46 protein-coding genes and 1 tRNA gene (2 of these 47 only partly in view) are annotated in these 57,671 nt (G+C 64.7%); 29 read left to right on the top strand and 18 right to left on the bottom strand.

The window, feature by feature from the left end; translation table 11 throughout:
• From DDE20_RS09410 to DDE20_RS09365, 10 genes are all read left to right on the top strand, one after another.
• Positions 1-2,002, top strand: the 3' portion of a protein-coding gene (locus DDE20_RS09410) for a M3 family metallopeptidase (protein WP_116558217.1). Its footprint begins 5 nt before the window's first position; only the last 2,002 of its 2,007 coding nucleotides appear in the window; its start codon lies beyond the left edge, outside the window; its stop codon occupies positions 2,000-2,002.
• Positions 2,003-2,180: 178 nt separating this feature from the next.
• A complete protein-coding gene (locus tag DDE20_RS09405; protein ID WP_116558216.1) occupies positions 2,181-2,975 on the top strand; it encodes a pyrroline-5-carboxylate reductase family protein in 795 nt (264 codons plus the stop codon).
• Positions 2,976-3,212: 237 nt separating this feature from the next.
• Positions 3,213-5,174 carry an AMP-binding protein gene (locus tag DDE20_RS09400; protein WP_116558215.1) on the top strand — a complete coding sequence of 654 codons (1,962 nt, stop codon included), beginning with the start codon at positions 3,213-3,215 and terminating at the stop codon, positions 5,172-5,174.
• A gap of 26 nt (positions 5,175-5,200) precedes the next feature.
• Positions 5,201-6,022, top strand: coding sequence for an ABC transporter ATP-binding protein (locus DDE20_RS09395; protein ID WP_116558214.1), 822 nt, complete (start codon positions 5,201-5,203; stop codon positions 6,020-6,022).
• 29 nt (positions 6,023-6,051) lie between these two features.
• Complete coding sequence (locus DDE20_RS09390; RefSeq protein ID WP_116558213.1) at positions 6,052-7,053, top strand: branched-chain amino acid ABC transporter permease; 1,002 nt, start codon at positions 6,052-6,054, stop codon at positions 7,051-7,053.
• A 4-nt stretch (positions 7,054-7,057) separates the two neighbouring features.
• On the top strand, positions 7,058-8,134 hold the full coding sequence (locus DDE20_RS09385) for a branched-chain amino acid ABC transporter permease (protein ID WP_116558212.1): 1,077 nt from the start codon (positions 7,058-7,060) through the stop codon (positions 8,132-8,134).
• Between the two features lie 86 nt (positions 8,135-8,220).
• On the top strand, positions 8,221-9,513 hold the full coding sequence (locus tag DDE20_RS09380) for an ABC transporter substrate-binding protein (protein WP_420812363.1): 1,293 nt from the start codon (positions 8,221-8,223) through the stop codon (positions 9,511-9,513).
• Positions 9,514-9,604: 91 nt separating this feature from the next.
• A complete protein-coding gene (locus tag DDE20_RS09375; protein WP_116558211.1) occupies positions 9,605-10,447 on the top strand; it encodes an ABC transporter ATP-binding protein in 843 nt (280 codons plus the stop codon).
• Positions 10,448-10,537: 90 nt separating this feature from the next.
• Positions 10,538-11,737, top strand: a complete 1,200-nt coding sequence (locus DDE20_RS09370) for a phenylacetate--CoA ligase family protein (RefSeq protein ID WP_116558210.1) — start codon at positions 10,538-10,540, stop codon at positions 11,735-11,737.
• A gap of 29 nt (positions 11,738-11,766) precedes the next feature.
• Entirely contained in the window at positions 11,767-13,401 is a 1,635-nt protein-coding gene (locus DDE20_RS09365) for a peptidoglycan-binding domain-containing protein (protein WP_116558209.1), read from the top strand.
• A 640-nt stretch (positions 13,402-14,041) separates the two neighbouring features.
• Here DDE20_RS09365 and ykgO read toward each other — a convergent pair.
• Both ykgO and DDE20_RS09355 read right to left on the bottom strand, forming a co-directional pair.
• Entirely contained in the window at positions 14,042-14,167 is a 126-nt protein-coding gene (gene ykgO / locus DDE20_RS09360; RefSeq protein ID WP_114966321.1) for a type B 50S ribosomal protein L36, read from the bottom strand.
• A gap of 110 nt (positions 14,168-14,277) precedes the next feature.
• A tRNA-Val gene (locus tag DDE20_RS09355) sits at positions 14,278-14,352 on the bottom strand.
• Positions 14,353-14,478: 126 nt separating this feature from the next.
• Between DDE20_RS09355 and DDE20_RS09350 the strand changes: the two genes are divergently transcribed.
• On the top strand, positions 14,479-15,342 hold the full coding sequence (locus DDE20_RS09350; RefSeq protein WP_116558208.1) for an N-formylglutamate amidohydrolase: 864 nt from the start codon (positions 14,479-14,481) through the stop codon (positions 15,340-15,342).
• 23 nt (positions 15,343-15,365) lie between these two features.
• Here the strand turns inward: DDE20_RS09350 and DDE20_RS09345 are convergent, their stop codons facing one another.
• The gene (locus tag DDE20_RS09345) at positions 15,366-16,424 is read right to left on the bottom strand and encodes a CobW family GTP-binding protein (protein WP_116558207.1); all 1,059 of its coding nucleotides are present in this window, start codon (positions 16,422-16,424) and stop codon (positions 15,366-15,368) included.
• A gap of 197 nt (positions 16,425-16,621) precedes the next feature.
• On the opposite strand from DDE20_RS09345, the gene DDE20_RS09340 reads away from it, so the two are divergent.
• Entirely contained in the window at positions 16,622-17,191 is a 570-nt protein-coding gene (locus tag DDE20_RS09340) for a L,D-transpeptidase (protein ID WP_116558206.1), read from the top strand.
• Here DDE20_RS09340 and DDE20_RS09335 read toward each other — a convergent pair.
• Complete coding sequence (locus tag DDE20_RS09335) at positions 17,188-18,306, bottom strand: hypothetical protein (RefSeq protein WP_116558205.1); 1,119 nt, start codon at positions 18,304-18,306, stop codon at positions 17,188-17,190. The two genes, DDE20_RS09340 and DDE20_RS09335, sit on opposite strands and share 4 nt — an antisense overlap.
• 192 nt (positions 18,307-18,498) lie before the next feature.
• Positions 18,499-19,548: a tryptophan--tRNA ligase gene (trpS, locus tag DDE20_RS09330; protein WP_116558204.1), complete on the bottom strand. Its 1,050-nt coding sequence runs from the start codon at positions 19,546-19,548 to the stop codon at positions 18,499-18,501.
• A gap of 111 nt (positions 19,549-19,659) precedes the next feature.
• On the opposite strand from trpS, the gene DDE20_RS09325 reads away from it, so the two are divergent.
• Both DDE20_RS09325 and DDE20_RS09320 read left to right on the top strand, forming a co-directional pair.
• Positions 19,660-20,388 (top strand): rhomboid family intramembrane serine protease, encoded by a 729-nt coding sequence (locus tag DDE20_RS09325; protein ID WP_116558203.1) that lies wholly within the window; start codon positions 19,660-19,662, stop codon positions 20,386-20,388.
• 80 nt (positions 20,389-20,468) lie between these two features.
• Positions 20,469-20,705, top strand: coding sequence for a GlsB/YeaQ/YmgE family stress response membrane protein (locus DDE20_RS09320; protein ID WP_116558202.1), 237 nt, complete (start codon positions 20,469-20,471; stop codon positions 20,703-20,705).
• Positions 20,706-20,739: 34 nt separating this feature from the next.
• On the opposite strand, the gene murJ is transcribed toward DDE20_RS09320, so the two are convergent.
• Genes murJ through DDE20_RS09305 form a run of 3 tightly spaced genes read right to left on the bottom strand, consistent with a single transcriptional unit; the run spans position 20,740 to position 26,497 of the window.
• Positions 20,740-22,296, bottom strand: coding sequence for a murein biosynthesis integral membrane protein MurJ (murJ, locus tag DDE20_RS09315; RefSeq protein ID WP_116558201.1), 1,557 nt, complete (start codon positions 22,294-22,296; stop codon positions 20,740-20,742).
• A gap of 19 nt (positions 22,297-22,315) precedes the next feature.
• Positions 22,316-25,288 carry a [protein-PII] uridylyltransferase gene (locus tag DDE20_RS09310; RefSeq protein WP_240607953.1) on the bottom strand — a complete coding sequence of 991 codons (2,973 nt, stop codon included), beginning with the start codon at positions 25,286-25,288 and terminating at the stop codon, positions 22,316-22,318.
• 9 nt (positions 25,289-25,297) lie between these two features.
• Positions 25,298-26,497, bottom strand: coding sequence for a penicillin-binding protein activator (locus tag DDE20_RS09305; RefSeq protein ID WP_116558200.1), 1,200 nt, complete (start codon positions 26,495-26,497; stop codon positions 25,298-25,300).
• 97 nt (positions 26,498-26,594) lie between these two features.
• Between DDE20_RS09305 and rsmI the strand changes: the two genes are divergently transcribed.
• From rsmI to DDE20_RS09285, 4 genes are all read left to right on the top strand, one after another.
• The gene (gene rsmI, locus DDE20_RS09300) at positions 26,595-27,524 is read left to right on the top strand and encodes a 16S rRNA (cytidine(1402)-2'-O)-methyltransferase (protein WP_116558199.1); all 930 of its coding nucleotides are present in this window, start codon (positions 26,595-26,597) and stop codon (positions 27,522-27,524) included.
• Positions 27,521-27,874, top strand: a complete 354-nt coding sequence (locus tag DDE20_RS09295; RefSeq protein ID WP_116558198.1) for a YraN family protein — start codon at positions 27,521-27,523, stop codon at positions 27,872-27,874. Before rsmI ends, DDE20_RS09295 begins: the two co-directional genes overlap by 4 nt.
• Positions 27,875-27,953: 79 nt before the next feature.
• On the top strand, positions 27,954-28,901 hold the full coding sequence (gene gshB / locus DDE20_RS09290) for a glutathione synthase (protein ID WP_116558197.1): 948 nt from the start codon (positions 27,954-27,956) through the stop codon (positions 28,899-28,901).
• Complete coding sequence (locus DDE20_RS09285; RefSeq protein WP_116558196.1) at positions 28,898-29,806, top strand: alpha/beta hydrolase; 909 nt, start codon at positions 28,898-28,900, stop codon at positions 29,804-29,806. The genes gshB and DDE20_RS09285 overlap by 4 nt, the downstream gene beginning before the upstream one ends.
• Here DDE20_RS09285 and DDE20_RS09280 read toward each other — a convergent pair.
• The 7 genes from DDE20_RS09280 to DDE20_RS09250 form a co-directional block, all read right to left on the bottom strand.
• Positions 29,766-31,286, bottom strand: a complete 1,521-nt coding sequence (locus DDE20_RS09280; protein ID WP_116558195.1) for a YifB family Mg chelatase-like AAA ATPase — start codon at positions 31,284-31,286, stop codon at positions 29,766-29,768. The two genes, DDE20_RS09285 and DDE20_RS09280, sit on opposite strands and share 41 nt — an antisense overlap.
• A gap of 179 nt (positions 31,287-31,465) precedes the next feature.
• On the bottom strand, positions 31,466-32,641 hold the full coding sequence (tuf, locus tag DDE20_RS09275; RefSeq protein ID WP_116557331.1) for an elongation factor Tu: 1,176 nt from the start codon (positions 32,639-32,641) through the stop codon (positions 31,466-31,468).
• Positions 32,642-32,833: 192 nt separating this feature from the next.
• Positions 32,834-33,538, bottom strand: coding sequence for a hypothetical protein (locus tag DDE20_RS09270; protein ID WP_133240333.1), 705 nt, complete (start codon positions 33,536-33,538; stop codon positions 32,834-32,836).
• Positions 33,539-33,630: 92 nt separating this feature from the next.
• A complete protein-coding gene (locus DDE20_RS09265; protein WP_116558193.1) occupies positions 33,631-35,946 on the bottom strand; it encodes a DNA topoisomerase IV subunit A in 2,316 nt (771 codons plus the stop codon).
• A gap of 263 nt (positions 35,947-36,209) precedes the next feature.
• The gene (polA, locus tag DDE20_RS09260; protein WP_116558192.1) at positions 36,210-39,020 is read right to left on the bottom strand and encodes a DNA polymerase I; all 2,811 of its coding nucleotides are present in this window, start codon (positions 39,018-39,020) and stop codon (positions 36,210-36,212) included.
• Between the two features lie 169 nt (positions 39,021-39,189).
• Positions 39,190-40,110 carry a pirin family protein gene (locus tag DDE20_RS09255; protein WP_116558191.1) on the bottom strand — a complete coding sequence of 307 codons (921 nt, stop codon included), beginning with the start codon at positions 40,108-40,110 and terminating at the stop codon, positions 39,190-39,192.
• Positions 40,111-40,267: 157 nt separating this feature from the next.
• On the bottom strand, positions 40,268-40,483 hold the full coding sequence (locus DDE20_RS09250; RefSeq protein WP_116558190.1) for a zinc-finger domain-containing protein: 216 nt from the start codon (positions 40,481-40,483) through the stop codon (positions 40,268-40,270).
• A gap of 78 nt (positions 40,484-40,561) precedes the next feature.
• Here DDE20_RS09250 and DDE20_RS09245 point away from each other — a divergent pair, with 78 nt between their 5' ends.
• Entirely contained in the window at positions 40,562-41,497 is a 936-nt protein-coding gene (locus DDE20_RS09245) for an ABC transporter ATP-binding protein (protein WP_116558189.1), read from the top strand.
• Between the two features lie 12 nt (positions 41,498-41,509).
• On the opposite strand, the gene DDE20_RS09240 is transcribed toward DDE20_RS09245, so the two are convergent.
• A complete protein-coding gene (locus DDE20_RS09240) occupies positions 41,510-42,643 on the bottom strand; it encodes an MFS transporter (RefSeq protein ID WP_165814468.1) in 1,134 nt (377 codons plus the stop codon).
• Between the two features lie 134 nt (positions 42,644-42,777).
• Complete coding sequence (locus DDE20_RS09235) at positions 42,778-43,380, bottom strand: DUF1285 domain-containing protein (protein ID WP_116558188.1); 603 nt, start codon at positions 43,378-43,380, stop codon at positions 42,778-42,780.
• A gap of 242 nt (positions 43,381-43,622) precedes the next feature.
• On the opposite strand from DDE20_RS09235, the gene DDE20_RS09230 reads away from it, so the two are divergent.
• The 10 genes from DDE20_RS09230 to DDE20_RS09185 all read left to right on the top strand — a co-directional run bounded on the left by DDE20_RS09230 (position 43,623) and on the right by DDE20_RS09185 (position 56,583).
• Positions 43,623-44,627, top strand: coding sequence for an AAA family ATPase (locus DDE20_RS09230; protein ID WP_116558187.1), 1,005 nt, complete (start codon positions 43,623-43,625; stop codon positions 44,625-44,627).
• On the top strand, positions 44,624-45,511 hold the full coding sequence (locus DDE20_RS09225) for a DUF58 domain-containing protein (protein ID WP_240607951.1): 888 nt from the start codon (positions 44,624-44,626) through the stop codon (positions 45,509-45,511). Before DDE20_RS09230 ends, DDE20_RS09225 begins: the two co-directional genes overlap by 4 nt.
• Entirely contained in the window at positions 45,511-48,300 is a 2,790-nt protein-coding gene (locus DDE20_RS09220; protein WP_116558185.1) for a DUF4159 domain-containing protein, read from the top strand. Before DDE20_RS09225 ends, DDE20_RS09220 begins: the two co-directional genes overlap by 1 nt.
• Positions 48,297-50,366 carry a hypothetical protein gene (locus DDE20_RS09215; protein WP_116558184.1) on the top strand — a complete coding sequence of 690 codons (2,070 nt, stop codon included), beginning with the start codon at positions 48,297-48,299 and terminating at the stop codon, positions 50,364-50,366. The genes DDE20_RS09220 and DDE20_RS09215 overlap by 4 nt, the downstream gene beginning before the upstream one ends.
• Entirely contained in the window at positions 50,367-50,792 is a 426-nt protein-coding gene (locus DDE20_RS09210; protein ID WP_116558183.1) for a DUF1801 domain-containing protein, read from the top strand. It begins immediately after the preceding gene.
• Between the two features lie 117 nt (positions 50,793-50,909).
• Positions 50,910-52,343 carry an FAD-linked oxidase C-terminal domain-containing protein gene (locus DDE20_RS09205; RefSeq protein WP_116558182.1) on the top strand — a complete coding sequence of 478 codons (1,434 nt, stop codon included), beginning with the start codon at positions 50,910-50,912 and terminating at the stop codon, positions 52,341-52,343.
• A gap of 144 nt (positions 52,344-52,487) precedes the next feature.
• Positions 52,488-53,621: an FAD-binding protein gene (locus tag DDE20_RS09200; RefSeq protein ID WP_116558366.1), complete on the top strand. Its 1,134-nt coding sequence runs from the start codon at positions 52,488-52,490 to the stop codon at positions 53,619-53,621.
• 3 nt (positions 53,622-53,624) lie between these two features.
• Positions 53,625-54,950, top strand: a complete 1,326-nt coding sequence (glcF, locus tag DDE20_RS09195) for a glycolate oxidase subunit GlcF (RefSeq protein WP_116558181.1) — start codon at positions 53,625-53,627, stop codon at positions 54,948-54,950.
• A 233-nt stretch (positions 54,951-55,183) separates the two neighbouring features.
• Positions 55,184-55,975, top strand: a complete 792-nt coding sequence (locus tag DDE20_RS09190) for a trypsin-like serine peptidase (RefSeq protein WP_116558180.1) — start codon at positions 55,184-55,186, stop codon at positions 55,973-55,975.
• Positions 55,976-56,121: 146 nt separating this feature from the next.
• Positions 56,122-56,583, top strand: coding sequence for an Hsp20 family protein (locus tag DDE20_RS09185; RefSeq protein ID WP_116558179.1), 462 nt, complete (start codon positions 56,122-56,124; stop codon positions 56,581-56,583).
• Between the two features lie 240 nt (positions 56,584-56,823).
• Here the strand turns inward: DDE20_RS09185 and DDE20_RS09180 are convergent, their stop codons facing one another.
• On the bottom strand, positions 56,824-57,671 hold the 3' end of the coding sequence (locus DDE20_RS09180; RefSeq protein ID WP_116558178.1) for a protein meaA. Its footprint extends 1,162 nt past the window's final position; the window shows 848 of its 2,010 coding nt (coding positions 1,163-2,010); the start codon falls outside the window, past its right edge; the stop codon is at positions 56,824-56,826.

Raw genomic sequence — 57,671 nt, 5'->3', positions numbered from 1 at the left:
CAATGCTTTGTTGACGGACTGGGACGGGGCGTTTGGCCTGCCGCCCTTTGCGCAGATTACCGACGCAGATTTCGCGCCTGCCTTCGAGGCGGCATTGGCCGAGGGGCGTGCGGCGGTGGCGGCGATTGCGGGCAATCCCGAAGCGCCCGATTTCGCCAATACCATCGAAGCGCTGGAGCGCGCCGACCGGTTGCTCGACCGGGTGGCGGGGGTGTTTTACAATCTGGTGGGTGCGGATTCGAACCCCGCGCGCGAGGCGTTGAGCCGCGATCTGGCGCCGAAACTCTCGGCCTATTCCTCGGAGATCACCTCGAATAAGGCGCTCTTCGCGCGCATTGAGGCGCTCTGGGCGCAGCGCGACGCGCTCGACCTGAGCGCCGAGCAGCTCCGCGTGTTGATGCTCTACCGGCGGATGTTCCAGCGCGCGGGCGCCGGATTGGAGGGGGCAGACTTGGAGCGAATGGCGGCGGTGAAGTCGCGGCTGGCGACGCTGGGCACCGCCTTCACCCAGAACCTTCTGGCTGATGAGCGCGACTGGTTCATGCCATTGGACGACCTAGCCGGTCTGCCCGATTTCGTCATCGACACCGCCGCTGCCGCCGCGAAAGAACGCGGGTTGGAGGGGCATGTGGTGACGCTGAACCGCTCCTTGATCGTGCCCTTCCTGCAGTATTCCACCCGCCGTGATCTGCGCGAGAAAGCCTATGAGGCTTGGGGCGCACGCGGTGCCAATGGCGGCGAGAGTGACAACCGTGCCATTGCCGCCGAGACTTTGGCGCTGCGGGGTGAGCGCGCCAGTCTCTTGGGCTATGAGAATTTCGCCAGCTACAAGCTGGAAACCGAGATGGCCAAGTCGCCGCAGGCGGTGCGCGAGTTGCTGATGCGGGTCTGGGAACCGGCGCGCAAGACCGCATTGGCGGATGCCGAGGCGATGGCGGCGATGTTGCAGGCCGATGGCTATGCCGGTCCTTTGCAGCCTTGGGACTGGCGCTATTACGCCGAGAAACGCCGCCATGCACTGCATGATTTCGACGAGGCGGCGCTGAAACCCTATCTGTCGCTCGACGCGATGATCGCGGCGGCCTTTGACGTGGCCGGGCGGCTGTTTCGCCTTGAGTTCACGCCCTTGGATGTGCCGCTCTATCACGCTGACGCCCGCGCCTGGGAGGTGACCCGCGATGGCCAGCATATCGCGGTGTTCATCGGCGATTATTTCGCCCGCCCTTCCAAGCGTTCGGGCGCTTGGATGTCGAATTTCCGCAGCCAGCACAAGCTGGGCGGCACCCAGCGGCCGATTGTGGTCAATGTCTGCAACTTCGCCAAGGGCGATCCGGCGCTCCTGTCATGGGATGACGCGCGGACCTTGTTCCATGAGTTCGGCCATGCGCTGCACGGGATGCTCAGCGATGTGACCTACGGGTTCATCTCGGGCACTTCGGTGGCGCGCGATTTTGTCGAATTGCCGAGCCAGCTCTTTGAGCATTGGCTTGAGGTGCCGGAAGTGATTGAGACCCACGCGCGCCACTGGCAGACCGGCGAGGTGATGCCCGAGGCGCTGCGTGACAAGCTGAAATCCGCCGCGACATGGGATCAGGGCTTTGCGACGGTGGAATTCGTCGCTTCGGCGCTGGTCGATCTGGAGTTCCACGACGGCGCGCCGCCCGCCGATCCGATGCAGAAACAGGCCGAGGTTCTGGAGAGTATCGGCATGCCCCCCGCGATCCGCATGCGCCACGCGACGCCGCATTTCGCCCATGTCTTTGCCGGTGACGGATATTCGAGCGGCTACTACAGCTACATGTGGTCCGAGGTGATGGACGCTGACGCTTTCGCCGCTTTCGAGGAGGCGGGGGATGCCTTTGATCCTGCCTTGGCAGCGAAGCTGGAGGTGTTGCTGTCATCCGGCGGGTCGCAGGAGGCCGAGGCGCTCTATACCGCGTTTCGCGGACAGATGCCGGGGGTTGAGGCGCTGCTCAAAGGGCGCGGGCTGGTCGAAGCCTAAAGCGAACTATGGTGCCAAGGGCGGTGCCGAGCCGCCGGGGTGGTGCAAAGCGCCGCCCTGGGGGGGGCGGGTTGGCGCTGCCCGGCGGGGGGCGCCGGGCGAAGGCTTGAGGTTGCGGGGCTGGAGATCAGGACGCTTTCCTGCGACGCTACAGGGATAGCGGCAGAGCGGGGGAGAAATGGCGCAGGCACTTAACAACATCGGCATCATCGGCGGCAGCGGCATGCTGGGGCGGGCGATCTCATTGGCGCTGCTTGGCGCGGGGGCGCGCGATCTCTGGCTCTCGAACCGCAGTGGCAGGGCGGCGGAATTCGACGCGCGACCCGAAGTGACAATCACCGCCGACAACCAAGCCTTGGTCGCGGCCAGCGAGGTGGTGATCCTCTCGCTACCACCGGCGCAGATGCAGGGCTTCACGGTGGACGCGCGCGGCAAACTGGTGATCTCGGTGATGGCAGGGATCAGCGCCGCGCAGATTGCCGCGGCCACCGGCAGCAACCGGGTGATCTGCGCGATGTCCAGTCCTGCGGCGGAGTTCGGCTTGGCCTATTCGCCGTGGTGGCCTTCTGCGGGCGTCACCGAGGCCGACCGCACCCGCGTCACCGCGATCTTTGAAGCATGCGGCAAGACCGATGCGCTGCCCGACCAGTCCCAACTGGCGATCTTTACCGCGCTGACCGGTCCGGTGCCGGGGTTCGTGGCGTTCTTTGCCGAGTGTATGGCCGCCTATGCCAAAGGGCAGGGCGTGCCCGAGGCCACCGCCGAGCGCGCGGTCCGGCAGTTGTTCCTCTCGGCGGGGCAGATGCTGGAGGCCGGGCCGCAGAGCGCCGCCGAGCATGTGCAGGGCATGGTCGATTACGCCGGAACCACCGCCGCCGGATTGCTGGCGATGCACGAGTCGCGGATTGCCGAGGATATCGCGGCGGGGCTGGACGCAGCGGTCGCACGCACGCGGCAGATGGGCGAAGGGTAATCGCCTAACCTGCTACAGAGCTATCAATGCGGGGCGGGTCGCGATCACCGCCTTTCAAAGCCGCGCATGATGCAGGGCCAGGCCTCTGCCCCGGCTGAAACCCCGCGCCCTGTCCCCCGCTGTTACAATTCGTTGCAATTGCGAAAAACTACCGCAAAACTCGCAGGTCAGTGATGTGGGGACGCGCACTGGTCCTTGGCCCTGCTGCGCAATGGGAGGAGACAAGGGGTGACGACGATGGCAACGCAGGCGGACCTTCAGTCCGTGCCAGCTCTGTTGGCGCGCAACGCGACCCGATACGCCAGCCTGACGGCATACCGCGAGAAAGAATTCGGCATCTGGCAGGCCTGGACCTGGGCGCAGGCGGCCGAAGAGGTCAACGCGATGGCGCTGGGCTTTCTGGCGCTGGGAATGGAGCGCGGCGACCATGTGGCGATCATCGGTCGCAACCGTCCGGCGCTCTATTGGGCGATGGTCGCGGCGCAATCCGTGGGCGCGATTCCGGTGCCGCAATACGCCGATGCGGTTGCCGAAGAAATGGCCTATGTGCTCGAGCATTGCGGCGCGCGTTTTGCGATCTGCGGCGACCAGGAGCAGGTCGATAAGGTCATCGAAGTGCAGGACACCGTCGATTGCGTCGAGACAATCCTCTATTTGGACAAGCGCGGCATGCGCAAATACGACCACACCAGCATGAACTGGTTGATGGATGTGCAAGACGAGGGCCGTGCCGCCCGCCAACGCTTCGAGCCGGAGCTGAAAAAGCGCATTGCCGAACTCAACTACGACAGCACCTGCGTGATGCTCTACACCTCGGGCACCACCGGCAAGCCCAAGGGCGTGGTGATGTCGAACCGCAACATCATCGAGGCGTCAAAATCCTCGAGCGAATTCGACAATCTCACCCACCGCGAGGAAATTCTGGCTTACCTGCCAATGGCTTGGGTCGGCGATTTCATCTTTGCCGTGGGGCAGGCCTATTGGGCTGGTTTCACCGTCAACTGCCCGGAAAGCGCGGCGACCATGCTCACCGACTTGCGCGAGATCGGGCCGACCTATTATTTCGCCCCGCCGCGGGTGTTCGAGACCATGCTGACCACGGTGATGATCCGCATGGAGGACGCCGGCGCCACCAAGAAAAAGATGTTCGACACCTATATGGCGCATGCGCGCAAGGTTGGCGGGCTGATCCTTGACGGCAAGCCGGTCAACGCCTCGGACCGGATGAAATACCGCATCGGCGAGATGCTGGTCTACGGGCCGCTGAAAAACACGCTGGGCCTGACCAATATCCGCGTCGCCTATACCGCCGGTGAGGCAATCGGGCCCGAGATCTTTGATTTCTACCGTTCGCTGGGGATCAACCTGAAACAGCTTTACGGCCAGACCGAGGCTTCGGTGTTCATCACCCAGCAGCCCGACGGCGAGGTGCGCTCGGATACCGTCGGCGTGCCCAGCCCCGGTGTCGAGGTGCGCATCGGCGACAATGGCGAGGTCTTCTACCGCTCGCCGGGCACCTTTGTGGAGTATTACAAGAACCCCGAATCCACCGCTTCGACCAAAGACCCCGAGGGTTGGGTCGCCACCGGCGATGCCGGGTTCTTTGAGGAAGGCACCGGCCATCTGCGGATCATCGACCGCGCCAAGGATGTCGGCAAAATGGCCAATGGCGCGCTGTTCGCGCCGAAATACGTGGAGAACAAACTCAAGTTCTTCCCCTCGATCCTTGAAGCGGTGGTCTTTGGCAACACCCGCGACCGCTGCACCGCCTTTATCAATATCGACCTGACCGCGGTGGGCAATTGGGCTGAGCGCAACAACATCGCCTATTCCAGCTATCAGGAGCTCGCCGGTCACCCGCAGGTGCTGGAGATGATGCAGGGCCATGTCGAAGAGGTGAACGAAAGCGTCGCCCAAGACCCGATGCTGTCAAGCTGCCAGATCCACAGATTTCTGATCCTGCACAAAGAGTTGGACGCCGATGACGGCGAGATGACCCGCACCCGCAAAGTGCGCCGCCGGATCGTCGAAGAGAAATTCGCCGACCTGATCGCCGGTCTCTATGAGGGCGCGGATCAGGTCTATACCGAGACCGAAGTGACCTATGAAGACGGGCGCAAGGGCGCAATCAAAGCTACGGTCGAACTGCGCGATGCACGGGTGTTTGACACCGTGGCCGCCTCTGTTGCGGCGCAATGACGGTGGAACAAAGGGAACAGGTGCCGATGCTGGACACGCAGACCGAGGGTTATGTCACCGCCGATGGGCGCCAGATTGGCGGCGTGGTGATGGAGCTCAAGAATATCACCCTGCGCTTTGGCGGCGTGGTCGCGATCAAGGATATCAGCTTTGACATTCGTCACGGCGAGATCCGCGCGATCATCGGGCCGAACGGGGCGGGGAAATCCTCGATGCTCAACGTCATTTCGGGGTTCTATAACCCGCAAGAAGGCGAGCTGATCTACAAGGGCTATAAACGCCCGCAGATGCGCCCCTATAAGGTCTCGCGCATGGGCATTGCGCGGACCTTCCAGAACATCGCGCTGTTCGAGGGCATGTCGGTGCTCGACAACATCATGACCGGCCGCATGCACCATATGAAGGCAGGGTTTCTGAGCCAGGCATTCTGGTGGGGCGCGGCGGCGCGCGAAGAGGCCGAGAACCGCGAAGCGGTCGAGAAGATCATCGACTTTCTGGAAATTCAGGCGATCCGCAAAACCCCGGTCTCGCGCCTGCCCTACGGGTTGAAAAAGCGCGTCGAACTGGCCCGCGCCTTGGCCGCCGAGCCGCAGATCCTGCTGCTCGATGAGCCGATGGCGGGCATGAACGTCGAGGAAAAAGAGGACATGAGCCGCTTTATTCTCGATGTGAACGACGAATTCGGCACCACCACGGTGTTGATCGAGCACGATATGGGCGTGGTCATGGACCTGTCCGACCGTGTCGTGGTGATGGATTACGGCAAGAAAATCGGCGACGGCACCCCCGAAGAGGTGATGAACAACCAGGATGTCATCGACGCATATCTGGGGGTCTCACATGACTGATTTTATCCGCATTCGACTGGGGGGCCGCCGTGTCTGATACCGTTCTTTTCGCCTTCGAGGCCGCGATCAACGGTTTGACCGTCGGCATCATGTATTCGCTGGTGGCGCTGGGCTTTGTGCTGATTTTCAAAGCCTCGGGGATCTTCAACTTCGCGCAGGGCGTGATGGCGCTATTCGCGGCGCTGACCCTCGTTGGCTTGCAAGAGGGCGCGATTCCCTTCGCGCATCTGATCAACGCCACTTTCGGCACTTCGATCCATCACTTCGGGTTCAATATCCCGACGCTGATCGCGATTCCGCTGACCATCGCGGTGATGGTCGGCTTTGCCTGGCTGGTTGAGCGCATCGTGCTCAAGCATCTGGTCAACCAAGAGCCGATCATCCTGTTCATGGCGACCATCGGTCTGGCCTATTTCCTTGAGGGTCTCGGCGACATCATGTGGGGCGCCGAGGTCAAGCGTCTCGATGTCGGTCTGCCGCAGGGGGGCAATATCTGGTTCGAGGAAAACACCCAGTGGCTGGGCTTCGGCAACGAGAATTTCTACGGCTTCTACATCGACACGCTGAACCTCTATGCGCTGGTGATCGCCGCGATTCTGGTGACCGCGCTGGTGATCTTTTCGCAATACACCAAACAGGGCCGCGCCCTGCGGGCGGTGGCCGATGATCACCAGGCGGCGCTCTCGGTTGGCATTTCGCTGCGCTTTATCTGGGTGCTGACCTGGTCGATCGCGGGCATCGTGGCGCTGGTCGCGGGGATCATGTGGGGCTCGAAATCCGGCGTGCAATTCTCGCTCTCGCTGATCGCGCTCAAGGCTTTGCCGGTGCTGATCTTGGGCGGCTTCACCTCGATCCCCGGCGCGATTGTCGGCGGGTTGTTGATCGGGGTCGGCGAGAAACTCTTCGATTTCTTCATGCAGCCGATCATCGGTGGCGCGACCGAAAACTGGTTCGCCTATATGCTGGCCTTGGCCTTCCTGCTGTTCCGCCCTCAGGGCTTGTTCGGCGAAAAAATCATCGAGAGGGTCTGAGACTATGCTCTACCGTGAAGCCGGCGATTTCAAATCGACCTATCCCAGCGACAACCAGACCTTTCCGATCCGCTTTGACCGCTATGCCTATTGGGCGCTGATCGGCTTTGCCTTTCTGGTGGTGCCGTTCCTGCTGACCGATTACTGGGCGAATTCCATCGTCATCCCGCTGCTGATCTATGTGATCGCGGCCTTGGGGCTGAACATCCTGATCGGCTACTGCGGGCAGCTCTCGCTGGGCACCGGCGCCTTCATGGCGGTGGGCGCTTACGCGACCTTCAAGCTGACCACCGCCTTTCCGTGGATGCCGATCTACATCGTGTTCATCCTCGCCGGTCTGGTCACCGCCGCGGTTGGGGTGTTGTTCGGCCTGCCGTCCCTCAAGATCAAGGGTTTCTATCTGGCGGTGGCAACGCTGGCGGCGCAGTTCTTCCTGATCTGGCTGTTCACGCGGGTGGGCTGGTTCTTCAACGACTCCGCCACCGGCATGATCTCGATGCCCGAGCGCACCGTGTTTGGCGTTCTGGTCACCGGCCCCGCAGCCAGCGCGATGGCGGTCTATATGACCTGTCTGGTCTTTGTTGTCGGCATGGCATGGCTGGCGCGCAATCTGACCCGTGGCACCGTCGGGCGGACATGGATGTCGATCCGCGACATGGATATCGCCGCCGAGATTATCGGGGTGAACCCGCTGATCGCCAAGCTGACCGCCTTTGCGGTGTCGTCCTTCTTTGTCGGCGTCGCCGGAGCCTTGTTGTTCGGTGTCTATCTGGGTGCCGCCGAAGCCGGTGAGGCCTTTGGCATCAACAAGTCGTTCCTTGTGCTGTTCATGGTGATCATCGGCGGCCTCGGCTCGATCCTCGGCTCGTTTCTGGGCGCGGCCTTCCTGATCGTGCTGCCGGTGCTGCTCAAGGTGTTCTTGGTCGATGCGCTGGGCTGGCCTGCCGATCTGGCGCGGCATCTTGAGGTGATGATCATCGGCGCGCTGATCGTGCTGGTGCTGATCGTCGAGCCCCACGGCATGGCGGCGCTCTGGCGCACCGCCAAAGAGAAACTACGCCTCTGGCCCTTCCCGCATTAAGCGGGGCGCGGCCCTCAAGACCAAACGTCCGAACGACCATAAGACCGAACGTAAGACCGAAAATTCATCGACTGGGAGGAGAACCAATGAAGATGATGAAACTGGCCGTGGGTATCGCGGCAACCCTGTCCGTGGCCGCTCCGGCGCTCGCACAGGACCTGCATTTTCCAATGCTCAACTACCGCACCGGGCCCTACGCCCCCGGCGGCATTCCCTTCGCGGACGGGTATCAGGACTATCTGACCCTGCTCAACGAGCGCGATGGCGGTATCGGCGGCGTGCCGATCCGGCTGAGCGAATGCGAAACCGCCTATAACACCGAGCGCGGCGTGGAATGCTATGAGGGTATCCGCGACGACAGCCCGCTGGTCATCCAGCCGCTGTCCACCGGCATCACCTATCAGCTGATCCCGCGCGTCACCGAAGATGGCATCCCGATGCACACCATGGGCTACGGGCGCACCTCGGCGGTGATCGGTGACAGCTTCCCTTGGGTGTTCAACTATCCCGCCAACTATTGGGATGGCGCCTCGGTGGCGATCAACCATCTGCTCGAGCAGAACGACGGCTCGCTCGAGGGCAAGAAGATCGTTCTGGTCTATCACAACTCGGCCTACGGTCGTGAGCCGATCCGTACGCTGGAAACTCTGGCCGAGCGTTACGGCTTCGAGTTCAACCCGCTGGCCGTTGACCACCCCGGTCAGGAGCAGGGCTCGCAATGGCTGCAAATCCGCCGTGAGCGTCCCGATTATGTGATCATGTATGGCTGGGGCGTGATGAACGCGGTCGCCATTCAAGAAGCCGCGAACATCCGCTTTCCGATGGAGAACTTCATCGGTATCTGGTGGTCGGGTTCGGAGAATGACGTGCTGCCGGTTGGCGATGGTGCTGACGGTTACACCGCGTTGACCTTCCACGGTGTTGGCACCGATTATCCGGTCTATGACGAAATCCAGCAGTATGTTGTCGACGCCGGTATGGCGGCAGGCAATGGCGACCAGATCGGCTCGGCGGTCTATTCGCGCGGTCTCTACGCGGCGATGCTGGCCTCGGAAGCGGCACGCACCGCGCAGGAGATCCACGGTGTTGCCGAGATCACCCCGGCGATGATGCGTGACGGGATGGAAGCGTTGAGCCTTACCGAAGAGCGTCTGACCGAACTCGGTCTGCCGGGCTTTTCGGCACCGTTCAACGTCTCCTGTGAGAACCACGGTGGTTCGGGTGCGGCGATGCTGCAGCAATGGGATGCCGACACCGGCACCTGGAGCCTGATCACCGACTGGATCGACGCCGACCGCGAATTGGTCACCGAACTGGCGGCGGAAGATGCCGCTGCCTATGCCGCCGAAAACGGCATCGAATCGCATTGCGACATGTGATCTGAGACCGGCTTGACCCCGGCGGGCGCGCCCCTGTGCGCCCGCCACCCCCTGCCGCACTAAGTGGCCGCTTTATGTGACGGAACGCACCATGATTGACCCCGCCGCCGAGACCGAGATCACCGCAACGCCCGAGACGCTGCTCGAGATCAACAATATCGAGGTGATCTACAACCACGTGATCCTTGTGCTGAAGGGCGTCAGCCTGTCGGTGCCCAAGGGCGGGATCACGGCGCTTCTGGGCGGCAATGGCGCGGGCAAATCGACCACGCTGAAATCCATCTCGGGACTGTTGCGGTCCGAGCGCGGCGATATCACCAAAGGTTCGATTTCCTACCGTGGCCAGCGTCTGACCGGCGAGAATCCGGCGGATCAAGTGTCGAAAGGTCTGATTCAGGTGATGGAGGGCCGGCATTGTTTCGAGCATCTCACCGTTGAGGAAAACCTGCTGACCGGCTCTTATACCCGCACCCAAGGCCGCGCCGCGATCGCTGCCGACCTTGAGATGGTCTATGATTATTTCCCGCGCCTCAAAGAGCGCCGCAAATCGCAGGCGGGCTACACCTCGGGCGGTGAGCAACAGATGGTGGCGATCGGCCGCGCGATGATGGCCCGCCCCGAGATGATCCTGCTTGATGAGCCCTCGATGGGTCTGGCGCCGCAGCTCGTTGAGCAAATCTTCACCATCGTCAAACGTCTCAACGAAGAGCAGGGCGTGACCTTCCTTCTGGCCGAGCAGAACACCAATGTCGCGCTGCGCTTCGCCCATACCGGCTACATTCTCGAGAATGGCCGTGTGGTGATGGAAGGCACGGCCAAAGACCTGCGCGAGAATCCCGATGTGAAAGAGTTTTATCTGGGCATGTCCGACAAGGGCCGCCGGAGTTTCCGCGAAGTGCGCAGCTACCGCCGCCGCAAGCGTTGGCTGGCCTGATCCCGAAAGGGGTCGGCAAGGATTGGTGAAAGCGCCGCGCAAAGCGATGCGCGCAGGCGAAGGATTGGGGACAAGGAGCCCTGAGCACAGATGAGCAAGTTTTTCGACAAGCTGGAAACCCGCAGCGCCGACCAGCGCGCCGCCGAGCAATCCGCCTTGCTGCGGCAGCGGCTCTCGGCGATCACCATCGCCCCCGAGGGCTGGCAAGAGGCCGCCGCACAGGTGCATTCCGCCGAGGATCTGCCGAAACTGCCGGTGCTGCGCAAATCCGACCTCTCATCCTGGCAAAAACAGCGCCCGCCCTTTGGTGGCATCGCGGTCTCGAATGTCGCGCATTATTTCCAATCCCCCGGCCCAATCTATGAGCCGGGCGGGGTGACGCCCGATTGGTGGCGTATGGGCCGGTTCCTGCATGCTTCGGGCATCGGTGCGGCGGATATCGTGCAGAACTGCTTTTCCTATCATCTCGTGCCCGCCGGTATGATGTTTGAAAACGGCGCCCGCGCGGTCGGCGCAGCGGTGCTGCCCGCGGGCACCGGCCAGACCGAACTGCAGGTGCAAGCGGCGCGCGATATTGGCTGCACCGCCTATGCGGGCACGCCCGATTACCTGAAGATCATCCTCGATAAAGCCGACGAGATGGGCGTCAAACTGGCGATCACCAAGGCGGTGGTCGGCGGCGGCGCGCTCTTCCCCAGCCTGCGCCAGCATTACGCCGATCTCGGCATCACCACGCGGCAATGCTATGCCACCGCCGATCTGGGCAATATCGCCTATGAGACCGATGCACTGGAGGGCATGGTGATCGACGAGGGTGTGATCGTCGAGATCGTGCGCCCCGGCACCGGCGATCCCGTCGCCCATGGCGAGGTCGGCGAAGTCGTGGTCACCAGCCTCAACCCCGATTACCCGCTGATCCGCTTTGCCACCGGCGATATGTCGGCGATCATGGACGGGACCAGCCCCTGTGGCCGCAGCAACCTGCGCATCAAGGGCTGGATGGGCCGCGCCGACCAGACCACCAAGATCAAGGGCATGTTCGTGCGCCCCGAGCAGGTCGCCGCCTTTGTCAGCCGCCATGATGAGGTCAGCCGCGCCCGCGTGGTCGCCTCGCGCGATGGCGAAATGGATGTGATGACCGTGCAGATCGAAACCCGCGCATCGAATCCGGCGCTCTATGAGGGCACGCTTCTGGATACGCTGAAACTGCGCGGCAAGGTCGAACTGGTGCCGCCCGGATCTTTGCCGAATGACGGGAAGGTGATCGAAGATCTGCGCAGTTATGAGTAACCTGTAACCTCCGCAAACACGGAGGTGACATGTTTAGGCGAATTCTCACAGCCACGGCATTCTGGATCGTGACCCTCTTGCCGGCGCAGGCATCAACCGGCATCGCATTGGTGATTGCCAATCAGAATTACGACCGGGTGCGCAATGCACAGGGCGCGGGCAGCGTGCTGCAATCGGTGCGGCGTCTCGAGGAAATGGGCTTTCGCGTCGAACTGGCGACCGACCTCTCGGCACCGGCGATGGAGGCGGCGCTGACGCAGCTGTCCGGCGCGCTTGGTGATCCCGCTAATGAACGCGTGGTGATCGTCTATTCGGGCCATGTGGTGAGCGCCAAATATGGCACTTGGCTGATGGGCACCGAGGCCACGGCGGCGGACCCCGATAGCGTCGCGCGTCAGGGCGTGCGGCTGCAGCGCCTGCTGGATCTGGCCGCGCAGCGTCAGGGCGGGGCGATTGTGGCGATTGCCGATTACGGCTTTCCGCAGGTCAATGCGCAGGGGTTCAGCAGTGGCCTGCCGGGCAGTGTCGCGGTGCCGCAGGGGGTCTCGCTGGTGCGCGGCTCCGGCGCCGGTGTCACCGAGTTTTTGCGCGCGATTGCCGCCCCCGGGGTGAATATCGGCACATTGGTGCGGCGCCGTGGCTCGGTGCAGCTCGAGGGGTTTGATCCGCATCTGCTGACCTTCCTGCCCGCCGATCATCAACCGGTGGTCGACTTCGAACTGCAGGCATGGGAATCGGCGGTCTCGACGCATTCGATCGAGGGCTATCAGGCGTTTCTCGGCGAGTATCCCAATGGCACCTATGCCGAACAGGCGCGCGCCGAGTTACAAAGCCTGCAAAACACGCCCGAGCGTATCGAGGCAGCGCTGAACCTGTCGCGCAACGAGCGCCGCGCGATCCAGCGCGATCTGACCATCCTTGGCTATGAGCCGCGCGGCATCGACGGGATTTTCGGCAGCGGCACCCGCGCCGCCATCGCCTCATGGCAGGGCAATAACGGTCATGCGCGGACCAGCTTCCTCAACCGTGACCAGATCTTTGCGCTGGCCCAGCAGGGCGCCCAGCGGGCGGCAGAGCTTGAAGCCGAGGCGCGTGCCCGCCAGCAGGCCGAAGAGCGCCGCGACCGTGCTTTCTGGCGCGATACCGGCTCGGGGCAGGATGAGGTCGGGCTGCGCTCGTATCTCGAGAATTTCCCCGACGGGATTTTCTCGAATGTCGCGCAGCAGCGGCTTGACCGGATCGAAGCCGACCGCCGCGCCGCCGCACAGGCCCGCGACCGAGCGGCTTGGGATCAGGCGCGGCAGGCGGACCGGATACCGGCCTACCGTCAGTATATCCGCGACTTCCCCGACGGCGCCTTTGTCGAACAGGCGCGCACCCGCATCCGGCAGCTTAACGCCCCCGAGGTGCCCGATCCCAATATTGAGGCCGCTCAGGCCGCCGAGGCCGCGCTCAGATTGCCGCGGTTCACCCGCGAGATCATCGAGCAGCGTCTGGCCGCAATGGGGCTCGAGCCGGGGCCGGTGGACGGGAATTTCAACAACCACACCCGCCGCGCGATCCGGCGCTATCAACGGGCGTCGAATATGCCGGTGACCGGCTATCTGACCCAAGCGATCGTCGCGCGGCTGCTGGCCGAGGGGGTCATAGATTTGCTGCGCTAAGCAATGGGTGCCCCCGTTCCGGCGGGGGCGCCCCTAAGCCTAAGCTTAAGCCCGTGGGAACCACGGGCCGCACCCGACCCTCCCCCGGGGAGGGCGCGCTGGCGATGCCCTTCACAGCCCAGCCGACATCGATGCTTCGAGGCGCATCACATCGTTCAAATGATAGAGGCGCCCACCCAGTGTCGGGCTCGTCCCTTTGCGCTTTGACTTCGGTCCTGATCCCAATCGGAACGTCCCAAGTCAACATCGGGAAGCACTTCACAGCCATTCAACCCGTCAGGCCCGTGGCCCCACGGGCCGCGCCCGACCGTCCCCATGGGAGGGCGCATTGGCGATGTCATTCACTGACCACACGCCATGGATGCTTTAGGGCGCTGCACTTCGTTCAAATGGTGCAAGCGCCCACCCAGGGTCGGGCGCGTCCCTTTGCGCTTTGCTCGGAGCGGGGGAATCGATAGCGCTCTTTGGGAAAGCCGCTCACACGCAGCTCAACTCGCCACCCCAGCGTACCCCAGAAATGACTGTGGCGGCGGGGCGCTGATTCGCCACCCGCCGCCACCGCATCACTCTCGCCACTGGCAAGACATGCAAAAAGCCGCCACGGTTTCCCGGGCGGCCCTGCGTATCGCGATCGTTCGGATCAGCCCTGACGAGCCTTGAACTTACGCTGGGTCTTGTTGATCACGTAAACGCGGCCTTTGCGGCGCACGATTTGGCAATCCCGGTGGCGCTGCTTGAGCGAGCGCAGCGAATTTCTGACCTTCATGGCCTTCTCCTCTTCGCGGCGCGCGAGCGCCTTGAAACATTAACGCCCCCGACGAGGGGCGTGGTGGTCCCGATTCTGCGTAAACAGGACGGGGCCTGTCTAGACAATAATGGTGGGCACGACAAGGTTCGAACTTGTGACCCCTTCGATGTCAACGAAGTGCTCTACCACTGAGCTACGCGCCCTGACTTGGCCATTGCCCGAAGGCTGACTTCATCAATGAAGGGGTCTATAGAAGGGATCGGGATGATGTTCAAGGGCTTTGTGTGCATGGATTTTCATAGATATACTCTGGCGCAAAGGAGCACCGCATGCCGATAGCCGCCCAGATCGCAGAACCCCTGCGCGCCACCTCGCCTGTGGTCTTTGCCTCGCCGCATTCGGGGCGGGTCTATCCGGCGGCATTTCTGGCCGAGGCGCAGCTGCCGGAACTGATTTTGCGCTCGTCCGAGGATGCATTTGTTGATCAATTGCTGGCCTCGGCCCCCGAATTCGGGGCGCCCTTGTTAACCACGCAGGTGCCGCGCGCCTATGTCGATTTCAACCGCGACGCTGATGAGCTGGACCCCGCGCTGATCCTTGGCGCACCGCGCGCCGGTTTGAACCCGCGGGTGGCCTCGGGGCTGGGGGTGGTGGCGCGGGTGGTGTCGAATGGGCGCGCGATCTACCGCGGCAAAATTCCCCTCAGCGAGGCGCAGGCGCGAATCACCGCCTATTGGCATCCCTATCACACTGCGCTGACCGGCCTGTTGGAGCGCCAGCACCGGCGATTCGGGCAGGTCCTGCTCTGTGATTTCCACTCGATGCCGCATGAGGCGCTGACCGGCCATGTCGCCCGTGGTGCGCGGCGCCCGCAGATCATCATCGGCGACCGCTGGGGCGCCGCCTGTGCCCCCGCAATCGTCGATCAGGTTGAGGCGATCTGGCGCAAGACCGGCCTCACCGTGGCGCGCAATGCGCCCTTCGCCGGCGCCTATATCACCCAGCGCTACGGCCAGCCCTCGACCGGCATGAATGTGGTGCAGATCGAGATCGACCGCGCGCTTTATATGGATGAAGCCAAGATCGCGCCCTCGGCAGATTTCGCCGCCTTCCAGGGCCTGATGCGCGGCGTCATCGCCGAGCTTGCCGCGCTCGATACCGGCGCCGGGGTGTTCGATTTGGCGGCGGAATAACCCCGCAGCCTGCCACAGGGCGCCTATAGGCGGTGCTCGGTGACTTCCGGCTGTGACTGCAAAAGCGCAAGGCTCTCGGCCAGATAGCCCTCGGGCAGATCGCGCCCGATCACCACGATCCGGCTGATCCTGTCATCCGCGGGCCAATGCGGCAGCGGCACCGGCGGGTGGAAAATATGCTGCACCCCGTGGAGCGCGAAGGGATGCGCCATCCCGTCGACATGCACCACGCCCTTGAGCCGCAAAATCCCCGTCGCCGCGCTCATCAGCGCATCCAGCCAAAGATCAAAGACAATCGGCGAGACCGGCGCGGCAATCTCGATCGCCTGCGAGGTGATCCGCCCGTCATGCGCGCCGGTATCGGCAAGGGGCAGGGGGGAAGCTTTGCGCTCGGACAATCCGCTCAGCCGGGGCAATGCGGCGGGCGCCGCCACCCATGAGAGCGCCTGCGCCTGCGTGCTGCTCTGCCGCGGTGCCACGCCAAACAAACGCCGCGGCTCAATCGCCCCCTGCACCGCAACGCCCTGCGGCGCCCCTGGATTGAGCGCCGCAAGCCGCGCCTCGAATGCCGCGCGCTCTTCTGGCGACACCAGATCGGTCTTGGTTAGGATGATCCGGTCGGCCATCGCGATCTGCTGCACCGCCTCGAAATGCCGGTCCAGCGTCGCCATGCCGGTCGCCGCATCCGCCGTCGCCAGCACCCCGTCGAGCATGAAATCATTGGACAACTCGCCGTCCATCACCAAGGTCTGCACAATCGGGCCGGGGTCGGCGATACCGGTGGTCTCGATCACCACACGGTCAAAATCGACCTCGCCAATCTCGCGCCGGTCGCGCAATCCGGCCAGCGTCTGCGCCAGATCGCCGCGCAGCTCGCAACACAGACAGCCCGAGCGCATCAGCACCATCGCCTCGGTGGCGCTCTCGATCAGGTCATGGTCCAGCCCGATCTCGCCGAACTCATTGATCACCACGGCCACCCGGTCCATCTGCGGATCGCGCAGCAGCGCATTCAGCAGTGTGGTTTTGCCCGAGCCCAGAAAGCCGGTGAGCAGGGTGACAGGAATCGGTTGCGCAGACATCGGCACCTCACAGCGTTTCGCCCATTGCACCCGCGCGGGGCAGGGTCTCCGCTGCCTAGCACCCGCGCCACGCCGCGCCAAGCGTCCGGTCTGCTCGAGGATTTGCGGGTCTGGCGGCAATGTGACCGCGCCGCGCTGGCGCTTTCTGTGGCACCTGCGTAGCTCTGGCCCATCGAGCTGAAAAAAGGACAGGAACAATGACCCAGTCACTCATTAGCCGCCGCGCCGTATTGACCGCCGGAGCCGCCGCCCTGGCGATGCCCGCGCTCTCGCTGCGCGCCAAGGCTGAAGACCTCCCGCAGGTCACCCGCCACAATGTGATGGGCTTTCGCGCGCAGGACTGGCGCCCCTATTTCGACACGCTCGCACGCGGTGCAATCCTCTGCGACATGGACTCGCGGGTGCTACATTTCTGGGGCGCTGATGGCAGCTACCGCCTCTATCCCAGCACCGTGCCGATCAGCGAAGACTACACCCGCCGCGGCTATACCGAGATCACCCTCAAGCGCCGCAATCCGGTCTGGATCCCGACCCCCTCGATGCGCGCCGAGAACCCCGATCTCCCCGCCCGTATCGAGGCCGGTCCACTCAATCCGATGGGCACGCGGGCGCTGAACCTGACCTGGCAATACTACCGCGTTCATGGCACCGATAATATCGAGAAAATCGGCCGCCGCGCCTCCAGCGGCTGCATCGGGTTGCACAACCATCACGTCGAAGAACTCTTTGAACAGGTGATGGTCGGCACGCCGGTGCTGCTGATCTAACGCAGCACCAGACGCAGCGCCCCGCGGAGGCCCAAACGCAGCGCGGGGCGCAACAGCCGCGCCAGCAGCGGCCCAAGCAGCGCAGCCAATGAGGTCAGCGCGGCAAAGAGCCCGGCAATCACCGCGATCACCTCATCTGCCATCCGCAGCCCCAGCCGGAAGAACCGCGATTTGCCCAGCATCTCGAAGGCGCCCAAGGTGCGCGGCCCCAGCCCGTCGGCGGCGCGGCTCAACCGGGCAATCTCGGTCGGCGTATCAGCGGCGCGCATCAGATGCAGGGTCTGCCGCGCGCCCAATACCCCCTCCATCCGGCCCAGATCCTGCGCCACACGGACCGCAGGCCGCAGCACCTCGGGCCGCGCCAAGCGCAGCAGATCATCACTGCCGCGCACCGCAGGCATTCGCGCCCAATCAATGCCGAAGGTGAAGGCGCGGCGAAACACCGCCATCACCTCGGGCGCCACCCGTCCGGTCCGATGCGCCACCCGCAAGAGTGCCGCGCCGCCCTTCACCACCAAAGACGTGCCGCCGGTGACCACCACCAGGCCGGTTGCTGCAATGCCGACAAAGGCAATGCCCAGATCGACCTGATCGACCTCCAGACCGGCCAGATAATTGCCGCCCTCGCGGGTCAGTGCCACCAGATCCCCCAAAACGGTGACATTGACCGCCACCCCGCAAGCCAGCCCGAGAGAGAGATCGCAATCGCGCAGATCCCAGGCGCAGGCGGCACAGCCCAGACCCGAGGCGATCCAGCCATTGTCCTGCGCGTAAAGTGTCTGATGCCGCGCCAGCAACTCGGGCGGCAACTCCAGCCCCTGCACCTCGGCCAATTCCATCAATGCGCCGATCACCACCCAATCGCGCGGCGCCTCGTCCAGTCGTGCCGCCAAGCGCTCGGCCACCGCCTCGGATGTCGCCACCCGCTGCAAATCGCGCTCATAGGCGGCCTGCAGGTTTGACCCTACGCGCTCGACCAATAGCGTCGCGGCGGGCAATTGCGCGACCTGCCAGAGCCACCACCCGGACCAACCGAGCGACAGCGCCGCAATCACCGCCAGCACGGCACGCTCGATCCGCGCCGCCCGCCTGCGCCGCAAATCAGCTTTCTGCACTGGGGGTTTCAACCTGACCACGCGCCCAGTCTGGCGCGCAGCCGCTGCCGAGACAAGCCACGCAAGCCACCGTCATCTGTCGATAAATATCCCGGGGGTGAGGCCGCAGGCCGAGGGGGCAGCGCCCCTTGCGCGTGTAAACGCGCCCGCTGCGCGGGGGCTCGATGCCCCCCAAAGCGGCCTAACAGCAGGTCAGCGCCGCGAGCGGATCATGCCGACAATATCCAGCGTCTGCGCCAATACCGGCTCGGCGATTGCCGCCGCGCGGTCGGCGCCGGCACCCAAGATCCGGTCGATCTCGGCCGGGTCTTCCATCAACCGCCCCATCTCCACCGAGATCGGCGCCAATGACGCCACCGCCAGATCCGCCAGCTTCGGTTTGAACGCGCCAAACCCCTGCCCGGCGAATTCGCCCAGCACTGCCTCTTTGCTCATCCCCGAGAGCGCCGCATAGATATTCACCAGATTCTTCGCCTCGGGCCGTGCGTCCAGCCCTTCCATGCTCTCGGGCAGCGGCTCGGCATCGGTTTTTGCCTTGCGAATTTTCGAGGCAATCTTATCGGCGTCATCGGTCAGATTGATCCGCGAGTTGTCCGAAGGGTCGGATTTCGACATCTTCTTGCTGCCGTCGCGCAGGCTCATCACGCGCGTTGCAGCGCCTTCGATCACCGGCTCGGTGATCGGAAAGAAATCGACCTTATAGTCATGGTTGAACTTCGCCGCGATGTCGCGGGTCAGTTCCACATGTTGCTTTTGATCCTCGCCCACCGGCACATGCGTCGCGTGATAGACCAGAATATCGGCGGCCATCAGCGAGGGATAGGCGAACAGCCCCAGCGAGGCCTGTTCAGCGTTCTTGCCGGTGGTCTTGTCCTTCCACTGGGTCATCCGGTTCATCCAGCCCATCCGCGCCACGCAGTTGAACACCCAGCCCAATTCCGCATGCGCCGAGACCTGACTTTGGTTGAACAGGATCGATTTTGCCGGATCAAGCCCCGCCGCCAGATAGCCCGCCGCCAATTCGCGGGTCTGGCGGCGCAGCGCCTCGGGGTCCTGCCAAACGGTGATCGCATGCATATCGACCATGCAGTAAAGCGTCTCGATACCGCTGTCTTGCATATCCACAAAGCGTTTGATTGCGCCCAGGTAGTTGCCCAAGGTCAGCCCGCCCGAAGGCTGGATGCCGGAAAACACCCGCGGCTTGAACTTCGCATTGGAGGGGGCTGTTTGGGTCTCGGCCATGGGAAAGGCTCTCCGCAGTGGAAATTGCGTGGAAAATACGTGGAAAAATCCTAGCTCCTCGCTTATCGCTGGCAGGCGGGGGCGTCAACCGAACCAAGAGCAGGAGCCGTGATGACCAAAGACCTACACGACCAGGGCGACGCCGACCCTCTGGCCGATCTCAACGCCTCGCCGCTGAACCCGCTGCCGGGCGCGGTCTGGCTGCTGTTGATCGCGATCCTCGGGGTCGAGGCGGTGCTCTGGGCGGCCAGCGCCGGGTTCATCGGCGGGCCGCAGGCGATTGGCTGGCGGATCGAGGTGATCCAGCGCTTCGGCTTTTCCAGCGCGGTGCAGAACTGGATGCTCGAAAACCGCGCCTTTCCGGGTATGCATCTGCTGCGCTACGGCACATTCAGCTTCATCCATGGCACGCCGATGCATGCGCTGTTTGGCGCGGTGCTGGTCGCCGCTTTGGGCAAGGCTCTGGGCGATGCTTTTGGCGCGGTCCGGTTTCTGCTGCTGGCGCTTCTGACCCCGATCCTTGGCGCGATCTGTTTCGGGCTGGCAGTGGGCGAGAATGCGCAGGGCTGGCTCTTTGGCGCGATGCCGATGGCCTTTGCGCTGGTCGGCGGGTTCACCTGGCTCAGATGGCATGAGGCCGAGGGCGACGGCACCCGCCAGCGTCGTGCTTTCGCGATGATCGGCATTCTGCTGGCCGCGCGATTGGGCTTTGGCCTGCTGGCCGAGACCGGTCCCGGCTGGGTCGCCGAACTCGCCGCCTTCGTGATCGGCTACGGCCTTTCGGCCTGGGTGCTGGGTCCGGGTAGCTGGCGACGGCTGCGCGCGCGTATTCGCCGCTAGACCTGCGGATTGCGCTGCGGAACCTTTTGCGTCGTGCGGCGGTTGGTGTACTCTATGGTTTCATCAACAAGGAGCGCGACATGGGTTGGATCGGAGCAATCATCATCGGCGGTTTGGCAGGCTGGATCGCCTCGAACTTCATGAACTCCAACACCGGAATTTTCCTCAACATTATCCTCGGGATTGTCGGCGCCGCTGTTGCCAGCTTCCTGTTCGGGTTGGTGGGCGTAAATTTCTCGGGCGTGCTCGGTTATCTGATTGCCGGACTGATCGGGGCCGTGATCCTGATCTACGGCTACCGCGCGATTGCAAAGTAGGAGTGCGCCAAACAGCGCGGGTTCCTGCGTCTGCTCAACTACCGCGCCGCATGGCGGATTTGAAATCGGCAAGGCCAAACGCCCCGACCAGCGCGCCCGCGCCGAAATAGGCCACGCCGCCGATCATCACCAGTGCCAGAAGCGCCAGTGAGCGCCATGTGCCCTGCAGTGCGTCCTCCAGCCCGAGCGCGGCCAGCCAGAGCACAGCGCCCATGATCACGCTCGCCAGAATGATCCGCCACAGCCGGTCAAACAGCCGCGCGTCGGGGCGGGCCGCATCGCCCATGCTGCGCGCCCCGCGCCAGAGCTGCCAGACCATCGCCCAGCCCGCCAAAGTGGTGCCCAAAGCGGCGGCGAGAAAGCCGATGAAGGGCATCAAGCCGATGGCAATCGCGGCATTGACCACCATCGAGACCAGCGCATAGCGAAACGGCGTTTTGGTGTCCTCGCGCGCGAAATACAGCGGTTGCAGCACCTTATGCAGCACGAAAGCGGGCAGACCGACGCCATAAATCGCCAAGGCCATGGCGGTGGCGGCGCTGTCTTCTGCGCTGAACGCCCCGCGCTGGAACAGCACTGAAATCAACGGCTCGGCAATCACCACCAGCGCCACGGCGGCGGGGACGGTCAGCGCCAGCGCAAACTCCATGCCACGGCTGAAGGCCGCGCGCGCGCCCTCGGGCTCGCCGGTGCGCAACCGCCGCGCCAGTTCCGGCAGCAGCACCACGCCCACCGCAATCCCGACCACGCCAAGCGGCAGTTGATAGAGCCGGTCGGCGTAAGACAGCCATGAAATCGCGTTCTCGGTGAAGGAGGCCACCTGCCGCCCGACCACCAGATTGATCTGCACCACGCCGCCCGCCAGCACCGCGGGCACGGCAATCACCAGCATCCGCTTGAGGTCCGGCGTCAGCCGCGGCAGCCGGATGCGCAGCGAGTAGCCCGCGCGTTTGATCGCCGCGAAGACCACCACCATCTGCGCGACGCCGCCCACCGGCACCGACCAGGCCAGCACCGTGCCGATCGGCCAGCCCTGCCACGCGCCCAAGGCCAGACCGGCGATAAACGCCACATTCAGCAAGGCAGGCGCGGCGGCAGCGGCGGCAAAGCGTCCGCTGGCGTTCAGCATCCCCGACATTAACGCGGTCAATGAGATCAGCAGGATATAGGGAAAGGCAATGCGCCCGTAGAACACCGCCAGATCAAACCGCGCATCGGCGGTGAAACCGGCGGCCATGATCCAGACCAGCGCCGGCATGAAGGCCAGCGCCAGACAGGTAAAGCCCAACAGGAAACTGGCCATCAGCCAAAACGCATCGCGGGCGAAATCCTCGGCCTCGTTCAGCCCCTCGGCGCGGTCCTGCTCCAGCTTCTTGGTGAACATCGGCACAAAGGCCGCGTTAAACGCACCCTCGGCAAAGAACCGGCGGAACATATTGGGCAGCGAGAAGGCGACAAAAAACGCATCCGAGGCCGCCCCCGCCCCCAGAAACCGCGCAATCATGATGTCGCGCACAAAGCCCAGCACACGGCTGCCCAGCGTCCAGCCGCCGACGGTGGCGAAACTGCGCATCAAACGGATCGGTGTCATCCCCCGGTTACCCCTCCGGTCATTCCTCGGAGGCCCGTTTGGCGCCCGCATCAATCGCCTCGCGCAGCTTGCGCTCCAGCGTTTCCAGCCGCGTTTTACTGTGCAGTTTCAACCCGAACATATCCTTGACGTAAAATGTATCGACCACCTGCACCCCGTAGGTCGCGATCACCGCGCTGGCAATATAAATCCCGTTTGCCGACAGGGTGCGGGTCAGATCATAAAGCAAGCCGGGCCGGTCGCGGGTGTCGACCTCGATGATCGTATAGATCTCCGACCCCTCGTTATCAAAGGCGATATTGGTCGGCACGCGGAATTGCCGCTCGCGTTTCTTCACCTTGTCGCGGGACTTCAGCGCCTCGGTGGCGACGATATCACCGGCAAAGGTGCGCGCGATCATCTTGCGCATCCGTGGCAGGCGCTCGGCCTCATAGGGGTGGCCCTCGGCGTCCTGCACCCAAAAGACAGCGGTCGCATAGCCGTCTTTCGAGGTATAGGTGCGCGCATCGACGATATTCGCGCCAACCAGCGCCAAAGCCCCCGCCAGCCTTGAGAATATCCCCGGATGATCGGCCAGCACAAAGGCGGCGCGAGTGGCGTCGCGGCCCTCGTCGAGATGCATATCGACGCGGATTTCATCATCGCCGAGATCACGCAGCATCTGCGCAAAAATGATATGGGTCTCGGTCGGCAGCCCTTGCCAATAGGGGCCGTAATGGCGCGAGGTCTCCTTGCGCAGGTCAGTGCGTGGCCAGTCCGCCAGCGCCTCGCGCAGCGCGCGTTTCGCCTCATCCTCGCGGTGCGAGCGGCTCAGCGCCTCGACGCCCTTTTCCAGCGCCGTCGCCGTGTCGCTGTAAAGCTGGCGCAGCAGCATCGCTTTCCAGTTGTTCCACGTCCCCGGCCCGACGCCGCGAATGTCGCAGACGGTCAGCACCGTCAGCAGGTCCAGCCGCTCTTTGCTTTTCACCGCCTTGGCAAAATCGCGCACCGTGCGCGGGTCGCCGATATCGCGTTTCTGCGCCACATCCGACATCAACAGATGATGCCGCACCAACCATTCGACGGTCTCTGACTCCTTGCCGTTCAGCCGCAGGCGCGGCGCCACACGGCGGGCGATCTGCGCGCCGAGAACCGAGTGATCCTCGGGCCGTCCCTTGCCAATATCATGCAGCAATAACGCCACATAAAGCACCTTGCGGTTCACGCCCTTCTCAAGGATCCCCGAGGCAATCGGCAGTTCCTCGACCAACTCGCCGCGCTCGATCTGCGCCAGCGTGCTGATGCACTGGATGGTGTGCTCGTCGACGGTGTAATGATGGTAGACGTTGAACTGCATCATCGCCACGATCGGCTCGAACTCGGGGATAAACGCCGAGAGCACACCGAGCTCGTTCATCCGCCGCAGCGCCCGCTCGGGGTTGCCGTGTTTCAGCAGCATGCCAAGGAAGATTTTCACCGCCTCCGCATCCTCGCGCACCTCGCCATCGAACCGGTCGAGATTTGCGGCGACGAGGCGCAGCGCATCGGGGTGGATCAACAAGCCGGTGCGCAGCCCTTCCTCGAATATCCGCAGCATATTCACCGGATCGGCGAGAAACGCCTCGGGATCGACAATGCTCAGCCGGTTCATATCAACGCGGTAATCCGCTTTGACCTTCTTGCGCCGCCGCAGCAGTCGGAACAGACCCGGCGCCTTTTTGACATGCCGCGCTTCCAGACCGGCCAGAAACACGCGGGTCAGCTCGCCAACCTGTGTCGCGTGGCGGAAATAGGCCTGCATGAAATGCTCGACCGCGCGGCGCCCGCCGTGATCCAGAAACTGCATCCGCTCGGCAACCTCGGGCTGGATGTCAAAGGTCAGCTGGTCGGTGGCGCGTCCGGTCAGATGATGCATATGGCAGCGCACCGCCCAGACGAAAGTCTCGGCGGCGCGAAAACTGGTGTATTCGGCCTCGGTGAAATACCCCTCATCGACCAGCTCAATCGCCTTATCAACGCCGTAGATATATTTCGCGATCCAATAGAGGGTTTGCAGGTCGCGCAGCCCGCCCTTGCCCTCTTTGATATTCGGCTCCAGCATATAGCGCTGGCCGCCCTGTTTGCGGTGCCGCGCGTCGCGCTCGTTGAGCTTGGCCTCGACAAACTCGGGCACGGTATCGGCGAAGAGCTCTTTCCACAGGCGGGTTTTCAGCTCCTGCGCCAGCAATTCATTGCCGGTCAGAAACCGCTGCTCCATCAGCGAGGTGCGGATCGTGTAATCCTCGCGGCCCAAGCGCAGGCAATCGTCAATGGTGCGGCTGGAATGGCCGATCTTCAGCTTCAGATCCCAGAGGATATAGAGCGTGCTTTCGATCACGCTTTCGACCCAGCCGGTGACCTTATAGGGGGTCAAAAACAGCAGATCGATATCCGAACAGGGCGCCATCTCGGCGCGCCCATAACCGCCGACCGCGACCACTGCCATGCGCTGCCCCTCGGTGAGCGCGTGATTCGGATGCAGGTTGCGCTGCGCCACATTCAACGCGGCGGTGACCACCACATCGGTCAGCCATGTCTGCGCGCGCACAAACGACCGCGCATCCCGCGGCGCGGCGGCGAGGGCGGATTTCAGCACCGCATTGCCCTGTTTGAGCGCGGCCAGCAGGGTTTGGACGGTGAAGGCGCGGATATCGCGGGCGTCATCCAGATCGGCGAGACCGGCAAGCAGCGCATTATCCAGCGCCTCGATATCGCAGATATGCAGTGGGTCGCAGATCAGCGGATCATCGGGCAGGGGCGGCTGCACATAGATGCGCGCCTCGGGCGGCGGTAAATGCTGTTCTGCCTGCTGCTCGGAAGGCTTCTGAGGGGCGGCAGATGCAGCCTGCGCCCCATCAGTTAACCCATGATCAACTGCCTCATCGGTTGCCTCGGCGCCGGTTGCACCCCCATCAGCGACCGCATCGCTTGCCCCGCCAGTCCGCATGCCGGTCCGCGCGCCGGTCAGCCGCATAGCGCGCGCTTACGAGCCCGAGCCGACAAAGCTGCTCGGCGCGGGTTCGAGGATCACCACCGCATTGTCGCGGATCGTCGCCAGCGCCAGCCCGCGCTGATTGGTGCCATCGGGCATCAGGCGAAAGATCCCGTTGACGCCGACAAACCCCGAACCTTGGGTCAGCGCGGCCCGTGACAGCGCATCGGCAGAACCGGTGCCCAAGAGCGCGCCAATCGCCGCGATCCCGTCATAGGCGAGACCGGCAATCGGATGCGGCGCTTCGCCGTAGGCTTGGGTGAAACGCGCCTCGAATTGCGCAACCAGCGAAGGGTCGGGCAGGGTGAACCAGCCGTTTTGCAGCCCCGAGAGCTGCAGCGTCGCCGGCGGGATATTCCACTGGGTGATGCCCATGAACTGGAAACGCGGATGCGAAATGCGGTTGTCAGGCAAAAGCTGCGCGAGGATCGGCAGGGCACCGGCGCTATCGGCGGTGAACAGCACCGATTGCGCCCCCGACGAACGCGCGGCATCGGCGATCTCGGGCAGCGCATTCACAATGCCTTGCTGCGAAAATTCATAGGTGGCGGTCGCGGCAATGGTGGCGCCGGTGCCCGATTGCGCGCGGTTGACTGCCGCCAGCACCAATTGACCGGCGGTGGTCTGCTCGCCAACCACCAGTACCTGCCCGCGATCATTGCGCGCGGCATATTCAAAAATCCGCCGCGCGGCATTGTCCGGCGTCAGGCCAAGCACGAAGACATTATTGCCCGCAATCGCCGGATTGTTCGAGAAGCTCAGCACATTAACGCCCGAGCTGGCCACCGCGGTGCCGACGGCATTGGCCTCGGCGCTGCGCACCGGCCCGAGGATGATCTGCGCGCCGCGATCGACCGCTTCGCGGGCCACCTGTGCGGCCACCGCGGGATCGCCCTGCGTGCTATAGACCCGCAGATCAATCTCCACGCCCGACAGGTCCGAAACCGCCAATCGTGCTGCATTCTCAAGGCTTTCGGCGAGGATCGTATTGCCCGCATCCGCCGACCCGCTGGGCACCAAAAGCGCCACTTGCACCGGCGCATTGGGATTGATGCGCTGCGCCAACCCGCTGATCCCCGAGGACACACAGGCGCCAAGCGTCAACAGACCGGCAAGAGCCAGTGCGCCGCGACGGCTGATGCGGGACAGGCGAGAAGGGCGGCGGCGGGTGGGGGTGGGTTCGACTGGCATCGAGCTCCTCGTCTGAATGCAGAGTGTGGTAGCAGGGGTCGTTTTGCGTCACACTAAGGATTCGACCCGGCGAAGTAAACGTGTCACTGACCTGCCTATGACCCATGAGCAAGAACCCGACCATCCCGAAGATGGCCCCGAGATCGTCTCCGAGCGCAGTTTCGAGCCCAGCCCGCGCCGCGTGCCGCCGGGGCTGCATCTGGTCGCCACGCCGATCGGCACGGCGCGGGATATCACCCTGCGCACGCTGGATATTCTGGCCGGCGCCGATGTGCTCGCCGCCGAGGACACCCGCAGCCTGCGCCGGTTGATGGAGATCCACGGTATCAGGCTCGAGGGGCGGCCCCTGCTGGCCTATCACGACCATAACGGCGGGCAGATGCGGCCCCGTCTGATGGCGGCGCTGGCCGAGGGGAAATCCGTGGCTTTTGCGCCCGAGGCGGGCACGCCGCTGATCTCGGATCCCGGCTTTCAACTGGCGCGCACGGCGATAGATCAGGGGCATTCGGTGGTTGCGGCTCCGGGCGCCTCGGCGGTGCTGGCGGCGCTGGCGGTGGGCGGGCTGCCGACCGACCGGTTTTGCTTTATGGGGTTCGCCCCGTCGCAGGGCGCGGCGCGCAAGAGGTTCCTTGCGGAAGCGGCGCAGATCCCGGCGACACTGGCGTTCTACGAATCGCCGAAGCGTGTTCACCGTTTGTTAACAGAAATCGCCGAGACTCTTGGGGCCGAGCGCGACTGTGCCCTATGTCGTGAGTTGACCAAGCGTTTCGAGGAGGTGGTGCGCGGCACCGTCGCCGAGGTCGCGGCCGCGATCGAGGGGCGCGCGCTGAAGGGCGAGATTGTGCTTCTGGTCGGGCGCGAGGCTGAGGGCGCGGGCGAGGCTGTGGATCTGGATGATGCGCTGAGCCGCGCGCTCGAAGTGGCAAGCCTGCGCGAGGCGGTGGATATGGTCACCGCCGAAACCGGCTTGAAGCGGCGCGCGGTCTATCAACGGGCCTTGGCCCTGAGGGAAGGGAAAGACGAATGAGCGGAGCAACTTCCTATCACGCAGGTCTTTCGGCCGAAGCACAAGTGGCGCGCGACTACGAGCGGCGCGGCTTTCCGGTCACCGCCCATCGCTGGCGTGGGCAGGGCGGCGAAATCGATCTGATCGCCCAAGACGGCGAGGGGTTCGTTTTTGTCGAAGTGAAAAAGAGCCGCGACCACGCCCGCGCCGCGGAACGGCTGACCCAGCGGCAAATCCAGCGGCTGTTTGATGCGGCTTCGGAGTTTCTGGGCCAATGCAAAAACGGGTTGAACACGCTGGCGCGCTTTGATGTGGCGCTGGTCGACGGGCAGGGACGCATCCAGATCGTCGAGAATGCGCTGGTTGGGTGACCGCCAGCGATTGAAACTTTCGCCGGCCTGCGCCATCTAGGGATACGGGAATACCCCCCTTAGAACCGCAGGAGTTGGCATGGCGCTCAAAATCGCATTTCAGATGGACCCGATCGATGCGGTGGATATCAATGCCGACAGTTCTTTTCGCCTTGCCGAAGAGGCGCAGGCGCGCGGCTATGAGCTGTTCTATTACACCCCCGACCGTCTGACTTTTGACGAAGGCCGCGTATTGGCACGGGCCTGGCCGTTACGGGTGCAACGCGAGCTGGGCAACCATGCGCATCGCGGCGACGAGGTGACGCTGGATCTGGCCGAGGTCGATGTCGTCTGGCTGCGGCAGGATCCGCCGTTCGATATGTCCTATATCACCACCACGCATATCCTCGACATGCTGCGCGACACGACGCTGGTGGTGAATGATCCCTTCTGGGTGCGCAACTACCCCGAGAAACTGCTGGTGCTGGAGTTTCGGGATCTGACGCCCCCAACGATGATCGCCCGCAGGCTCGAGGATATCCGCCGCTTCAAAGACCAGCACGGCGATATCATTCTCAAGCCGCTCTATGGCAATGGCGGCGCGGGGGTGTTCCGGCTCGATCCCAATGACCGCAATCTCGCCTCGTTGCATGAATTGTTCAGCAGCATGTCACGCGAGCCGCTGATCGTGCAGAAATTCCTGCCCGCGGTCTCCAAGGGCGACAAACGGGTGATTCTGGTCGATGGTGAGCCGGTGGGCGCGATCAACCGCGTGCCGGCACCGGGTGAGACGCGGTCAAATATGCATGTCGGCGGACGTCCCGAGAAGGTCGAATTGACCGACCGCGACCGCGAGATCTGCGCGCGCATCGGCCCGCTCTTGCGCGAAAAAGGTCAGGTGTTTGTCGGCATCGACGTGATTGGCGACTGGCTGACCGAGATCAACCTGACCTCGCCCACCGGCATTCAGGAACTCGAACGCTTCGACGGCATCAATGTTGCCGGAATGATCTGGGACCGGATCGAAGCGCGGTTGCAGGCGAAATGAACTGGCGGGCGGGTATGGTCAAAGCGGCGGCGCATTTCGCGATCCGCCGCGACCTGACACATGCGCGCAGCCTTCCGGCCCTTCGCTCCAAACTCGACCGCCGCGCAGCCCGCGCCTTTCGCATGGCGCCCTTTACCGCCACGCTCACCGGCACGGTCGGCGGTGTCGACGGTCTCTGGGTCAGCAACCGCCCCGATTCCGGCAGCGTTATGTTGTATTTTCATGGCGGTTTCTACATTCTTGGCCGCCCAGAATGTGACGCCGCGATGGTCTCGGTTCTGGCCCGAAAATCCGGCGCGCGGGTGTTTCTGCCGCGCTACCGGCTGGCCCCGGAACATCCCTCTCCCGCCGCCTTCGAGGATGCTTTGGCGGCCTTCGACGGGCTATTGGAGATGGGCTATGCGCCGCATCAGATCATCATCGGTGGCGGTGCGGCGGGCGGTGGCCTGGGGCTGGCGCTGCTGGCGCATCTGCTCAACCAAGGCGTTCAACCCGCGGGCGCTTTCGCGTTTTCGCCCTGGACCGATCTGACCTATTCCGGCGCCTCTTTGGTGACCAACGCCGCCTTTGAACATATGCTGCCGGCGCGGCGGTTGACCGAAATTCGCGCCGCCATTCTCGGCCGCGCCAATGCGCAGGGCGCCGCCGATACGCGGCTCTCGCCGCTGCACGCCAGCTTTCCTGCGCCACCGCCGGTGCAGCTTTATGCAGCCGAGACCGAGATCCTGCGCGATGACACGCTGCGCATGCGCAACCGCTTGCCGGATGCGGAAATCCGCATTGTCGGCGATCTGCCGCATCTCTGGCCGCTGTTCCACAATTACCTGCCCGAGGCGCGCGAGACCTTGGCGGATACCGCCGGATTCATTCGTGCGTGTCTGGCCCAATCGTCAACCGGTAGCTGACCGCCTCGGCGATATGCACCGCGCGCACCCCGTCGCTGGCATCGAGATCGGCAATCGTGCGCGCTACCCGCAAAACACGGTGATAGCCGCGCGCGGTCAGCCCCATGCGCTCGGCGACGCGGGCGAGCAGGGCGCGACCCTCGGCGTCCGGCGCGGCGATCTCTTCCAGCAGCGCGCCCTCGGCATCGGCATTCACCCGCACCTCGGCATGCGGCGCGAAGCGTTGCGCTTGCGTCGCCCGCGCGGTGACCACCCGTGCGGCGATCTCGGCAGAGGTTTCACCATTCGCCGGCAGATCGAGATCGGACCAGGCCACCGGCGGCACCTCGAGGCGCAGATCGAAACGGTCCATCAACGGGCCGGATATCCGCCCCAGATAATCTTCGCCGCAGTGGGGCACGCGTGCGCAAGCGCGCTCGGGTTCGGCCAGATAGCCGCAGCGGCAGGGGTTGGCGGCGGCGATCAGCAGGAAACGGCAGGGATAGCGGGTGTGGGCATTGGCACGCGCAACCACGACTTCGCCGGTCTCGATCGGCTGGCGCAGGGTTTCCAGCACCGAGCGCGGATATTCGGGGAACTCATCCATGAACAACACGCCGTTATGCGCGAGGCTGATCTCGCCGGGTTTGGCGCCGCGCCCGCCCCCGACAATCGCCGCCACCGAGGCAGTATGATGCGGTTCGCGAAATGGACGGCTGCGCGAGATACCGCCTTCATCCAGCAATCCGGCCAGCGAATGGATCATCGAGGTTTCCAGCGCCTCGGCGGGCGACAGCGGTGGCATGATCCCGGGCAGCCGTGCCGCCAACATGGATTTACCCGAGCCCGGCGAGCCGATGAGCAGCATGTGATGCCGCCCCGCCGCCGCGATCTCCAGGGCGCGTTTGGCACGTTCCTGCCCTTTGACATCGCGCAGATCGCGCAGGGCGGTGTTTGGCGCGACCTCGCCGGGGGTGGCGCGGGGCAAGGGCGCCTGATCGGTGAAATGGCGGATCGCTTCGGTCAATGTCGCGGGGGCGAAGACCTGCGCATCGCCGACCCACGCGGCCTCGGCACCGCAGGGTTTCGGGCAGATTAACGCGCAATCCTCGCTGGCGGCGGCCATCGCGGCAGGCAGGGCGCCGACCACCGCGACCAAAGTGCCGTCGAGCGACAATTCGCCCAGCGATACCGCATTTGCCAGATCCTCGGCGGGGATGATGCCGAGCGCGGCGAGTAGCGAGAGCGCAATCGGCAGGTCGAAATGCGAGCCGCCCTTGGGCAGATCGGCGGGCGAAAGGTTGACGGTGATGCGCCGCGGCGGCAGCGCGATCGACAAAGATGAGAGCGCCGCGCGCACCCGTTCGCGGGCCTCGGAGACGGCTTTGTCGGGCAGGCCGACGACATTGAAACTGGGCAGGCCGGGGCTGAGCACGCATTGCGCCTCGACGATCCGCGCCTCGATCCCGTCAAAAGCCACCGTGCGTGCGCGTGCCAGCATTCCCGATCCCCGCCTGTTGGCGCAAGTCTTGGGGATAACTGGTTAGCAAAGCGTTAACGGTTGCGGTGCCTAGGCGGAGAGGTCGCGGCAGAAGCACGCGCTGCAAAAAGAAAAGGCGCGCGGATTGCCCCGCGCGCCTTGGTGTAGGGACGGTGCGTGCAGAGCACACACCCTACGCCTTACTTGATGATTTTCGAGACGACGCCAGCGCCCACGGTGCGGCCGCCTTCACGGATAGCGAAGCGCAGCTTCTCTTCCATGGCGATCGGCGCGATCAGCTCGACTTCGAACTTCAGGTTGTCGCCGGGCATGACCATCTCGGTGCCCTCGGGCAGCTTGACGGTGCCGGTGACATCCGTGGTGCGGAAGTAGAACTGCGGGCGGTAGTTGGCGAAGAACGGCGTGTGACGGCCACCCTCATCCTTGGTCAGAATATAGGCTTCGGCCTCGAACTCGGTGTGGGGCGTGATCGACTTCGGCTTACACAGAACCTGACCGCGCTCAACGCCTTCACGGTCGATACCGCGCAGCAGGATGCCGACGTTGTCGCCTGCCTCACCGCGATCCAGCAGCTTGCGGAACATTTCAACGCCCGTGCAAGTGGTGGTCTTGGTGTCGCGGATGCCGACGATCTCGATGTTGTCGCCAACGTTGATCACGCCGCGCTCGACACGACCGGTCACAACCGTACCACGACCCGAAATCGAGAACACGTCCTCGATCGGCATCAGGAACGGCTGGTCCACGGCGCGCTCGGGCGTCGGGATGTAGGCGTCGACGGCTTCCATCAGCGCTTTGATCGAGTTTTCACCGATTTCCGCATCGCGCTCTTCCATTGCGGCCAGAGCCGAACCCTTGACGATCGGAATGTCGTCGCCCGGGTATTCGTAGTCCGACAGAAGCTCGCGGATTTCCATCTCGACGAGCTCGAGGAGCTCTTCGTCGTCGACCTGGTCCACCTTGTTCATGTAGACGACCATGTAGGGGATACCCACCTGGCGACCGAGCAGGATGTGCTCACGGGTCTGCGGCATCGGGCCGTCAGCGGCGTTCACCACCAGGATCGCGCCGTCCATCTGGGCCGCACCGGTGATCATGTTCTTGACGTAGTCGGCGTGGCCCGGGCAGTCGACGTGGGCGTAGTGACGGGTCTCGGTCTCATACTCGACGTGGCTGGTCGAGATGGTGATGCCGCGGGCTTTTTCTTCGGGCGCACGGTCGATCGAGTCGTAGGCCTGGAAGTCGCCGAAATATTTGGTGATCGCAGCCGTCAGCGTGGTTTTGCCGTGGTCAACGTGACCGATGGTCCCGATGTTTACGTGCGGTTTGTTGCGTTCAAACTTTGCCTTCGCCATGGTGTGGCTCCTATTGTTCAAGTGACGGTGCGTGCAATCACGCACCCTACGGGTCAGATTCGAGCGCGGCGGGACGGTTCCATGGTCCGGCCCCGCCAAGCAGGCAAGCCGCGTCGCGCGCGTCCTAATCGGGCACTGCGAAGAAATCAAGCATTTTGGCGGGGTTCAAGCCGAATTATGGGTTTTGAGCGCTTAGCTTTGGGCGCAGCGATCTTCGCTTGCGGCACGCGCGGGGCGGGGCGCCTCAGCGAGTGCGTCATCCTCGGCAGTATCGTCGCCCGCCGCCTCGCCCACAGCCTCGTCAGTTGCCTCAGCATCGGCATCACTGGCCGCGTCATCCCCATCGGCGGCGGTCTCGAACCACTGCGGGTTTTCCACCAGCCAGTTCTCGATGCGGATCGCGGCGTTTTGCGACAGGGTCTGCATCTGCTCTTCGGCGCTCTGGGTCAGGCCCGAGCCAACCACGCTGGAGCCCGACAGGCTTTCGAGCACGGTCATTTGCTTGTGTTCGTCATTGAGGACCTCGCCGGCGGCGTCATCCCAGACGTTGACCGACATGATCAGCGCCGAACGCGGCGAGGCGACCAGCGGCACGCCGGGCACGGCCAGCACATAGGCGTCGATATGGATCGCGATATGATAGAGCCGGTCGCCGTCATAACGGCCAAAGCGGCGGTCGACCTCGGCGCGGATCAGGTCGGAAAAGACCTCCAGATCGGCCTCACGCGAGAGCGGACCCTGCACCGCGTCATTGGTGGTCACGATGTTGTAGCACAGGCGGAAATTCTCAAGCTCGCCGCGCTCCTCGCCCAGTTGCGCGCCATTCGCGCAGGCCGCCAACAGGCCGACAGTGGCCAGCATTGCGAGGGTGCGAAGGGGCTTGAGCCTGGTGATCATGCGTGTTTTCCCGGTCGGTCTGCGCCTGTTTCAACGTCAAAGGCTTAGCTTAATCGCAAGCCCGTGGCAACGCTGCGCTTTGAGGCGCGGCGTTAGCCGAATTTATTGTCCCGCGGAAAGCCGCGCGGGGCCATGCGACCGGCGGTGGCGCGTTTGCCCTGCCATTCGGCCAGATCGGTGACCAGCCGCGTGCGATCCGCCGGATCTTTCCACGACAGCCCCTCGGTCAGGGTGATCGTGGTCAGATCGCTGAGCCCGCCGTCCTTGTAGCGCTGCAGCCGCACGCCCTTGCCGCGGTTCATCTCGGGCAGTTCCTCAAGCGGGAAGACCAGTAGCTTGCGGTTCTCGCCGACCACCGCCACATGATCGCCCGCCACCGGCTTGCAGATCAGCGCGCGGGCCTCGGCGCGCAGGTTCAGCACCTGTTTGCCCGAGCGGGTCTGCGCGAGCACCTCGTCACCGGGCACCACGAAACCGTCGCCATCCGAAGAGGCCACGATCATCTTGCGCCCCGGCTGGTGGACAAACAGATCAACGATCTGCGCCTCATTGGGCAGATCGACCATCAGCCGCACCGGTTCGCCCATGCCGCGCCCGCCGGGCAGATTGGCACCCAGCAGCGTATAGAACCGCCCGTTCGAGCCAAAGATCACGATCCGGTCGGGGGTCTCGGCGTGGAAGGCAAAACCGGCCTCGTCACCGTCCTTGAATTTGAACTCGGTATCGAGCGCGACATGACCTTTCATCGCGCGGATCCAGCCCATTTTCGACAGCACCACGGTGATCGGCTCGCGCTCGATCATCGCCTCCATCGGCACGTCTTCGATCTGGGTGGCCTCGGCGAATGTCGAGCGGCGCGCGCCCAGCGGGGTCTCCTTGCCAAAGGCTTTGCGCACCTCAGCCAGTTCCTGCTTGATGCGGGTCCACTGGCGGCGCTCCGAGCCCAGCAATTCGATCAGACCCTCGCGCTCTTTCATCAGCGCGTCACGCTCCTTGCGCAGCTCGATTTCCTCAAGCCGCCGCAGGCTGCGCAGCCGCATGTTAAGGATCGCTTCGGCCTGCACCTCGGTCAACTCGCCCTCGCCGGCGGGCGGGCTGACGTAATCCTCCTCGGACATCGCGCGCGGAAACGCGCCGCCCCATTGCTCGCGCATCAAAGCGTCGCGCGGGGTCTGGTCATAGCGGATGATGTCGATCACCCGGTCGAGGTTCAGATAGGCGATGATATAGCCCTCAAGCACCTCAAGCCGGTGGTCGATCTTGTCGAGCCTATGCTGGCTGCGGCGTTTGAGCACCACGCGCCGGTGATCGAGAAACGCCTGCAGAACCTCGCGGATGCCGCAAACCTTGGGCGTGCGCCCGTCGATCAACACGTTCATATTCAGGCTGAAACGAATCTCCAGGTCGGAGGATTTCATCAACATGCCCATCAGCATCTCGGGATCGACATTCTTCGAGCGCGGCTCAAGCACGATACGCACATCATCGGCGGATTCGTCGCGCACATCGGCCAAGAGCGGCACCCGTTTGGTCTGGATGATCTCGGCGAGTTTCTCGATCAGCTTGGATTTCTGCACCTGATAGGGGATCTCGGTGACGATGATCTGCCAAGCACCGCGCGGCAATTCCTCGCGCTCCCAGCGGGCGCGCAGGCGGAAGCTGCCGCGGCCGCTGCGGTAGCTCTCGATGATCGAGGCGCGCGGCTCGACAATCACCCCGCCGGTGGGGAAATCGGGGCCGGGGACCAGATCAACCAGCGCCTCGTCAGAGATCTGCGGCGTGTCGATCAGCGCCTTCGAAGCGTCGATCAATTCGCAGAGGTTATGCGGCGGGATATTGGTCGCCATGCCGACGGCAATCCCGCTCGAGCCATTGGCCAGAAGGTTCGGGAAAGCGGCGGGCAGAACCTCGGGTTCTTCCAGCGTGCCATCGTAATTGGGGCGGAAATCGACCGCGTTCTCGGCCAGCCCCTCCAGCAGCGCCTCGGCGGCGGCGGTCATCCGCGCTTCGGTATAGCGGCTCGCAGCGGGGTTATCGCCGTCGATATTGCCGAAGTTCCCCTGTCCATGCACCAGCGGATAACGGACGTTGAAATCCTGCGCCAGTCGCGCCATCGCGTCATAGATCGCGGCGTCCCCATGCGGGTGATAATTGCCCATCACATCGCCGCTGATCTTGGCGGATTTGCGGAAGCCGCCGGTCGAGGACAGCTTGAGTTCGCGCATCGCAAACAGGATCCGCCGGTGCACCGGCTTCAACCCGTCGCGCGCATCGGGCAGGGCGCGGTGCATGATCGTGCTCAGCGCATATTGCAAATACCGCTCCCCCAGCGCGCGGCGCAGAGGCTCGGCCAGTGGCGCCGCCACGGGGATCATCGGTTCGTCGTCTTGGGGTGTATCGTCGCTCATGCGGTGGTTCTATCCGGTGATTGCGGCAAGGGGAAACCGGTATTTTCACCTGCCGCGTAAGTGATGCGCGCCCGCCTCATCATCTGTCCGAAAATATCCTGGGGGGATGCCCCGCATCGGGGGCAAAGCCCCCTCAACGGTGGTGAAGGGGGGCGCGGCTTACCCCCGTCGAGGGGGTGCGCCGCGCTTCGGGGGCTCTGCCCCCACGGCCTGCGGCCTCCCCCGGGATATTTATGGCACAAAGTGGGAAGGCGGCGTTAAGGTTAATGCGCCTCGGCCCAGTTCTTGCCGGTGCCGGCCTCGACGATCAGCGGCACATCCAGCGCGACAATCGGCATGGCGGCGTTTTCCATCACCTCTTTGACCCGCGCGATGGTCTCCTCGACGGCGCTGCTCTCGACCTCGAAGACCAATTCGTCATGCACCTGTAGCAGCATTTTCGCTGGCAGATCCGTGATCGCCTCGGGCATGCGAATCATCGCGCGGCGGATCACATCGGCGGCGGTGCCTTGGATCGGGGCGTTGATCGCGCCGCGTTTGGCGAAACCGGCGGCGGGGCCTTTGGCAGCGATCTCGGGCGTATGGATGCGCCGTCCAAACAGGGTTTCGACGTATTTATGCTCTTTGGCATAGGCGACGGTCTCGTCCATCCAGGTTTTGATGCCGGGGAAACGCTCGAAATAAGTGTCGATAAAGGCCTGCGCCTCGCTGCGCGGGATGCGCAGGTTGCGCGCCAGCCCAAAGCCCGAGATGCCGTAAATCACCCCGAAGTTGATCGCCTTGGCGCTGCGGCGGATCTCGGGCGTCATCTCCTCCATCGGCACGTTGAACATCTCGCTGGCGGTCATCGCATGGATATCCTGCCCGTCGTGAAACGCCTGTTTCATCGCCGGAAGATTGGCCACATGCGCGAGAATGCGCAGCTCGATCTGGCTGTAGTCGAGGCTGACCAGCGTCTTGCCCTCACCGGCGACAAAGGCCTCGCGGATGCGGCGGCCTTCTTCAGTGCGGATCGGGATGTTTTGCAGGTTTGGGTCGGTCGAGGCCAGCCGTCCGGTATTCGCCCCCGTCTGCACATAAGAGGTATGCACGCGGCCGGTGTCGGGATTGATATGGTCCTGCAGCGCGTCGGTATAGGTTGATTTCAGCTTGCTGAGTTGTCGCCAGTCCAGCACCCGCCCCGGCAGTTCATGTTCGGTGGCCAGATCCTCCAGCACATCGGCGCCGGTCGAATAAGCGCCGGTTTTGCCCTTCTTGCCGCCGGTCAGCCCCATCTTGTCGAACAATATCTCGCCAAGTTGCTTGGGCGAGCCGACATTGAACTCCTGCCCCGCCAGCTCATGGATCTCCGCCTCCAGCGCGGCCATTTTCTGGGCAAAGGCGTTCGACATCCGCGACAGCGTATCGCGGTCGACCTGAATCCCGTGCATCTCCATCTGCGCCAACACCGGGCTGAGCGGACGTTCCAAGGTCTCATAGACCGTGGTCACGCGCTCTTGATGCAGGCGCGGACGCAGCAGTTGCCAGAGCCGCAGGGTGATATCGGCGTCCTCACCGGCGTATTTCGTCGCGTCCTCAATCGCCACCGTGTCAAAGGTGCGCGCCGATTTGCCGGTGCCAAGCAGGGTTTTGATCGGGATCGGTTTATGCGCCAGATATTCCTCGCTGAGCACATCCATCCCGTGGTTATGCTTGCCCGCGTTCAGCGCGTAGGACATCAGCATCGTGTCGTCGATATTGGTCAGGGTGACGCCCTGCATGGCGAAGATTTTCGCGTCGTATTTGATGTTCTGCCCGATCTTCAGGATCGACATATCCTCGAGCATCGGCTTGAGCGCCTCAAGCGCCAGCGCGGGATCAAGCTGCCCCTCCACCCGTTTGGCGGTGCCAAAGAGATCATCGGTCCCCTCGCGGTGGTTGAGCGGGATATAGCAGGCGTCATTCGCCGCTACCGCCAGCGAGATACCAACGAGTTCCGCGCGCATCTCGTCCAATGAGGTGGTCTCGGTATCCACCGCCACATAGCCCTGCTCATAGATCCGCGCGATCCAGGCGTTCAGCGCCTCGATGTCCTGCACGCAGGCGTAATTCTCGGCCTCAAACGGCAGCGCCTCGGGCGGGGTTGGCGCCGGCGCCTCGCCAACCGCAGGCGCCGAGGCAGGCGCGGCCGCGATCACCGGCGCCTCAACGCCCATTTTCTCGGCCAGACGGCGGGTCAGGGTGCGGAATTCCATCTCGCCCAGAAAGCCCAGAATCACCTCGGGTTCGGGCGTGCGGATGATGAAATCCTCCAGCGTCGTGTCCAGCGGCGTGTCCAAACGCAGCGTCACCAATTCGCGCGACAGGCGGATTTGATCGGCCTTGGTCAGCAGGGTCTCGCGGCGTTTGGGCTGTTTGATCTCGGCGGCGCGCGCCAGCAGGGTCTCCAGATCGCCGTATTCATTGATCAACAGCGCCGCAGTCTTGACGCCAATGCCGGGGGCGCCGGGGATATTATCGACACTGTCACCGGCCAGCGACTGAACATCGATCACCCGCTCGGGGCCGACGCCGAATTTCTCGACCACCTCGTTAGGCCCGATACGCCGGTCTTTCATCGCGTCCCACATTTGCACCTGCGGGCCGACCAATTGCATCAAATCCTTATCCGAGGAGATGATCGTCACATCGCCCCCCGCCGCCACCGCCTCTTTGGTCAGCGTGGCAATGATATCATCGGCCTCGAACCCCTCGGTCTCGACGCAGGCGATGTTGAAGGCGCGGGTGGCCTCGCGGGTCAGCGGAAACTGCGGGCGCAGGTCTTCGGGCAGGGGCGGGCGGTTGGCCTTATATTCGGGATACAGATCACTGCGGAAGGTCTTGCCCGCGTGATCAAAAATCACCGCCAGATGGGTCGCCGCGGTGCCACCGTTGTTGCCCTCGATATAGCGCAGGAGCATGTTGCAAAATCCGGCCACGGCGCCGATTGGCAGCCCGTCGGACTTGCGCGTCAGCGGCGGCAGCGCGTGATAGGCGCGGAAAATAAAGGTCGATCCGTCGATCAGATGCAGATGATCGCCCTTGCCGAATGCCATGGAGTATCCCCTCGTTGCGCGTTGGGCTCCTTCGTAACCCTCCGCAACCGAGGCGTCCAGCACTCGCGAGGGCCAGCCGCGCCCGCCCCCGCATCTTCTTGTGCTTCATCTTGCCAAAAAATACTCCCGCCGGAGGCATCCTGACCGTGCCACGCGCCCGACCCGAGGGTTAAAGCCCGCTGGCACCCGATTTGATAAAGCTGCCCTCGTTCAACTCGCGGAACGCCCGCTGCAATTCGGCGCGGGTGTTCATCACCACCGGCCCGTGCCAAGCCACCGGCTCTTTGATCGGCTTGCCCGAGATCAGCAAAAACCGCATCCCCTCCGGCCCCGCTTGCACCTCGATCTGGTCGCCGGTGCCAAACCGCACCAAGGTCCGGTCGCCGCTCATATCGCGCAGGTGCAATTCCTGACCGGCGAATTCCTTCTCCACCTTGATCCCCATCGGCGTCGAGGCGTCGCGGAATTTCCCCGCGCCGGCAAAGATATAGGCCATCGCATTGGCATAGGTATCGACTGGCAGCACCTTGCGGGTGTTCGGCGGGATCGAGACATCGAGAAACAGCGGATCGGCGGCAACCCCGTCCACCGGACCGGTCTTGCCCCAGAACTTGCCGGTGATGATCCGCACCGAGGTGCCATCGTCATCGACCATGGTTTCAATGTCGCTCTGGCCAATATCTTGATAGCGCGGCGCGGTCATTTTCAGCGAGGAGGGCAGATTGGCCCAAAGCTGGAACCCGTGCATCTGCCCGCGTGCATTTCCTTGCGGCATCTCTTGATGCAGGATCCCCGACCCGGCGGTCATCCATTGCACCGATCCCGGCCCCAGCCGCCCCGTATTGCCCAGCGAATCGCTATGCTCGACGGTGCCTTCCAGCACATAGGTGATCGTCTCGATGCCGCGGTGCGGATGCCAGGGAAACCCCTTCTCATAGAGATGCGGCGCGTCGTTGCGGAAATCATCAAGCAGCAGGAACGGATCGCTGAGTTCAGGGTCATTGAACCCGAAAGCGCGGTGCAGATGGACACCGGCGCCCTCGAGCGTCGGCTGTGCCTGTGAAAGGCTGGTGACGGGACGAAATGTCATGGCGCATCTCCTGTTGCTGTTGCAGCAGAAGTTGTGCGTTTGCGCGCGGAAATCCAGTGGCGGAACTGTGCGCAGCCGCACAGTCATTGTTCGGCCCGCACTCTGGCGCACTCAGGTCTGCGCGCACGTCACCTGTCAGGCAGCCCGTCTCACCGCTTTAATGCGCGTCGCCCGCGCCTTCGGCCAGAACATAGCGCGCATCGCAATAGCCGCATTCCACCCAGCCGGTATCATGCGGGATGGTCAGCCAGACGCGCGGATGCCCCAGCGCGCCTTCGCCACCGTCACAGGCCACGCGGCGGCTGGTCACGGTATGGGTTTCGGGTGCAGGGTGGCCGGGGGCTGGCGTGGTCTCGGGCGATGTCGCTGACATGGTCACTTCCTTGTATCGGCGCGGCTAAGCGCCTATGCGGTTGGGTCTGACAATAAACCATTGCCGGGCAGGAGCAAGATGACCGAACATGCAATCGAAATCCAAGGCCTGCGCAAACGCTACGCGGGTAACAAAAAGACCGGCCCCAAGGATGCGCTCAAGGGCATCGACCTGACCATTCCGCAAGGCTCGGTGTTCGGGCTTCTCGGCCCCAATGGTGCCGGAAAATCGACGCTGATCAATATTCTCGCCGGTCTGGTGATCAAAACCGAGGGCAAGGTCAAGATCTGGGGCTTCGATCAGGACCAAAGCCCGCGCCAGTCGCGCGCCGCCATCGGGGTGATGCCGCAAGAACTGACCATGGACCCCTTCTTCACCCCGCGCGAATCGCTCGAGGTGCAGGCCGGTCTCTACGGGGTGCCCAAATCCGAGCGCCGCACCGAGGAAATTCTCGAACTCATCGGCCTGACTGACAAGGCCGAGGCCTATGCCCGCACCCTTTCGGGCGGTATGCGGCGGCGGCTCTTGCTGGGTAAGGCGCTGGTCCATCACCCGCAAATCCTGGTGCTCGACGAGCCCACGGCAGGCGTCGATATCCAGCTGCGGCAGATGCTCTGGGACAATGTGCGGATGCTCAATGAGCAGGGCATGACGATCATCCTGACCACCCATTATCTCGAGGAAGCGCAAGAGATGTGCGACGAGATCGCGATCATTGATCAGGGCGATCTGATCATCCGCGATACCACCTCGGCGATTCTGGCGCGGATGGACACCAAGACGCTGTTGGTGCGCGCCGAGGGCGATGCCGCGATCCTCGCGCAGGTGGCACTGCCCGAGGGCGTGCAGCGCAACGACCGCGCCGATGGCTGGATGGCGTTTTCCTATCCGCGCAGCCGCGTCGAGGCCGGGCAGATCCTCTCGGCGCTGACCACGGCGGGGGTGAAAATCATCGATCTTTCCACCACCGAGCCCGATCTCGAGGACGCGTTTCTCGATCTCACCGGCGGCTAATCCTCGCGGTGGCTAACCCGCCGCAGGCCGCAGCGCTCCGGCGGCGCCGATAATCAGCGCCGCCAACAACGCGAGCAGTGCAAAAGCCATGGGCAGCGAGGTCAGATGCGCCACGCCGCCCACCACCACCGGCCCCAAGAGCATCCCGCCATAGCCCAGCGTCGCGACACCGGCGATCGCGCGGCCCGGCGCCACGCCCTGCTGGTTGGCGGCGCGCGAAAACGCCAGCGGGATCAGCGCCGCATAGCCAAAACCGACCAGCGCAAACCCCGCCAGCCCCGTCGCCAATGTCCCGCCGATCAGCGCCACCACCAGCCCCAAAGCGGCCAGCGCCCCGCCCAGCCGCGCCGTGGCCACCGGCCCGATGCGGCGCACCAAGCCATCGGCACCCAGCCGCGCCACCACCATCGCCGCCGAGAACACGCCAAAACCCAACGCCGCGCTGGCCTGCGAGGCAGAGGCCACCTCGATCAGGAACACCGCGCTCCAATCCGCCATCGCGCCCTCGCCAATCGACGAGCCCATCGCCAAGACGCCAACCAACAGCAAGGCGCGCGGGGGCAAAGCGAATCCCGCGCCGCGGGCGGTGATCTGCGATTGCCACGGCAGCCGCGCCAGCCAAAGCGCCAGCGCCGCCGCCAGCAGCGCGCCCAAGGCGAAATGCTCCAGCGGCGCCAGCCCTGCTTTGACCGCCAGAAACCCCGAGCCCGCGCCGACACCTGCGCCAAGGCTCCACATCGCGTGAAACGCCGCCATGATCGGCCGCCGCGCGGCGCGCTCGACCTCGGCGCCCCAGGCGTTCATCGCCACATCCATCGCGCCATGCCCCGCCCCGAACAATAGCGCCAAAGCGGCCAGCGCCCCAAGCGATCCTGCCGTCGCCAAAAGCGGCGCGGTCAGCGCGTAGCAGACCGCTACGATCCGCACCGTGTGCGCGGCGCCGAAACTGTCGCTCGCCCAGCCCGCCAGCGGAAACGAGACAATCGCCCCCGCCGCCATACTCAGGAACACCAGCGTCAGATCCGCCGGTTCCAGCGCCAGCGCCTCGACAAACCCCGGCACCCGCCCCGCCCACATGCCAAAGAGCAGGCCGTTAAGCGCAAACATCGCCGAAACCGCCACGCGCGGCGTAGATTTGAAAGCCATGAGATACCCGCTCGCCAATTGCCGCCATCTAGGCCGTCAGGCGCGTCACAGGCAATCCGCGCCGCTCCACTTTTTGCCATAAATATCCTGGGGGAGCGACGGCACGTCGCGGGGGCAAAGCCCCCTCTTGCCGCTCAGGGCAATTCTGCCGAAGGGATCAGCGCAAAGAACACCCCGCCGGACCACAGCCCGAACCAGCTCGCCCCCTCATGCTCGGCATGGGCGCCCAGTTCAATCAGCCGGTAGAAACTCTTGCGGTCGATCAAGGCCTCAAGCCCCGCGCGGATCATCACATAGGGCGCAGGCTCGCCGCTGTCTTCGTCCCGCTCCAGCCGAATCGGATGCTCGGGCCCGGCCTCGGCGCTATCCCCGACATTGGTTTCAAACCGCAATACTTGCCCGTCGCCGCTGCCGCTGACCTCGAAATCCACCGCCACGAAAGGCGCGTCCTCAACCGTGATCCCGACCTTTTCCACCGGTGTGACCAGAAAATACTTGCCGTCCTCCAGCTTGAGGATCGTCGAGAACAGCCGCACCAAAGGCGCGCGGGTGATCACCGTGCCCTCGTGATACCAGGTGCCGTCGCGGGCGATACGAATGTCGATCTCGCCGCGATAGGGTGGATCCCACAGATGCACCGGCGGCAAGCCGCCCTTGCCGCCTGCCGCTTTCGCCGAGGCTTCCAATGTCTGCGCGCTGGGCGGCGCTGTCTCTGGTTGTTTCTCTGGCGGGGCCATGGGGAACCTACCTGTGATTTACGTCTCTGCCCCGCCTACATAGCGCGATCCACGCGGAAATCACGCCCAAACCCCTCCCCGAGCCAGCAATCCCCAGTCACGCCCCGGTCACATTGTCTTGTGACCGCAGGGAAAACGCGCAACTTACTCTGGGCGAAAGGGGGCGCGTTGACATATAACCCTCGCAGAAAACCCGTGCTGCCCGCAGGTAGCCACCCAACACCTACCGGAGGTTTCCGCCGATGACCGACAATTTGGTTCCCGCGATCGAAGCGCTGAGCGCGCGGTTAACCGAGGCCCGCGCGGCCATTGAACCGCGGTTCATCGGGCAGGAAGAGGTTGTCGATCTGACCCTGATGGCGCTCTTATCTGGCGGCCACGCGCTGCTCGTCGGCCTGCCGGGCTTGGGCAAAACCCGGCTGGTGGACACATTGGCCACGGTGATGGGGCTGGGCTCGAACCGCATCCAGTTCACCCCGGATCTGATGCCCGCCGATATCCTCGGCTCCGAGGTGCTGGAAACCGCCGCCGATGGCCGCCGCGAATTCCGCTTTATCGAGGGGCCGGTGTTCTGCCAACTCTTGATGGCCGATGAGATCAACCGCGCCAGCCCGCGCACCCAATCGGCGCTGCTGCAGGCAATGCAGGAACACGAGGTCACCATCGCCGGACAGCACCGCCCGCTCGGCGCGCCCTTTCATGTGCTGGCCACGCAAAACCCGATCGAGCAAGAGGGCACCTATCCGCTCCCCGAGGCGCAGCTTGACCGCTTTCTGGTGCAGATCGACGTCGGCTATCCCGACCGCGACACCGAGCGCGAGATCCTCCTCGCCACCACCGGCACCAGCGAGGGCGCGGCATCTCAGGTGTTCACCGCCGCTGATCTGATCGAGGCACAGGCGCTGATCCGCCGGATGCCGGTGGGCGACAGCACCGTCGCCGCGATCCTTGATCTGGTGCGCGCCTGCCGTCCGGGTCTGCCCGACGCCGACCCGACCTTGGGCGACAGTCTCGCTTGGGGGCCGGGGCCGCGCGCGGCGCAAGCCCTGATGCTGGCGGTGCGCGCACGCGCCTTGTTGCAGGGTCGTCTCGCCCCCTCGGTCGAGGATGTCGCCGCGCTCGCCCGCCCGGTGCTGATCCACCGTATGGCGCTCAGCTTTGCGGCGCGGGCGCGGGGCGAGAGCCTTGGCACGGTGATCGACCGGATCACCGACCGCGTCACCGGCCGTCTCGGTGCCGCTGCGTGAGCCAACCCGCCGCTCCACTCCTGCGTCGCCACGCCGAAGCGCTCTCGGGGGCCTTGCCGCCCCTGATGGTCGCTGCCGAGCATCTGGCGAATTCGATGCTGCCCGGCGCGCATGGGCGGCGACGCATCGGGCCGGGTGCGGAGTTCTGGCAATTCCGCCCCTCGGCGCCCGGGGATGCGGCCACACGCATCGACTGGCGGCGCTCGGCGCGCGGCGACGATCTGTTTGTCCGCGAGACCGAATGGCAGGCGGCCCGCGCGGTGACGCTCTGGGTCGATAGCGGCGCGGCGATGCAGTTTTCCGGCGATAAATCCCGCGACAGCAAAGCCGCCCGCGCCTCGCTCTTGGCGATGGCATTGGCGCTGGTGCTGCTGCGCGGCGGCGAGCGTGTCGGCCTTGCCGGTGCCGGTCTACCGGCGCGCGCCGGTCGCGGTCAGGCGGAATTGCTCGCCTATGCGCTGACCAAAGAGGCGCAGCCCGAGGGCGAACACGGCGCGCTCGATCTGCACTCTGCACCAGCGGGCGGGCATGTGGTGCTATTCTCTGATTTCCTCGGCGATCTCGATCACGTCGAGGCCGCCCTTGATGTCGCCGCCGCCCGCTCGATGCGCGGGATATTGGTGCAGATCCTTGATCCGGTCGAAGAGGATTTCCCCTTTGACGGGCGCACCCGGTTTGAAAGCATGTCGGGGCATCTGAACTACGAGACCCTGCGCGCGGCGGATCTGCGCGGCGATTATCAGGCGCGGCTGAGCGCCCGCAAGGACCGGCTGGCCCTGCTCGCACGGCAATCGGGCTGGCACAGCACCACGCTGCACAGCGACCGGCCTGCCGCCGAAGGGCTCCTTTGGCTCTATCACGCGCTGGGCGCGGGGGGCCGCTGATGCTGAGCTTCGGTGCCCTTGGCTTCACCGCGCCGGTCTTGCTGTTCGCGCTGGCCGCGCTGCCGATCCTCTGGTGGCTGCTGCGCGCCGTGCCCCCCGCACCGGTGCGCCGCCGCTTCCCCGGTATCGCGCTTTTGTTGGGCCTGCGTGAGCGTGACCCCGAGAGCCAGCGCACCCCGTGGTGGCTCTTGGCGTTGCGTGTGGGCGCATTGGCGGCGCTGATACTGGCGCTGGCCGGGCCGGTGTTGAACCCGCAGCGGGTGGTGCCGGGGCAGGGGCCGCTCTTGGTGGTGATGGATGCCAGCTGGGCCAGCGCCCGCGACTGGCCGCGCCGGATCGAGCGGGTCAGCCGCGCGCTTGATGTCGCGCAGCAGGCCGCGCGTCCGGTGGCGGTGGTGGCCCTGACCGCACCGCCGGTGGGCGCGGTGGAATTCCGCGCGCCGGAGCATTGGCGCGAACGCCTCCCCGGCCTGACCCCGCGCGCCTTCGCCCCGCAAGCCGCGACAGACTGGCTCGACGCCCTGCCCGAAGGCATCGAAACACTCTGGATTTCCGACGGCCTCGCCCGCGACAGCCGCGGCGCGCTGCTCGCCGCTCTGTCCGACCTCGGCCCGCTGCAGGTCTTCGAGCCCGCCACGCCGGTCCTCGCCCTCGCCCCCGCCAGTTTCAGCGGCGATACCGTCAGCCTGACCCTGCGCCGCAGCCAAGGCCCCGCGCAAGACCTGACCCTTTTGGCCATCGGCCGCGATCCCGCGGGCATCGAGCGGGATCTTGCGCGCCAACCCGTCGCCTTCGCCGCCGGTGAGCGCGCCGTCGATATCGAATTCACCCTGCCGCCCGAATTGCGCAACCGTATCACAAGGTTTCAGGTCGCGGGCCAGCGCGGCGCCGGTGCGATCAGCCTTGCCGACGACAGTCTGCGCCGCCGCAAGGTCGCCCTTTTGACCGTGCGCGCCAATTCCGAGGCTTTGGCGCTGCTCTCGCCGCTGCACTACATCCGCGAAGCGCTGGCCGATAGCGCCGATGTCATTGAATCCGCCAGCCTCGATGATCTGCTGCTCGCCGGTCCCGATGTGCTGGTGCTTGCCGACCAACCCGGCATGACCGAAGCCGAGGTCGAGGCCGTCACCGAGTGGCTCAATGAGGGCGGGCTGCTGCTGCGCTTTGCCGGACCACGGCTGGCGGGCGCGGGGCTCAATGCCGCGGCGGGCAGCGTGGCGACGCGCGGCGAAGACCCGCTGTTGCCGGTGCCCCTGCGCGCCGGTGGCCGCACGGTGGGCGGCGCGATGAGCTGGGGCGATCCGCGCTCTTTGGCGCCGTTTCCTGACGATTCGCCCTTTACCGGCCTGCCGGTGCCGGGTGATGTCGGCATCCGCGCGCAGGTGCTGGCCGAGCCGGGGCCGGACCTCGCCGCGCGCACCATTGCCGCGCTGGCCGATGGCACGCCTCTGGTCACGCGGGTGTCGCGCGGGGCGGGGCAGGTGGTCTTGTTCCATGTCACCGCCAATGCCGAATGGTCGAACCTGCCGCTCTCGGGCCTGTTCGTCGAGATGCTCGACCGGCTGGCGGTTTCGACCCGTGGCAGCTTGCCGCAAGCGCGCGAATTATCCGGCACCACATGGCAACCCGAGGAACTCCTCGACGGTTTCGGCCTGTTGCACCGCGCCGATGACCGCGCTGCCGTCAGCGGCGAGGCGCTGGCGCCGGTGCTCGCAGGGACCACGCCGCCGAACGCCGATCTGCCGCCGGGCCTCTACGCCGGTGCCGCCTTCCGCTTGGCGGTGAATGCCACCAACGCGCAGACCCAATTGACCCTCGCCGACTGGCCCGCAGGCACGCCCATCGAGAGCGGCTTCGCCCAGCCCGAACTGCCGCTCGCGGGCTATCTCTTGGCGTTGGCGGCGGCGCTGATGATGCTTGATGCGCTGGCCACTTTGGCGCTGGGCGGACGGCTGTTGCGCGCGGCGGGCGTCGCCGTGGCGCTGGGGCTGGCAGGCACCACACCGCAACTCGCACAGGCGCAAGAGGTCTCGCCGCGCATTCTCGAGGCCACCGAATCCGTGGTGCTGGCCACCGTCGCCAGCGGTGACGCGCAGGTCGACGCCACCGCGCTGGCCGGCCTGCAGGGCCTGTCGCAAGCCTTGTTCCTGCGCTCCTCGGTCGAGCCCGCCGCGCCGATGACCGTGGATATCGAGCGCGACGAACTGGCGCTTTACCCTTTCCTCTACTGGCCGGTGATCGAGACCAGCCCGATCCTCAGCTCTGACGCCTACGCGCGGCTCAACCGCTATCTGCGCTCGGGCGGGATGATCCTCTTTGACACCCGCGATGCCGAAATCTCGCGGCTCACCGGCGGCACCACCCCCGCCGGACGCCGCTTGCAGCGCATCGCCGCCGGTCTCGATATCCCGCCGCTGGAACCTGTGCCCGCCGACCATGTGCTCACCCGCACCTTCTATCTGCTGGCCGATTTTCCGGGCCGCTACCGGGGCGGCACGCTCTGGGTCGAGGCCGCACCGCCGGGGGCCGAACGCGCCGAGGGCATGCCGTTTCGCAACCTCAACGACGGGGTGACGCCGGTGGTTGTGGGCAGCAATGACTGGGCCTCGGCTTGGGCGGTGGACGAGACCGGCATGCCCCTGCTGCCGGTCGGACGCGGCACCACTGGCGAGCGGCAACGCGAAATGGCGCTGCGGTTTGGCATCAATCTGATCATGCATGTGCTCTCGGGCAATTATAAATCCGATCAGGTGCATGTGCCGGCGCTGTTGGAAAGGCTGGGTCAATGATCGGCGACTATATCCTCTTTGATCCGCTGCTCGGCTGGCCCGTGGTCGCGGTGGTCGCCGCGCTGGCCTTTGTGATCACAACACTGGCGCTCTGGCGCAGGCTGGCGGGCTGGGGATTGCGGGCGCTGGGGCTGGCGCTGATCGTGCTGGCGCTGGCCAACCCCTCGCTGCAATCCGAGGACCGCGAGACCCTGCCCGATATCGCCTTAATCCTCAGCGACGAGACCGGCTCGAACCGGCTGGCCGGACGCAGCGCGCAAACCGAGACCGCAACCACGCATCTGCAAGAAGAACTCGCGCGGATGGGCGTGCTCGAGCGCCGCATCGCCGTGCCCGACGCCCCCGACAACGGCGGCTCGCGGATCAACACGGCGCTGGATGAGGCGCTCTCGGACGTGCCGCGCGACCGGTTGGCCGGGGTGTTCATCGTCTCGGACGGGCTCAGCCATGACCAAGTCAGCGCCGAAGTTCCCGCCCCTGTGCATCTGCTGCAAACCGGCGCGGCGGACGACTGGGACCGCCGCCTGATCGTGCGCAACGCCCCCGCCTACGGCATCCTCGGCGAGACGGTGATGCTGACCGTGCGCATCGAGGACGAGGGCGCGGTGCCCGAGGCCCTGCGCGGCCTGCCGGTGCGCATCGGTTTCGCGCTCAACGGCGAGGGCATGCAATACGCCTCGGCGCCGGTCGGGCAGGATATGGAACTGGCCCTGACGCTCGAGCGCGGCGGCCTCAATGTGCTGCATTTCACCCTTGATCCCGCCGCGGGCGAGCTGACCGAGCGCAACAATTCCGCGGTGGTGCAGATCAACGGCATCCGCGACCGGCTGCGCGTGCTTCTGGTCTCCGGCGAGCCGCATACCGGCCAGCGCACATGGCGTAACCTGTTGAAATCAGACCCCGCCGTGGATCTCGTGCATTTCACCATCCTGCGTCCGCCAGACCGGCAAGACGGGGTGCCGGTCAATGAACTCTCGCTGATCGCCTTCCCGACCCGCGAATTGTTCATCGAGAAAATCGACGAATTCGACCTGATTATTTTCGACCGCTACCGGCGGCGCGGGATCCTGCCGAATTCCTATTTCCAGAACATCCAGCGCTATGTCACCGAGGGCGGCGCGCTGTTGATCGTCGGCGGGCCGGAACTGGCCAGCGCCGAATCGATCTATCATTCGCCGCTTGGCTTCATCATGCCCGCCGAGCCGACCGCGCGGGTCTTCGAGCAGCCGTTCACGCCGCATCTCTCCGACACCGGCGCCCGCCATCCGGTCACCGCCGGTCTCGCCGCCGATTGGCCCGAAACCGCCGAGGGCTTGCCCGGTTGGGGCCGCTGGCTGCGCCAGATCGACCTGACGCCAACCTCGGGCGAGGTGACGATGCTGGGCATCAACGACCGCCCCTTGCTGGTGCAGGACCGCGTCGGCGACGGACGCATTGCGATGCTGGCCTCGGATCAGGCGTGGCTCTGGGATCGCGGTTTCGAGGGCGGCGGCCCGCAGGCGGAACTCTTGCGGCGGCTGGCGCATTGGATGATGGCTGAGCCCGATCTGGAAGAAGAAGCACTGATTGCCGAGGGCGAGGGGCTGACCCTGAATGTCACCCGCCGCTCGCTCTTGGACGGGCCGCATAGCGTGGTGATCACCCGCCCCGACGCCAGCACCGCGACGCTCGACCTGACCGAGACCGCGCCGGGTCGCTTCACCGCCGCGTGGCAGGGCGATGAGCCGGGGCTCTACCGGTTGCACGCGGGCGAGTTGGACACGGTGGCGATCCTCGGCACCGCCAACCCGCGCGAATATGAGCGTGTGGTCGGCGATAGCGCCCCTCTGGCGCCGCTGCTGGCTGCCACGCGCGGCGGTGTCGCGACGGTGGCCAACGGCTTGCCCACCCTGCGCGCGGTTGAGGCCGGTCGCCAAGCTTTCGGGCGCGGCTGGCTGGGGATCACCCCGCGCGAGGCCTATGTGACCACCGATCTGCGCCTGACCCCGCTCCTGCCTGCGTGGCTCTGGCTGCTGCTCGGCGCGGGGCTGTTTCTGGGCGCATGGCTGCGCGAGGCGCGGCGCTAAATGGTTGCGCCCGCTCCGTCGCAAACCGTTGCCGCCGCTTTCGCGCGCTATCCGGTGGAGCTGCAGGCCACCTTCGCCGCGATCCGCGCGCTGATCTTCGAGGTGGCCGCCGGGTCCGAGAATGTCGGGCCGCTGACCGAGACCCTCAAATGGGGCGAACCCGCCTATCTGACCGAGGCGAGCCACAGCGGCAGCACGATCCGGCTGGGCACGGTGAAATCCGCGCCGGAGTGCTGCGCTGTGCTGTTCAACTGCCAGACCAGCCTTGTCGAGAGCTTCCGCAGCCAGTTTGAAGGCGTGTTTACCTTCGACAAGAACCGCGCGTTGATTGTCCCGCACGGCGACATGGCCAGCGCGGATTTCCCCCGCGACGCCTTGGCGCAGTGCCTGCATTCCGCGCTGACCTATCACCGCCGCAAGCGCTGATCCGCCCGACGCCGCGCGATTTCCCGGCAATCACGATCAATCCTGGACAGATCCCTAGACTCACCGCCAAAATTGGTTATATTTTTTTACCAAAATGGGGTGGAAGAGGGGAAAGCCATGGAAATGCCGGTGCCAAATCCGGGCGTTCTGGCGCGCAAAGCACGGATTGTCGCGCTATTGCGCAAAGTGCTGCCCGAGGACGCGGTGATCGACGATCCGACCGCCACCCGCGCCTATGAGTGCGACGGTCTGACCGCCTACCGCTGCCCGCCGCTCGCTGCGGTGCTGCCGCGCACCACCGAAGAGGTCGCGGCGGTGCTGAAAATCTGCCACGCCGAGGGCGTGCCGGTGGTGCCGCGCGGCTCGGGCACCTCGCTGGCCGGGGGCGCTTTGCCCACCGCCGACAGCGTGATTTTGGGCGTGGCGCGGCTGCGCGATGTGCTCGAGACCGATTACGACAACCGCTTTATCCGCGTGCAAACCGGCCGCACCAATCTCAGCGTCACCGGCGCGGTCGAGGCCGACGGGTTTTTCTATGCCCCCGACCCCTCCAGCCAGTTGGCCTGCGCGATTGCCGGTAATATCGCGATGAATTCGGGCGGCGCGCATTGCCTGAAATACGGCGTCACCACCAACAATCTGCTGGGCGTGACCATGGTGTTGATGGATGGCACAGTGGTCAAGATCGGCGGCGCCCATATGGACGCGGGCGGGCTGGATCTGTTGGGCGTGATTTGCGGTTCCGAGGGGCAATTGGGCGTGGTCACCGAGGCGACGCTGCGCATCCTGCCGATGCCCGAAGGCGCACGGCCGGTGTTGATCGGCTTTGACAGCAACGAGGTCGCGGGGGCCTGCGTCTCGGACATCATCAAAGCGGGCATCCTGCCGGTGGCGATCGAATTCATGGACCGCCCCTGCATCCGTGCCACCGAGGCTTTTGCCAAAGCCGGCTATCCCGATTGCGAGGCGCTGTTGATCGTCGAGGTCGAGGGCGCAGACGCCGAGATCGACACCCAGCTGGCGCTGATCCGCGAGATTGCCCTGCGCCATGATCCGGTGGAATTTCGTGAAAGCAAATCCGCCGAGGAAAGCGCGAAAATCTGGCTGGGCCGCAAATCCGCTTTTGGCGCGATGGGGCAGATCAATGACTATATGTGTCTCGACGGCACGATTCCGGTCTCGGAACTGCCCTATGTGCTGCGCCGGATCGGCGAGATGTCCAAGGACTACGGGCTGGATGTGGCGAATGTCTTCCACGCGGGCGACGGCAATATGCACCCGCTGATCCTGTTTGACGCCAATAAACCCGGCGATCTGGAGCTTTGCGAGGCTTTCGGCGCGGATATTCTCAAGCTCTGCGTCGAGGTCGGCGGCTGTCTGACCGGCGAACACGGGGTTGGCATCGAAAAGCGCGACCTGATGCATGCGCAATTCTCTACCGCCGATCTGGAAGCGCAGATGCGGGTCAAGGATGTGTTTGATCCGTCGTGGCTGCTCAATCCGGCAAAAGTGTTCCCGCTTGATGCCAGTGCCACACGGCGCGCGGCATGACCGGCGGGGTGAGGGGGCGGTGCTCGGGCCCCGTCGAGGGGCCGCTCGCACCGATGGGGCCGCCCCACCCGCGGCCAAAGGGGCGCACGCGCCCCCTTGGGACCCCCGTGGATATTTTTGGACAGATGAGGGGCGCAAGTGGTGATGCAGCCAAGGACTGAGGCGGAACTGGCCGAGGCGGTGCGCGGCGCTGCCGGGCCGCTGCGCATCTGCGGTGGCGGCACGCGGGGGATCGGGCGGGTGGTGCCCGGAGAGCTGCTGTCACTCGCGGGGATCAGCGGGATTTCGCTCTATGAGCCGGGCGCTTTGACGCTGGTCGCAGCCGCCGGCACGCCGCTGGAGGAGATCGAGGCGGCGCTGGCGGCGGAAGGGCAGATGCTGGCCTTCGAGCCGATGGATCACCGCGTGCTTTTGGGCAGTTTCGGCGTGCCGACGATCGGCGGCGTGGTGGCGGCGAATGTCTCGGGCCCGCGGCGGGTCTCGGCGGTGGGCGCTTGCCGCGATGCGCTTCTGGGTGTGCGCTTTGTCGATGGCAGCGGGCAGGTGATCAAGAACGGCGGGCGGGTGATGAAGAATGTCACCGGCTATGATCTGAGCAAGCTGATGGCGGGGGCTTATGGCACGCTTGGCGTGTTGAGCGAGGTGGCGCTGAAAGTGCTGCCGCGGCCCGAAGCGGAGACGGTGCTGACCATCGCGGGGCTCGATGCGGGGCAAGCGGTGAAGGCAATGGCGGCGGCACTGGGCTCGCCCTATGAGGTGACCGGCGCGGCTTATGATCCGGCGCGCGGCGTGCATATGCGGGTCGAAGGGTTGCGCGCCTCGGTGCAGTATCGTGCGCGGGAATTGGCGGCGCTATTGGCCGGATTTGGCACGGTTGCTCTGGAGGAGGATCGGGGCGCCTCAGCGGCCCTGTGGCAGCAAATCCGCGATGTCGAGCGCTTGGCGCCGCATCAGGTGGTGGTGCGGGTGTCGATGAAACCAAGTGATCTGCCGGTGATCCTGCAGGATGTGGGCGCTGGCGATGACTATCTCGCAGATTGGGGCGGTGGCCTGCTGTGGATCGCGGCCTCGGAGACCGACGGGCCGGCACTCTTGGAGAATTTGCAGCAGTTTTGCGCCCGCTCTGGCGGCCACGCCACGCTGGTCAAAGCGCCCGAGGCGATGCGCCGCTCCCTGCGCAGTTTTCAACCCGAGCCTGCGGCGCTTGCGGCATTGACCGCCGGTCTGCGCGCGCGTTTCGATCCGCGCGGCATCCTCAACCCCGGGCTGATGGAGTAGCCGATGCAGACGAATTTCACCCAAGAGCAGCTGAGCGATCCGGCGATCCAGCGCTCGAACGAGGTCTTGCGGGCCTGTGTCCATTGCGGGTTTTGCACTGCCACCTGCCCGACCTATGCGGTGCTTGGCGATGAACTCGACAGCCCGCGCGGGCGGATTTACCTGATCAAGGAGATGCTGGAAACCGGCCGCTCTGCGGACGCGCGCACGGTCAAACATATCGACCGCTGCCTGTCCTGTCTGGCCTGTATGACCACCTGCCCCTCGGGCGTGCATTACATGCATCTGGTCGATCACGCGCGCGACTATATCGAGCGCACCTATAAGCGCCCCTTCGGCGAGCGGTTGCTGCGCTTTCTGCTGGCGCAGATCCTGCCCTATCCGACGCGCTTCCGGCTGGCGCTTCTGGCGGCGAAACTGGGACGGCCCTTTGCGTTTTTGATGCCCGATGCGCGGCTCAAGGCGATGCTGGCGATGGCGCCGAAACAGATCCCGCCGGTCAGCCGCAATGACTCGCCGCAGGTCTTCGCGGCGCAGGGTGAGCGGCGCATGCGCGTGGCGCTGATGACCGGCTGCGCGCAAAAGGCACTGAACACCGATATCAATGATGCGACGATCCGCTTGCTCACGCGCCTCGGCGCCGAGGTGGTGGTGGCCGAGGGGGCGGGCTGTTGCGGGGCGCTGACCCATCACATGGGCAAAACCGCGGACAGCCACACATCAGCCTCGCGCAATATCCGCGCCTGGATGGCAGAGAAACGCGGTGCGGGGCTGGATGCGGTGGTGATCAATACCTCGGGCTGCGGCACCACGGTGAAGGATTACGGCCATATGCTGCGCCATGATCCGCTGGCCGAAGATGCCGCCGAGATCGCGGGGCTGGCGCGCGACGTGTCCGAGGTGCTGACCACGCTGGGCATTGAGAAAGGCGCGCCCAAGGGGCTGCGCGTCGCCTATCACGCGGCCTGTTCGCTGCAACACGGACAGCAGATCAAGACCCTGCCCAAAGACCTGCTCAAACGCGCGGGTTTCGAAGTCGTCGAACCCGAAGACAGCCATCTGTGTTGCGGCTCGGCAGGGACCTATAACCTGCTGCAACCGGCGATCTCGGGCGAATTGAAGACGCGCAAACTGGCCACGCTGGAGGCGCACGCACCGGATATCATCGCGGCGGGGAACATCGGCTGTATGATGCAGATCGGCTCGGGAACCGAGGTGCCGGTGGTGCATACGGTGGAATTGCTGGATTGGGCGACAGGCGGGCCGCGGCCTGCAGCGCTGGATGATGAGGGGAGGCGGGCGGTGCCGCAGGTGCCGATCCTGCGCTAACGGGTGCCGGTGACCGTGCGTGCAAAGCACACACCCTACGGCTGTGGCATCGAGTGGCGCGCGACAGGCTTTCGCAACGCCGGTGATCTGGTGTAACAACCGGCAAAGGCGTGATCGCAGGCCATGACCCCGCGACGTGACCGCGCCATGACCGTCAACCTGCGCCGACATCGTCCTATTTCTGCCCGAAAGGGCTGTCAGCCTGCCTCTATGAATGTTCAAAACGGTCCTCGATGAAACGCCTTCTGCCCCTGATCCTTGCCCTGCTGGCGCTGCCCCTACAGGCGCAGACCGACAGCCGGTTGCAGGCGATGCAGACCCGCGACGCGGCCCGCGGCTGGGAGGCGGTCGGGCGGATCAATATGGATGGCGTCGGGTTTTGCACCGGCACGCTGATCGCGCCCGACCGCGTGTTGACCGCGGCACATTGCCTGTTTGACCGGCGCACGGGGCAGAGGATCGCGGCGCCGCAACTGGAGTTTCTGGCGGGCTGGCGCAGCGGGCGGGCCGAGGCGATCAGGGCGGTGCGCCGGGTGGTGATCTGGCCGGGGTTCGACTTTGCGGCGGGGGCGGATATGGGCAATGTGCCCACCGATATCGCCCTCCTTGAACTTGACCGCCCGATCCGCACCACCGGCATCCGGCCCTTTGACGTCTCGCCACAGCCGCCCGCGCGGGGCCAGTTTGTTGCGGTGATCAGCTACGGGCGCGGACGCGCCGAAGCGCCCTCGATCCAGGAAACCTGTCAGGTGCTCGACCAGCGGCAAAACGGGGTCAGCGTGTTTTCCTGCGATATTGATTTCGGCTCCTCGGGCGCACCGGTATTTGCCGTGCAAAACGACCGGCTGCGGATTGTCTCGGTGATCTCGGCGCGGGCCGAGGGCACCGGACGGCCGATCTCGCTGGGCATGCAGTTGGGCAGCCGCATCGACGCGCTGCAGGAGGTGCTTGACGGGGATCGCGGCGCGGCGCCCTCTGGCCTGCCGCAAGGCGCACGCAGTTCGGCGCGGTTTCTGCGACCCTGATTGGGCAGTACTTCGACCTCTTGAAAGCCGCGCACTGCCGCCCCAGCTATGTATTACCGGACGCCCGAATGGGGTTCGGTGCAACCGCCCGGCCGGACCTCCGGCGGGCAGATCATAGACATCGCTTAACTCAAGGATGACCTGAAATGCGTAGTTTTGACCCTACCCCCCTGTTTCGTTCCTCGGTCGGTTTTGACCGGATGGCCGACCTGATGGACCGCGTGCTCACCGCCGATACGGTGCAGCCCAGCTACCCGCCCTATAATATTGAGCGCATTGACGAGAATGCCTACCGGATTTCGATCGCCGTGGCCGGTTTTACCGCTGATGAACTCTCGGTCGAAGCGCGCGAAAACCTCTTGGTGATCTCGGCCCGCAAGGCTGAAGACGAGGATGCGGCGCGGAAATACCTGCACCGCGGCATCGCCACCCGCGCCTTCGAGCGGCGCTTCCATCTCGCTGATCATGTGCGGATCGATGGCGCGAAACATGCCGATGGCATGCTGCATATCGAGCTGAAGCGCGAGATCCCCGAAGCGCTGAAACCGCGCCGGATCGAGATCGCGCGCAGCGAAAGCGCCGCGATGCTGGATTCGCAAGCGGCCTAAGCCACCACAGAAGAACGGTTGAAATCATCGGGCGCATCCTCAGGGGTGCGCCCGTTTTTTATGGCGGTTGAGGGGCTTTGCCCCTCTTTGGCTGCGCCAAATTCACCCCAGGATATTTACGGCACAAAGATGCGACAATTTTATTAAAATGCGCCCCTCATCTGTCGGAAAATATCCTTGGGTGAGGCCGCAGGCCGAGGGGCAAAGCCCCTCAGCACCGGTTGGCGGTAGCGCGCCGGCCTATTCGGCGGCGGTGGCCGGCGTGTCGATCAGCCCGACGATATCCATCATGATGCGGTTGAGTTCAAAATCCTTCGGCGTATAGACCGCCGCGACGCCCATGGCGCGCAGGCTGGTGGCGTCCTCTTCGGGGATGATGCCGCCGACCACCACCGGCGTGTCGCCAAGCCCCGCCGCCTGCATCTGGCGCATCAGGTCTTTGACCAGTGGCACATGGCTACCCGAGAGGATCGACAGGCCGACCACATGCGCGTGCTGCTCCAGCGCGGCGTCGACGATATCAGCGGGGGTCAGGCGGATTCCCTCATAGTGGATATCCATGCCGCAGTCGCGGGCGCGGGCGGCGATCTGTTCGGCGCCGTTGGAATGCCCGTCGAGCCCCGGTTTGCCGACGACGAATTTCAACCGGCGGCCCAGTCGCGAACTCACTGCATCCACCGCGGCGCGGATCTCGTCGAGCCCTTCGGTGCGGTTCGACGGATTGCGTGAAACGCCGGTGGGGGCGCGGTATTCGCCGAAGGCCTGGCGCACCACCAGCCCCCATTCGCCGGTGGTCGCTCCGGCTTTCGCGGCTTTGATCGAGGCGGGCATGACATTGACCCCCGAGGCTGCCGCCGCGCGCAGTTCCGCCAGTGCTGCCTGCACCGCCGCCTCGTCACGGCTCGCGCGCCAGGCCTCCAGCCGCGCGATCTGGTCGCGTTCGGCATCCGCATCCGAGACCATGATCGTGTCTTCGCCGGTGGTCAGCGGCGAGGGCTCGGTGGTGGTGAACCTATTGACCCCGACCACCGTGGTCTCGCCGCTTTCAATCCGCGCGATGCGCTCGGCATTGGCCTCGACCAGCCGCC

Origin of the sequence: Pararhodobacter oceanensis, assembly GCF_003076755.1 — a bacterium.
In the GTDB taxonomy this organism is placed as follows: Bacteria; Pseudomonadota; Alphaproteobacteria; order Rhodobacterales; family Rhodobacteraceae; genus Pararhodobacter; species Pararhodobacter oceanensis.
Note: the sequence above shows the minus strand (reverse complement) of the source record. Positions and strands in the feature narration are given on the sequence as shown.

Coding starts and splice junctions, on each gene's coding strand:
- DDE20_RS09405 (WP_116558216.1), top strand. CDS start 2,181: ATGGCGCAGGCACTTAACAACATCGGCATCATCGGCGGCAGCGGCATG.
- DDE20_RS09400 (WP_116558215.1), top strand. CDS start 3,213: ATGGCAACGCAGGCGGACCTTCAGTCCGTGCCAGCTCTGTTGGCGCGC.
- DDE20_RS09395 (WP_116558214.1), top strand. CDS start 5,201: ATGCTGGACACGCAGACCGAGGGTTATGTCACCGCCGATGGGCGCCAG.
- DDE20_RS09385 (WP_116558212.1), top strand. CDS start 7,058: ATGCTCTACCGTGAAGCCGGCGATTTCAAATCGACCTATCCCAGCGAC.
- DDE20_RS09380 (WP_420812363.1), top strand. CDS start 8,221: ATGAAGATGATGAAACTGGCCGTGGGTATCGCGGCAACCCTGTCCGTG.
- DDE20_RS09375 (WP_116558211.1), top strand. CDS start 9,605: ATGATTGACCCCGCCGCCGAGACCGAGATCACCGCAACGCCCGAGACG.
- DDE20_RS09370 (WP_116558210.1), top strand. CDS start 10,538: ATGAGCAAGTTTTTCGACAAGCTGGAAACCCGCAGCGCCGACCAGCGC.
- DDE20_RS09365 (WP_116558209.1), top strand. CDS start 11,767: ATGTTTAGGCGAATTCTCACAGCCACGGCATTCTGGATCGTGACCCTC.
- ykgO (WP_114966321.1), bottom strand. CDS start 14,167: ATGAAGGTCAGAAATTCGCTGCGCTCGCTCAAGCAGCGCCACCGGGAT.
- DDE20_RS09350 (WP_116558208.1), top strand. CDS start 14,479: ATGCCGATAGCCGCCCAGATCGCAGAACCCCTGCGCGCCACCTCGCCT.
- DDE20_RS09345 (WP_116558207.1), bottom strand. CDS start 16,424: ATGTCTGCGCAACCGATTCCTGTCACCCTGCTCACCGGCTTTCTGGGC.
- DDE20_RS09340 (WP_116558206.1), top strand. CDS start 16,622: ATGACCCAGTCACTCATTAGCCGCCGCGCCGTATTGACCGCCGGAGCC.
- trpS (WP_116558204.1), bottom strand. CDS start 19,548: ATGGCCGAGACCCAAACAGCCCCCTCCAATGCGAAGTTCAAGCCGCGG.
- DDE20_RS09325 (WP_116558203.1), top strand. CDS start 19,660: ATGACCAAAGACCTACACGACCAGGGCGACGCCGACCCTCTGGCCGAT.
- DDE20_RS09320 (WP_116558202.1), top strand. CDS start 20,469: ATGGGTTGGATCGGAGCAATCATCATCGGCGGTTTGGCAGGCTGGATC.
- murJ (WP_116558201.1), bottom strand. CDS start 22,296: ATGACACCGATCCGTTTGATGCGCAGTTTCGCCACCGTCGGCGGCTGG.
- DDE20_RS09310 (WP_240607953.1), bottom strand. CDS start 25,288: ATGCGGCTGACCGGCGCGCGGACCGGCATGCGGACTGGCGGGGCAAGC.
- DDE20_RS09305 (WP_116558200.1), bottom strand. CDS start 26,497: ATGCCAGTCGAACCCACCCCCACCCGCCGCCGCCCTTCTCGCCTGTCC.
- rsmI (WP_116558199.1), top strand. CDS start 26,595: ATGACCCATGAGCAAGAACCCGACCATCCCGAAGATGGCCCCGAGATC.
- DDE20_RS09295 (WP_116558198.1), top strand. CDS start 27,521: ATGAGCGGAGCAACTTCCTATCACGCAGGTCTTTCGGCCGAAGCACAA.
- gshB (WP_116558197.1), top strand. CDS start 27,954: ATGGCGCTCAAAATCGCATTTCAGATGGACCCGATCGATGCGGTGGAT.
- DDE20_RS09285 (WP_116558196.1), top strand. CDS start 28,898: ATGAACTGGCGGGCGGGTATGGTCAAAGCGGCGGCGCATTTCGCGATC.
- DDE20_RS09280 (WP_116558195.1), bottom strand. CDS start 31,286: ATGCTGGCACGCGCACGCACGGTGGCTTTTGACGGGATCGAGGCGCGG.
- tuf (WP_116557331.1), bottom strand. CDS start 32,641: ATGGCGAAGGCAAAGTTTGAACGCAACAAACCGCACGTAAACATCGGG.
- DDE20_RS09270 (WP_133240333.1), bottom strand. CDS start 33,538: ATGATCACCAGGCTCAAGCCCCTTCGCACCCTCGCAATGCTGGCCACT.
- DDE20_RS09265 (WP_116558193.1), bottom strand. CDS start 35,946: ATGAGCGACGATACACCCCAAGACGACGAACCGATGATCCCCGTGGCG.
- polA (WP_116558192.1), bottom strand. CDS start 39,020: ATGGCATTCGGCAAGGGCGATCATCTGCATCTGATCGACGGATCGACC.
- DDE20_RS09255 (WP_116558191.1), bottom strand. CDS start 40,110: ATGACATTTCGTCCCGTCACCAGCCTTTCACAGGCACAGCCGACGCTC.
- DDE20_RS09250 (WP_116558190.1), bottom strand. CDS start 40,483: ATGTCAGCGACATCGCCCGAGACCACGCCAGCCCCCGGCCACCCTGCA.
- DDE20_RS09245 (WP_116558189.1), top strand. CDS start 40,562: ATGACCGAACATGCAATCGAAATCCAAGGCCTGCGCAAACGCTACGCG.
- DDE20_RS09240 (WP_165814468.1), bottom strand. CDS start 42,643: ATGGCTTTCAAATCTACGCCGCGCGTGGCGGTTTCGGCGATGTTTGCG.
- DDE20_RS09235 (WP_116558188.1), bottom strand. CDS start 43,380: ATGGCCCCGCCAGAGAAACAACCAGAGACAGCGCCGCCCAGCGCGCAG.
- DDE20_RS09230 (WP_116558187.1), top strand. CDS start 43,623: ATGACCGACAATTTGGTTCCCGCGATCGAAGCGCTGAGCGCGCGGTTA.
- DDE20_RS09220 (WP_116558185.1), top strand. CDS start 45,511: ATGCTGAGCTTCGGTGCCCTTGGCTTCACCGCGCCGGTCTTGCTGTTC.
- DDE20_RS09215 (WP_116558184.1), top strand. CDS start 48,297: ATGATCGGCGACTATATCCTCTTTGATCCGCTGCTCGGCTGGCCCGTG.
- DDE20_RS09210 (WP_116558183.1), top strand. CDS start 50,367: ATGGTTGCGCCCGCTCCGTCGCAAACCGTTGCCGCCGCTTTCGCGCGC.
- DDE20_RS09205 (WP_116558182.1), top strand. CDS start 50,910: ATGGAAATGCCGGTGCCAAATCCGGGCGTTCTGGCGCGCAAAGCACGG.
- DDE20_RS09200 (WP_116558366.1), top strand. CDS start 52,488: ATGCAGCCAAGGACTGAGGCGGAACTGGCCGAGGCGGTGCGCGGCGCT.
- glcF (WP_116558181.1), top strand. CDS start 53,625: ATGCAGACGAATTTCACCCAAGAGCAGCTGAGCGATCCGGCGATCCAG.
- DDE20_RS09190 (WP_116558180.1), top strand. CDS start 55,184: ATGAAACGCCTTCTGCCCCTGATCCTTGCCCTGCTGGCGCTGCCCCTA.
- DDE20_RS09185 (WP_116558179.1), top strand. CDS start 56,122: ATGCGTAGTTTTGACCCTACCCCCCTGTTTCGTTCCTCGGTCGGTTTT.